Source organism: Gluconobacter oxydans, assembly GCF_006539685.1.
Classification (GTDB): Bacteria; Pseudomonadota; Alphaproteobacteria; order Acetobacterales; family Acetobacteraceae; genus Gluconobacter; species Gluconobacter oxydans.
In genome coordinates, this window is sequence record NZ_BJNM01000014.1 from 1 (window position 1) to 55,250 (window position 55,250).

Annotated in this window: 57 protein-coding genes and 2 tRNA genes (1 of these 59 running past the window's edge); 32 read left to right on the forward strand and 27 right to left on the reverse strand. The window is 61.7% G+C overall.

The window, feature by feature from the left end:
* The 10 genes from GOX01_RS07350 to hisB all read right to left on the reverse strand — a co-directional run.
* The coding region (locus tag GOX01_RS07350; protein ID WP_141259244.1) for a hypothetical protein at positions 1–1,394 on the reverse strand (1,394 nt) is incomplete at its 3' end.
* Between the two features lie 633 nt (positions 1,395–2,027).
* Entirely contained in the window at positions 2,028–3,209 is a 1,182-nt protein-coding gene (locus GOX01_RS07360; protein WP_034952869.1) for a site-specific integrase, read from the reverse strand.
* A 125-nt stretch (positions 3,210–3,334) separates the two neighbouring features.
* A tRNA-Glu gene (locus tag GOX01_RS07365) sits at positions 3,335–3,410 on the reverse strand.
* Positions 3,411–3,458: 48 nt separating this feature from the next.
* Positions 3,459–3,827, reverse strand: coding sequence for a histidine triad nucleotide-binding protein (locus GOX01_RS07370; RefSeq protein WP_011252066.1), 369 nt, complete (start codon positions 3,825–3,827; stop codon positions 3,459–3,461).
* Between the two features lie 14 nt (positions 3,828–3,841).
* The gene (locus GOX01_RS07375) at positions 3,842–4,243 is read right to left on the reverse strand and encodes a phosphoribosyl-ATP diphosphatase (protein ID WP_011252065.1); all 402 of its coding nucleotides are present in this window, start codon (positions 4,241–4,243) and stop codon (positions 3,842–3,844) included.
* A 4-nt stretch (positions 4,244–4,247) separates the two neighbouring features.
* Positions 4,248–5,009 (reverse strand): imidazole glycerol phosphate synthase subunit HisF, encoded by a 762-nt coding sequence (hisF, locus tag GOX01_RS07380; RefSeq protein ID WP_011252064.1) that lies wholly within the window; start codon positions 5,007–5,009, stop codon positions 4,248–4,250.
* Positions 5,003–6,355 carry a 1-(5-phosphoribosyl)-5-[(5-phosphoribosylamino)methylideneamino]imidazole-4-carboxamide isomerase gene (gene hisA / locus GOX01_RS07385; protein WP_062269708.1) on the reverse strand — a complete coding sequence of 451 codons (1,353 nt, stop codon included), beginning with the start codon at positions 6,353–6,355 and terminating at the stop codon, positions 5,003–5,005. Before hisA ends, hisF begins: the two co-directional genes overlap by 7 nt.
* A complete protein-coding gene (gene hisH / locus GOX01_RS07390; RefSeq protein ID WP_011252062.1) occupies positions 6,352–6,990 on the reverse strand; it encodes an imidazole glycerol phosphate synthase subunit HisH in 639 nt (212 codons plus the stop codon). Before hisH ends, hisA begins: the two co-directional genes overlap by 4 nt.
* Positions 6,975–7,379, reverse strand: coding sequence for a hypothetical protein (locus GOX01_RS07395; protein WP_011252061.1), 405 nt, complete (start codon positions 7,377–7,379; stop codon positions 6,975–6,977). Before GOX01_RS07395 ends, hisH begins: the two co-directional genes overlap by 16 nt.
* Positions 7,376–7,972, reverse strand: a complete 597-nt coding sequence (gene hisB / locus GOX01_RS07400) for an imidazoleglycerol-phosphate dehydratase HisB (RefSeq protein WP_011252060.1) — start codon at positions 7,970–7,972, stop codon at positions 7,376–7,378. Before hisB ends, GOX01_RS07395 begins: the two co-directional genes overlap by 4 nt.
* Positions 7,973–8,182: 210 nt before the next feature.
* Here hisB and GOX01_RS07405 point away from each other — a divergent pair, with 210 nt between their 5' ends.
* The 3 genes from GOX01_RS07405 to GOX01_RS07415 are packed head-to-tail and all read left to right on the forward strand — an operon-like array spanning position 8,183 to position 11,029.
* Positions 8,183–8,785, forward strand: a complete 603-nt coding sequence (locus GOX01_RS07405) for a nitroreductase family protein (RefSeq protein ID WP_011252059.1) — start codon at positions 8,183–8,185, stop codon at positions 8,783–8,785.
* A gap of 4 nt (positions 8,786–8,789) precedes the next feature.
* Positions 8,790–9,974: a 5-demethoxyubiquinol-8 5-hydroxylase UbiM gene (gene ubiM / locus GOX01_RS07410; protein ID WP_062269699.1), complete on the forward strand. Its 1,185-nt coding sequence runs from the start codon at positions 8,790–8,792 to the stop codon at positions 9,972–9,974.
* A 41-nt stretch (positions 9,975–10,015) separates the two neighbouring features.
* Positions 10,016–11,029, forward strand: coding sequence for a zinc-binding alcohol dehydrogenase family protein (locus tag GOX01_RS07415; protein WP_011252057.1), 1,014 nt, complete (start codon positions 10,016–10,018; stop codon positions 11,027–11,029).
* 32 nt (positions 11,030–11,061) lie between these two features.
* Here GOX01_RS07415 and GOX01_RS07420 read toward each other — a convergent pair whose 3' ends face one another.
* The 3 genes from GOX01_RS07420 to GOX01_RS07430 form a co-directional block, all read right to left on the reverse strand.
* Positions 11,062–11,547 carry a hypothetical protein gene (locus GOX01_RS07420; protein WP_011252056.1) on the reverse strand — a complete coding sequence of 162 codons (486 nt, stop codon included), beginning with the start codon at positions 11,545–11,547 and terminating at the stop codon, positions 11,062–11,064.
* Between the two features lie 94 nt (positions 11,548–11,641).
* Positions 11,642–14,065: a DUF3772 domain-containing protein gene (locus GOX01_RS07425; protein ID WP_131973867.1), complete on the reverse strand. Its 2,424-nt coding sequence runs from the start codon at positions 14,063–14,065 to the stop codon at positions 11,642–11,644.
* Between the two features lie 163 nt (positions 14,066–14,228).
* Positions 14,229–15,302, reverse strand: a complete 1,074-nt coding sequence (locus GOX01_RS07430; protein WP_011252054.1) for a quinone-dependent dihydroorotate dehydrogenase — start codon at positions 15,300–15,302, stop codon at positions 14,229–14,231.
* A gap of 124 nt (positions 15,303–15,426) precedes the next feature.
* On the opposite strand from GOX01_RS07430, the gene GOX01_RS07435 reads away from it, so the two are divergent.
* Positions 15,427–15,666, forward strand: coding sequence for a hypothetical protein (locus tag GOX01_RS07435; RefSeq protein WP_024716518.1), 240 nt, complete (start codon positions 15,427–15,429; stop codon positions 15,664–15,666).
* Between the two features lie 2 nt (positions 15,667–15,668).
* On the opposite strand, the gene GOX01_RS07440 is transcribed toward GOX01_RS07435, so the two are convergent.
* Both GOX01_RS07440 and GOX01_RS07445 read right to left on the reverse strand, forming a co-directional pair.
* Positions 15,669–16,520: a sugar phosphate isomerase/epimerase family protein gene (locus tag GOX01_RS07440; protein ID WP_011252052.1), complete on the reverse strand. Its 852-nt coding sequence runs from the start codon at positions 16,518–16,520 to the stop codon at positions 15,669–15,671.
* Between the two features lie 4 nt (positions 16,521–16,524).
* Positions 16,525–17,334 carry an alpha/beta fold hydrolase gene (locus GOX01_RS07445; protein WP_062269696.1) on the reverse strand — a complete coding sequence of 270 codons (810 nt, stop codon included), beginning with the start codon at positions 17,332–17,334 and terminating at the stop codon, positions 16,525–16,527.
* A 130-nt stretch (positions 17,335–17,464) separates the two neighbouring features.
* Here GOX01_RS07445 and dusB point away from each other — a divergent pair, with 130 nt between their 5' ends.
* From dusB to hflX, 6 genes are all read left to right on the forward strand, one after another.
* Positions 17,465–18,580 (forward strand): tRNA dihydrouridine synthase DusB, encoded by a 1,116-nt coding sequence (dusB, locus tag GOX01_RS07450; protein ID WP_062269694.1) that lies wholly within the window; start codon positions 17,465–17,467, stop codon positions 18,578–18,580.
* 24 nt (positions 18,581–18,604) lie between these two features.
* Positions 18,605–19,345: a sigma 54-interacting transcriptional regulator gene (locus tag GOX01_RS07455; protein ID WP_174787475.1), complete on the forward strand. Its 741-nt coding sequence runs from the start codon at positions 18,605–18,607 to the stop codon at positions 19,343–19,345.
* A gap of 68 nt (positions 19,346–19,413) precedes the next feature.
* The gene (locus GOX01_RS07460; protein ID WP_131973868.1) at positions 19,414–21,729 is read left to right on the forward strand and encodes a sensor histidine kinase NtrY-like; all 2,316 of its coding nucleotides are present in this window, start codon (positions 19,414–19,416) and stop codon (positions 21,727–21,729) included.
* Positions 21,719–23,131, forward strand: a complete 1,413-nt coding sequence (gene ntrX, locus GOX01_RS07465; RefSeq protein WP_011252047.1) for a nitrogen assimilation response regulator NtrX — start codon at positions 21,719–21,721, stop codon at positions 23,129–23,131. The genes GOX01_RS07460 and ntrX overlap by 11 nt, the downstream gene beginning before the upstream one ends.
* Positions 23,132–23,179: 48 nt before the next feature.
* Positions 23,180–23,434, forward strand: coding sequence for an RNA chaperone Hfq (gene hfq, locus GOX01_RS07470; RefSeq protein ID WP_011252046.1), 255 nt, complete (start codon positions 23,180–23,182; stop codon positions 23,432–23,434).
* Positions 23,431–24,744, forward strand: coding sequence for a GTPase HflX (gene hflX, locus GOX01_RS07475; RefSeq protein WP_024716520.1), 1,314 nt, complete (start codon positions 23,431–23,433; stop codon positions 24,742–24,744). The genes hfq and hflX overlap by 4 nt, the downstream gene beginning before the upstream one ends.
* Before the next feature lie 10 nt (positions 24,745–24,754).
* Here the strand turns inward: hflX and GOX01_RS07480 are convergent, their stop codons facing one another.
* From GOX01_RS07480 to GOX01_RS07490, 3 genes are all read right to left on the reverse strand, one after another.
* Positions 24,755–25,915, reverse strand: a complete 1,161-nt coding sequence (locus GOX01_RS07480; RefSeq protein WP_011252044.1) for an OpgC family protein — start codon at positions 25,913–25,915, stop codon at positions 24,755–24,757.
* A gap of 74 nt (positions 25,916–25,989) precedes the next feature.
* On the reverse strand, positions 25,990–26,637 hold the full coding sequence (locus GOX01_RS07485) for a hypothetical protein (RefSeq protein WP_011252043.1): 648 nt from the start codon (positions 26,635–26,637) through the stop codon (positions 25,990–25,992).
* A 91-nt stretch (positions 26,638–26,728) separates the two neighbouring features.
* Positions 26,729–28,183 carry a SulP family inorganic anion transporter gene (locus GOX01_RS07490; protein ID WP_062269689.1) on the reverse strand — a complete coding sequence of 485 codons (1,455 nt, stop codon included), beginning with the start codon at positions 28,181–28,183 and terminating at the stop codon, positions 26,729–26,731.
* A gap of 185 nt (positions 28,184–28,368) precedes the next feature.
* Here GOX01_RS07490 and GOX01_RS07495 point away from each other — a divergent pair, with 185 nt between their 5' ends.
* A complete protein-coding gene (locus GOX01_RS07495; protein WP_024716522.1) occupies positions 28,369–29,232 on the forward strand; it encodes an SDR family oxidoreductase in 864 nt (287 codons plus the stop codon).
* Between the two features lie 101 nt (positions 29,233–29,333).
* A tRNA-His gene (locus GOX01_RS07500) sits at positions 29,334–29,409 on the forward strand.
* A 34-nt stretch (positions 29,410–29,443) separates the two neighbouring features.
* On the opposite strand, the gene GOX01_RS07505 is transcribed toward GOX01_RS07500, so the two are convergent.
* The gene (locus tag GOX01_RS07505; RefSeq protein WP_011252040.1) at positions 29,444–30,376 is read right to left on the reverse strand and encodes a DMT family transporter; all 933 of its coding nucleotides are present in this window, start codon (positions 30,374–30,376) and stop codon (positions 29,444–29,446) included.
* Between the two features lie 235 nt (positions 30,377–30,611).
* On the opposite strand from GOX01_RS07505, the gene GOX01_RS07510 reads away from it, so the two are divergent.
* Entirely contained in the window at positions 30,612–32,033 is a 1,422-nt protein-coding gene (locus tag GOX01_RS07510; protein ID WP_011252039.1) for a mannose-1-phosphate guanylyltransferase/mannose-6-phosphate isomerase, read from the forward strand.
* 31 nt (positions 32,034–32,064) lie between these two features.
* Here GOX01_RS07510 and GOX01_RS07515 read toward each other — a convergent pair whose 3' ends face one another.
* Together GOX01_RS07515 and GOX01_RS07520 are read right to left on the reverse strand one after the other, a co-directional pair.
* Complete coding sequence (locus GOX01_RS07515; RefSeq protein ID WP_062269687.1) at positions 32,065–32,988, reverse strand: SDR family oxidoreductase; 924 nt, start codon at positions 32,986–32,988, stop codon at positions 32,065–32,067.
* Entirely contained in the window at positions 32,985–34,391 is a 1,407-nt protein-coding gene (locus GOX01_RS07520; protein ID WP_011252037.1) for a hypothetical protein, read from the reverse strand. The genes GOX01_RS07515 and GOX01_RS07520 overlap by 4 nt, the downstream gene beginning before the upstream one ends.
* Before the next feature lie 326 nt (positions 34,392–34,717).
* Between GOX01_RS07520 and rplM the strand changes: the two genes are divergently transcribed.
* The 3 genes from rplM (at position 34,718) to GOX01_RS07535 (ending at position 37,021) form a co-directional block, all read left to right on the forward strand.
* A complete protein-coding gene (gene rplM / locus GOX01_RS07525; RefSeq protein WP_011252036.1) occupies positions 34,718–35,191 on the forward strand; it encodes a 50S ribosomal protein L13 in 474 nt (157 codons plus the stop codon).
* A 10-nt stretch (positions 35,192–35,201) separates the two neighbouring features.
* The gene (gene rpsI / locus GOX01_RS07530; protein WP_011252035.1) at positions 35,202–35,693 is read left to right on the forward strand and encodes a 30S ribosomal protein S9; all 492 of its coding nucleotides are present in this window, start codon (positions 35,202–35,204) and stop codon (positions 35,691–35,693) included.
* Positions 35,694–35,941: 248 nt separating this feature from the next.
* Positions 35,942–37,021: a branched-chain amino acid aminotransferase gene (locus GOX01_RS07535; RefSeq protein WP_024716524.1), complete on the forward strand. Its 1,080-nt coding sequence runs from the start codon at positions 35,942–35,944 to the stop codon at positions 37,019–37,021.
* A gap of 35 nt (positions 37,022–37,056) precedes the next feature.
* Here the strand turns inward: GOX01_RS07535 and GOX01_RS07540 are convergent, their stop codons facing one another.
* Both GOX01_RS07540 and GOX01_RS07545 read right to left on the reverse strand, forming a co-directional pair.
* Complete coding sequence (locus tag GOX01_RS07540) at positions 37,057–37,653, reverse strand: nucleotidyltransferase family protein (RefSeq protein WP_011252033.1); 597 nt, start codon at positions 37,651–37,653, stop codon at positions 37,057–37,059.
* Complete coding sequence (locus GOX01_RS07545; protein ID WP_011252032.1) at positions 37,650–38,621, reverse strand: XdhC family protein; 972 nt, start codon at positions 38,619–38,621, stop codon at positions 37,650–37,652. The genes GOX01_RS07540 and GOX01_RS07545 overlap by 4 nt, the downstream gene beginning before the upstream one ends.
* 169 nt (positions 38,622–38,790) lie before the next feature.
* Here GOX01_RS07545 and GOX01_RS07550 point away from each other — a divergent pair, with 169 nt between their 5' ends.
* The 7 genes from GOX01_RS07550 to GOX01_RS12875 all read left to right on the forward strand — a co-directional run bounded on the left by GOX01_RS07550 (position 38,791) and on the right by GOX01_RS12875 (position 43,803).
* Entirely contained in the window at positions 38,791–39,987 is a 1,197-nt protein-coding gene (locus GOX01_RS07550) for a molybdopterin molybdotransferase MoeA (RefSeq protein ID WP_011252031.1), read from the forward strand.
* The gene (gene moaA, locus GOX01_RS07555) at positions 39,977–41,011 is read left to right on the forward strand and encodes a GTP 3',8-cyclase MoaA (RefSeq protein WP_080504724.1); all 1,035 of its coding nucleotides are present in this window, start codon (positions 39,977–39,979) and stop codon (positions 41,009–41,011) included. Before GOX01_RS07550 ends, moaA begins: the two co-directional genes overlap by 11 nt.
* 46 nt (positions 41,012–41,057) lie before the next feature.
* Positions 41,058–41,540 carry a cyclic pyranopterin monophosphate synthase MoaC gene (gene moaC / locus GOX01_RS07560; protein WP_011252029.1) on the forward strand — a complete coding sequence of 161 codons (483 nt, stop codon included), beginning with the start codon at positions 41,058–41,060 and terminating at the stop codon, positions 41,538–41,540.
* Entirely contained in the window at positions 41,537–42,376 is an 840-nt protein-coding gene (locus GOX01_RS07565) for an NTP transferase domain-containing protein (protein ID WP_011252028.1), read from the forward strand. The genes moaC and GOX01_RS07565 overlap by 4 nt, the downstream gene beginning before the upstream one ends.
* Positions 42,373–42,885 carry a molybdenum cofactor biosynthesis protein MoaE gene (locus GOX01_RS07570; protein WP_011252027.1) on the forward strand — a complete coding sequence of 171 codons (513 nt, stop codon included), beginning with the start codon at positions 42,373–42,375 and terminating at the stop codon, positions 42,883–42,885. Before GOX01_RS07565 ends, GOX01_RS07570 begins: the two co-directional genes overlap by 4 nt.
* Before the next feature lie 112 nt (positions 42,886–42,997).
* Positions 42,998–43,588 (forward strand): hypothetical protein, encoded by a 591-nt coding sequence (locus GOX01_RS07575; protein WP_024716525.1) that lies wholly within the window; start codon positions 42,998–43,000, stop codon positions 43,586–43,588.
* A 74-nt stretch (positions 43,589–43,662) separates the two neighbouring features.
* Entirely contained in the window at positions 43,663–43,803 is a 141-nt protein-coding gene (locus GOX01_RS12875) for a hypothetical protein (RefSeq protein WP_155720763.1), read from the forward strand.
* Positions 43,804–43,828: 25 nt separating this feature from the next.
* On the opposite strand, the gene GOX01_RS07580 is transcribed toward GOX01_RS12875, so the two are convergent.
* A complete protein-coding gene (locus tag GOX01_RS07580; RefSeq protein ID WP_011252025.1) occupies positions 43,829–44,035 on the reverse strand; it encodes a TOBE domain-containing protein in 207 nt (68 codons plus the stop codon).
* Between the two features lie 131 nt (positions 44,036–44,166).
* Complete coding sequence (locus tag GOX01_RS07585; protein ID WP_011252024.1) at positions 44,167–45,306, reverse strand: type III PLP-dependent enzyme; 1,140 nt, start codon at positions 45,304–45,306, stop codon at positions 44,167–44,169.
* Between the two features lie 414 nt (positions 45,307–45,720).
* On the opposite strand from GOX01_RS07585, the gene GOX01_RS07590 reads away from it, so the two are divergent.
* On the forward strand, positions 45,721–46,767 hold the full coding sequence (locus tag GOX01_RS07590; RefSeq protein ID WP_011252023.1) for a YihY/virulence factor BrkB family protein: 1,047 nt from the start codon (positions 45,721–45,723) through the stop codon (positions 46,765–46,767).
* Between the two features lie 25 nt (positions 46,768–46,792).
* Here GOX01_RS07590 and GOX01_RS07595 read toward each other — a convergent pair whose 3' ends face one another.
* Complete coding sequence (locus GOX01_RS07595) at positions 46,793–47,443, reverse strand: septal ring lytic transglycosylase RlpA family protein (RefSeq protein WP_024716529.1); 651 nt, start codon at positions 47,441–47,443, stop codon at positions 46,793–46,795.
* Between the two features lie 153 nt (positions 47,444–47,596).
* Between GOX01_RS07595 and aroQ the strand changes: the two genes are divergently transcribed.
* The 4 genes from aroQ to GOX01_RS07615 are packed head-to-tail and all read left to right on the forward strand — an operon-like array spanning position 47,597 to position 50,434.
* Positions 47,597–48,046, forward strand: coding sequence for a type II 3-dehydroquinate dehydratase (aroQ, locus tag GOX01_RS07600; protein WP_024716530.1), 450 nt, complete (start codon positions 47,597–47,599; stop codon positions 48,044–48,046).
* Positions 48,043–48,498 (forward strand): acetyl-CoA carboxylase biotin carboxyl carrier protein, encoded by a 456-nt coding sequence (locus GOX01_RS07605; protein ID WP_024716531.1) that lies wholly within the window; start codon positions 48,043–48,045, stop codon positions 48,496–48,498. Before aroQ ends, GOX01_RS07605 begins: the two co-directional genes overlap by 4 nt.
* Positions 48,498–49,850, forward strand: coding sequence for an acetyl-CoA carboxylase biotin carboxylase subunit (gene accC, locus GOX01_RS07610; RefSeq protein WP_011252019.1), 1,353 nt, complete (start codon positions 48,498–48,500; stop codon positions 49,848–49,850). Before GOX01_RS07605 ends, accC begins: the two co-directional genes overlap by 1 nt.
* Before the next feature lie 14 nt (positions 49,851–49,864).
* Positions 49,865–50,434 (forward strand): NIPSNAP family protein, encoded by a 570-nt coding sequence (locus GOX01_RS07615; RefSeq protein WP_011252018.1) that lies wholly within the window; start codon positions 49,865–49,867, stop codon positions 50,432–50,434.
* 86 nt (positions 50,435–50,520) lie between these two features.
* On the opposite strand, the gene GOX01_RS07620 is transcribed toward GOX01_RS07615, so the two are convergent.
* Positions 50,521–51,216: a YfdX family protein gene (locus GOX01_RS07620; protein WP_062269682.1), complete on the reverse strand. Its 696-nt coding sequence runs from the start codon at positions 51,214–51,216 to the stop codon at positions 50,521–50,523.
* 412 nt (positions 51,217–51,628) lie between these two features.
* Here GOX01_RS07620 and edd point away from each other — a divergent pair, with 412 nt between their 5' ends.
* The 4 genes from edd to purH form a co-directional block, all read left to right on the forward strand.
* Positions 51,629–53,476, forward strand: coding sequence for a phosphogluconate dehydratase (gene edd, locus GOX01_RS07625; RefSeq protein ID WP_011252015.1), 1,848 nt, complete (start codon positions 51,629–51,631; stop codon positions 53,474–53,476).
* A gap of 12 nt (positions 53,477–53,488) precedes the next feature.
* Positions 53,489–54,112 (forward strand): bifunctional 4-hydroxy-2-oxoglutarate aldolase/2-dehydro-3-deoxy-phosphogluconate aldolase, encoded by a 624-nt coding sequence (gene eda, locus GOX01_RS07630; RefSeq protein WP_011252014.1) that lies wholly within the window; start codon positions 53,489–53,491, stop codon positions 54,110–54,112.
* 103 nt (positions 54,113–54,215) lie between these two features.
* Complete coding sequence (locus GOX01_RS07635) at positions 54,216–54,779, forward strand: metal-dependent hydrolase (RefSeq protein ID WP_024716532.1); 564 nt, start codon at positions 54,216–54,218, stop codon at positions 54,777–54,779.
* Positions 54,776–55,250, forward strand: the beginning of a protein-coding gene (purH, locus tag GOX01_RS07640; RefSeq protein ID WP_062269680.1) for a bifunctional phosphoribosylaminoimidazolecarboxamide formyltransferase/IMP cyclohydrolase. Its footprint extends 1,103 nt past the window's final position; the window shows 475 of its 1,578 coding nt (coding positions 1–475); its start codon is at positions 54,776–54,778; its stop codon lies beyond the right edge, outside the window. Before GOX01_RS07635 ends, purH begins: the two co-directional genes overlap by 4 nt.

Sequence of the window (55,250 nt, forward strand, 5' to 3'; positions counted from 1 at the left end):
CGATAAGCGAGGGCAATCTCCGGATTATCCCAACCCGAAGCGGGCGTGTCTGGAAAATTCAGAACAGTAGGAAAACGCCTGAGATCTCGCTTGTAACTTTCATAGTACGCCAGATCTTCCAGTTCCATCTTCCGATATGAGACAAGATCACAAAGGGTTTTTCCATTAAATAATATCTCTGTCCTCGTGAGATGCTTTGTACTACCAGATAGGGGGAGCGAACTGCCGGTCAGGATTATCTGATTCCAGTGCGTTCGGATCGTTCGTTCGGAGACACCTGCTGCAATTGCAAGAGCTGTTTGCGTCAGCTCTCGATCACGGGGCCACTCTGCCACAAGACGCACCAGTCGACGCGATGTGGCTTCAAATCGGATTTTTCCGGTCTCGCGTCCCGCACGTGCCTGCGCCTGTCGGGGCGTTTCGCTGGGGTCTCTGCGTCTGGTGGGACGTGTGGCGCGAGATGCGAGTTTTTTCTGGAAATAATTATGAATACGCTTGCACATTTCATCGACAGTCAGGCGAGCGACGGAGCGCGGAAACTGTTTATTGACCGCGAGAGCATAGGCGAGAATATCTTTAAGATCAGGCGACGGATGATTTCTGAAATGCTTCCGGACCTCGTCGAACAGGTGCCGGTTGGTGGTCCGGATCGCTCTCGGAGTGTTGTAGAACTCAGTAGTTTTGTCGCAGTCCGCACCGAAGTCCGGGCCTGCTTGCGGCGAAAGCAGCTTGATGACAGCGCGTAGTTCAACCGGCCCCGCCCCTGGCAGGATCTTCCAAACAGGCTGAGCAGGTGTAGCGCTGTCCTGGAGATCCTTTCTGGTTGCCCATGGTGACCCGACCAGACTCAACGCAGCAAGGCGCGATGCTCCGAGAGCTTCCGCCATCAGAATTTCAGCCTGATCGGCGAGGGCCTGAGGGGCGGTCCGTCCCTTCGCGCTCGTGATGACGGGCGTGCTCAGCCACAGGATTGCGAACCCGCCTGGCCCGACGGCATCAGTGACGATCATCGGACGGATCATGTCAGGCAGGGCTAACCACCGCTCCTTCCAGCCGGGGGAAAGCCTGAAGAGAAGGGCATTCCGGGCATCCGGGCTGTTCGGGGAGACGTAACGCTGTGAAATCGCTTCCACGAGGTCCATGATCTGCGCTGCCGTCTCGTCTTCGGTCATCGACGCGCGCACGCGGCACGGCAGTCGCGGCAGACACGCTTCTGCGATGGCAGAAATCGCGGGTGAAGAACTCCTTCCAATCCGCGCCAGGGCGCCCTTTAAGTACTCCGGGCGCCGGACATGCCAGGCAGTAAGTGCAGTGATGTCATGGTCTGCAGACGCTGTCAGCGCTTTTGCCTGAACTGAATCTGTGCGCAACGAAAATTCCGCTTTATCAGGCATGACACAGGCTGGCGGCGGCTCGTTCAGAATAACGAAAGGCCGAGGAGATACACAGCAATGATCAGGGCCAGAAGGGCAGTGGCCTGTACGTAGACAGAGGCTGGCATGACCACGATCTGGCCTGTCGCTCGCGGGCGACCTCTTTTACGCCTGACCGCAAGACCACGCTGGTCAGGTGCAGCAGAGTTATCCATGTTGGGTACAGGGGTATTGCGCTGAACGTGCGATGCGAGAAAAGCGTCAAGATCCTCCTTGCGAAAGCGAAGTCGTCGACCGATCGCAAAAAAACAGCCGGTCCTTGACCACGCGAGCGCATCGTACGGAACCCATCATACGATATTCGCAGGTAGTCCGCCGCCTCTCTCGAAGTCATGACCTCGCAGGCGCTGCTGTTCTTCCTGTGATCCACGCCCATCCTCACTGCTTCCCTGTGCCGCATTCAGGATAGTCGGAAGTATCCGGTAAAATTCAACAGAAAACCGAAGGAAGTATTTTCGCTTTCGTTCCGAATATTATTTTTTGCGGGGCGTTTCCGGTTTCTGGGCAGAGAGAATTTCCGCAGCAGCAAGAACGATAACAAAATATTTCAAAGCGGGTTTTGTCAGGCTCACATACGTATCCTGGGGCCCCGATCTACCTGGCCACGCCTTCATCGCTGTCATAAATGAAGCCAAGCACACGAGCGCGCTCTTCCGCATTCTCCGCAAGGGTCGTGAGCACGGGCTGGTAGTAGCGATCCAGACTTTTAAGATCGCGGTGCCCGGTCACGCGGCATAAATCGAGCGGATTTGGAAACAGACGGGCCAGTCGCGAGGTTGCCTCGTGCCTCAGGTCGTGGAAGGTCAGGTCGTGAAGACCAGCCCGTTTCACCATTCGGCCGTACCTCACTGAAAAAGCGCGTTCATCACCAACATCGAAAATCAGATCTTCGGGTGCTGGCGGAGCGTCGAACGAAGCGAGTTTCTCACGAAGCAGAGCCCGTGCGCCGGGTATCAGGGGCCGGATTTCAGGGCCTCGCTCTTCCGCGAGATGGATGGTTTTGGTGTGCGACAGACGGATGGTTCTTGCTGTGAGGTCGACGTCACACCAGCGCAGGGAGGTGGCTTCGCTCAGGCGGGTTGCCTGCTCAATGGACCATCTGACAAGCCAGACATCATCAGGATGGGTGTCTGATCTCACAGCGTCCAGCAGACGCTCATACTCTCCGGAAGGCTCGTGCTCCCCCGGCGAGACGCTCCCTGCGGAACAGGCTGCCTCTTCCAGCCTGCGATTGCGCTTCCGGTCTGCCCCCGCCGGTCGCTTGATCAGGCGCCCTGAAGCCGGATTTTGCGGCAGCGGCACGTCCCACTCAGACATTGCATGCTGCAGAATGGATGCGAGAAGGTTGAGGCGTTTCACAACGGTCGCGGGGGCCAGATCTTTCGCCTGCCTGTCCCGGAAACCTCTGACAGCCGGGATCGTCAGGCGGGAGAGCTTCAGGTCAGCGATCGTGTCGCGGAGCAGAGCCGGAATATGACCAGTGCGATCGCGCTCGCGATGAGCCATGCACTCATCTCGATATCGCTCGATCAGCGCTCGCAGCACGATCCCGTCGAGGGTACGGACATCGATATTGCGGCCCTCACGAACCTTGACCGAGGTCTCTTCGAGCCATGCACGTGCGAAACGGGCTGTATCGAATGTTCTGACGATCCGCTGGCCATTAACCAGTTTGCGTGCCCGATACTGCTTCGGACCCTGGCAACTCACATCATCGGGCAGCGGACGTCCCGTGGCGGGATCGTTGGCATTCTCGGCGGATTTTGTGCGGGCCATGAGACGAACTCCGAAAAGGGGGCGGAATCGTCATTGGTCCAGAATTGGTCCAAAATCGCTACTTAATTTTTGGATGGGATAGGGCAATTTACCCGTAAGGCGCTGATAACATTGCCAAATAAAATTGGCGTCCCATAGGGGATTCGAACCCCTGTTGCCGCCGTGAGAGGGCGGTGTCCTAGGCCTCTAGACGAATGGGACGAGGCGAAGGGCTTGATAGTCGGCCCCTCGGTTCTTGGCAAGTCTTATTTAAGAAGTTTTTTGTGTCAGCAGGGGCCCAAGGGCCGCACCACCGAACAGGTGGACGTGGAAATGGGGAACTTCCTGCCCGGAATTGGGGCCGGAATTGCTGATGAGACGGAAGCCTTCGCGGGTGAGGCCCTGTTCTTCGGCAATCTTGGAAACAGCACGCCAGAAGCCCGTGATTTCGTCGGGAGAGGCTGTTGCACCGAAATCGGCGATGGAGACGTATGGCCCCTTGGGGATGACCAGAACGTGGATCGGCGCCTGGGGAGCGATGTCATGAAAGGCGAGCGCGAAGTCGTCTTCATAGACGGTGCGGGCCGGAATTTCCTTGCGCAGGATGCGGGCGAAGATGTTGCCGGGATCGTAGGTCATGGTCTGCTTCCTGTTCAGCCGAGCTTTTCTTTGGGGCGTGCAGCCTTTTCGGCAATGCCACTCGTGCCTTCACGGCGCTTGAGTTCCGTCCAGACGTCTTCGGGAGAGACGCCGGCGTCTACCCACATGACGATCAGGTGGTACAGCACGTCCGCGCTTTCCCCGATCAGCTCCTTGCGGTTGCCGTTGACAGCCTCGATCAGGCATTCGACGGCTTCCTCGCCGAATTTCTGGGCGATCTTGTTGCGGCCACGGGCCATCAGGCGTGCGGAGTGGCTGAGGGACGGGTCAGTGCCGCGGCGGGACTGGACCGTATCATACAGGCGCTGGAGGACCAGTTCCTGCTGAAGGTCGGACTTCTTATCGTCCTGCTGCTTCGAAGGCTTCGGGGCCGGTTTGGTGGCGGGTTTTCCCATGGTCTTACTCTCCAAGCCTGACCGGCAGTCCGGCCTTGTTCAGCGCGTTCTTGACTTCATCGATACGGAACTGGCCGAAGTGGAACACACTTGCCGCCAGAAGGCCACTTGCGCCGACTTCTGCGCCTTCCACGAAATGCTGCAGTTCGCCCACGCCCCCCGAAGCGACAATGGGAACCGTCACTGCGCCGCAGACGGCACGAAGCAGATCCAGATCGAAACCTGCGCGGGTGCCGTCACGGTCCATGCTGGTGAGCAGGATTTCGCCGGCTCCCAGATCCTGCATTTTTCGTGCCCATTCCACGACGTCCAACCCCGTGGGTTCGCGACCGCCCTTGGCATAGACTTCCCAGCCGCCCTTGCCGTTGGAGCGGGCATCAATGGCGACAACGATGCACTGGCTGCCAAAGCGTTCGGACGCTTCGCGGATCAGGTCCGGATTTTTGATGGCCGCCGAATTGACGGCGCATTTGTCCGCCCCTGCCAGAAGCAGGCGGCGCATGTCTTCGCAGGTGCGCACGCCACCGCCGACGGTCAGGGGCAGGCAGATGGCTTCGGCCGTACGGCGGACGACATCGAGGATAGTGTCGCGGTTTTCGACGCTGGCGGTGATGTCGAGGAAGGTGAGTTCATCGGCACCGGCCGCGTCGTAGAGCTTGGCCTGCTCGACCGGATCACCTGCATCGCGCAGGGAGACGAAATTCACCCCTTTGACGACGCGGCCGTCCTTGACGTCCAGACAGGGGATGACGCGGAGTTTCAGCATGAACCGAGGACGTCCAAGGCGTCTTTGAGCGAGATGCGGCCATCATACAGGGCACGGCCGACGATGGCGCCGGAAATGCCCGGAACATCGCGGGCGACATCGCGCAGCGCCTTGAGATGCTCCAGACTGCCGACGCCACCACTTGCAATGACAGGGATGGAGAGACGACGGGCCATGCCCGCGGTCTGTTCAAGGTCCAGTCCGGCCAGCATGCCGTCCCGCGTGATTTCGGTGAAAATCACGGCAGCAACACCGGCATCTTCCATGCGCAGGGCGAGATCGTTGGCTTCCAGTTCGGAGACTTCGGCCCAGCCTTCAGTCGCAACGCGGCCCTGTCGGGCATCGATGCCTGCGACGATCCGGCCCCGGAAAGCGCGGGCGGCCTGACGGACCAGTTCGGGGTCCTTGACGGCGACCGAGCCCAGGATGACGCGTGAGACGCCGGCTTCGAGCCAGCGTTCAATGGCGGCCATGTCACGGATGCCACCGCCAAGCTGCACGGGCAGGTTCGTGGCTTTCACGATGGATTCAATCGCCGGAATATTGGTGGACCGACCGGCGAACGCACCGTTCAGATCCACGACATGCAGGTGTCGGCAGCCGGCTTCCGCGAACAGCTTGGCCTGTGCGCCGGGATCGTCGGAATAATGGGTGGCGTCTTCCATTTCCCCACGACGCAGGCGGACGCAGGCACCATCCTTGAGATCGATGGCCGGGTAGAGCGTCAGGCCGTGAGCCGGGGCGGGTGTATTGGTCATTGTGTCTGAAGCCGCGCTGCTGGTGTCGGGCATGGCGATGCTGGACTGCCAGCGGGCGGCCTCGTTCTCGTTTGCCAGAAGTTTCGAGAGAAAAAGTCCGCGCACCGTCTGCCCTCCGATCCGTGCATAATAGGGATGGGTCCCCCAGTGTTCGAATTCGAACGACCGGAACAGCCCGATAGCGGCGACATGCGTTTCGCGGATGTCGCAGTTTACAACCTTGCAGCCAATGGCCTTCGCGCCCTTGAGCATGGCTTCCAGCAGCGCACGTCCCAGACCGCGGCCGCGGGCATAGGGGGCGACGAAGAAGCCTGTCAGATTGGCGGTGGCGGCATGGGCTTCGTAACTTGCTGGTGGACGGACGAGCTGGCCCGCGCCGCAGATGACCCCGTTCTCACGCACGACGTAGAAGCTGCGCTCCGGCACCAACAGCAGGCCTTCGAAATAACGGGCCAGCGCCTGATGCCCGGGAGGCTGAAGCCAGCCGAAGCCGCCGCCGTCCAGAATCCCGGCGGACGTGGCTTCGATCAGCGCGTCCAGATCTTCGGGCGGAAGCGGGGAGACGACGCGTTCACAGGTGATGGTCATGAGGTCCACCGCAGGAAGTTGCCGAGGATCGTCAGACCGACATCCTGGCTCTTTTCAACGTGGAACTGCGTGCCGCAGCGGTTGCCGCGCGCGACGATGGCCGGAACCTGCGTGCCATACTGCGCGGTTGCGACGAGATCGCTGTCCGCACCATCATGCAGGGCATAGGAATGGACGAAATAGCCGTGATTGCCGGGGATGAGGCCATCCGTCAGCAGATGGGCGCCGGGCGTGAAGTCCAGCGTGTTCCAGCCCATATGCGGCAGGCGCAAACTGGCATTTGCGGCTTCATCCATGCGGCGTATATTGCCGGAAATCCAGCCCAGACCTTCGGTGCGGCCATGTTCGAGCCCGTATTCGCACATGAGCTGCATGCCGACGCAGATGCCCAAGAACGGCGTGCCATTGGCGGTCGCGGTTTCGAGCATGTTGCGCAGTGCGGGGCCAAGGCCCTGTGCGCAGTCGGCAAAAGCGCCCTGTCCGGGAAGGATCAGGCGGTCGGCATTCAGGATGTCGGTCGCATCACGCGAGATGACGACGTCGGCCTCGATCCCTTTGCGGGTTGCGGCCTTGCGGGCTGCCTGTGCGGCCGAGGCGAGATTTCCGCCATTGTAGTCAATTACGACGACGCGCATGGAAACTCCGGAAATGTGCTGCCGTAAGGGGCAGTGTAATGCTGCTGGTCCATCCAGCGCAGGAGGGCGATGTCCCGACTGGGGGCTGCGATCGGCGTGCCGGTAACGCGGCCATTCAGGCGCTGTTCCCATAGACGGATCTCAGCCGTGAAGCTGGCGAGAACGGCATGGATGGCCACGATCAGGTCAAGCCGGGACCAGAAACCCATGAAAACATGCAGCGTGATCATGGTAGCAGCTGCAGCCAGCAGGGCTGAGATCCATGCTCCGTAAGTCAGCAGCCCCAACCAGCCGAAGAACAGGACGCGCCATGAAAATCCGTCCTGCACCATGACGGGCATCTGCGGGCCGGCGGCCTCCGGTTTCGTGCAGGGAATGTAAAGCTTCACAGCACGCCTTTGGTGGAGGGGATGGCGCCAGCCGATCGGGGATCGTGCGAAACAGCGACCTTCAGGGCGCGGGCAACGGCCTTGAAGCCGCTTTCTGCGATATGATGGGCATTGGTGCCGGATTTGCAGGTCAGATGCAGGGCGATATGGGCGGACATGGCGAAGGCACGGAAGAACTCTTCAAACAACTCCGTGTCCATTGTGCCGATCTTCTCACGCGGGAAGACGACGTTCCAGGCCAGATAGGGGCGGCCGGAAATATCAACGACCGCCTCACACAGGGCTTCGTCCAGCGGCACGAGGGCATGGCCGAAACGCTCGATGCCACGCTTGTCGCCGATGGCCTGACGGAAGGCCTGCCCGAAGACGATGCCGACATCCTCGACCGTATGGTGGCCGTCAATATGCAGGTCGCCCTTGGCTTTCAGCTCAAGGTCAAAACCACCATGCTTGGCCAGTGCCGTCAGCATGTGGTCGAAGAAACCGATGCCGCTGTCCACGTCGGAGCGGCCCTGGCCGTCGAGCGTGAGGGCAAGAGTGATGTCGGTTTCGCTGGTGGCGCGATGCAGGCGGGCGTGGCGGCTTTCGTTCATGTTCTTCCTGCTACACCAGCACGACGCGGATTTCCACGCTGTCTGGCAAAGAAGCCTGCAAAATACGTTGGCAGACAGGGAGAAAATCCGGGATGGAGAGGATGCCGATCCGTATCGACCGGCACGAGGGAGCGTCACTATTCCTTGAGAATGGCGGAGTCTGGAAATTACCCTTGGCGGAGAAGGGAGATCGGGCCATATTTCCTGATTATGGCACATCATCATTCCCCTCTCGACGTCCTTCTCTCCCGCGCTTCGACGGACCATCTCGTCGAGCCCCCGCCGAAGGGGGATGAGCTCCGAACCATCCTGTCCGCCGGCCTGCGGGCTCCGGATCACGGGAAGATGCGTCCGTGGCGCTATACGGTGATCAAGGGCAAGCACCGCGAGGCGTTTGCCGATCTCGTGGTGGAAGCGATGGGGCGGCAGGAGCCTGACGCGCCAGAAGCCAAGAAGACCAAGCGCCATCACCGCTTTGCCAACATGCCGATGATCATTGCCCTGGGCATGCATCTGCAGCCGGAGGGGAAGATCCCGGTGATCGAGCAGGAAATGGCTGTGGCGGCAGGAGCGATGAACGTCCTGAACGCGCTGCATGCTGCCGGATTCGGCGGCATGTGGGTGACGGGGCCGTTCTGTGAGGACCGCGTGCTTCTTGAGTCGCTTGGTCTGCCTGAGCCGCATCGTCTGGCCGGTTTCCTGTTCGTCGGAACGCCTGCCAAGCATTCGGATGAGCGCAAGCGGCCCGAGATCGATGATTACATGGCCGTCTGGAAAGGGGACGCCATCACGTTCGCCGCGGACGCCGGTTGATCTGATGCGTTACGACGTCATTGTTGCGGGCGGCGGCCCTGTCGGTCTGGCCTGCGCCATTTCGCTCGGGCGCGATGGCCGGAAAGTCTGTGTGGTCGAGCGGTCACCAGCGAACGTACTGGCTGATCCGCCGTTTGATGGCCGTGAGATCGCGTTGACGCATCATGCGTCGGAATGGCTGAAGAGTGTCGGCGCGTGGGACGAGATCCCCGCCGGTAATATCTGCCCGATGTATACGGCGCGCATTGAGACAGGAAAGTCCGGCAACCCGCCGCTTCTGTTCGATGCACCTTCCGATGGCCCCGATGCACTGGGGCACATGGTGGCAAACTACCTCATCCGCCGTGCCCTGTATCGTGTCGCTTTGCGAACGCCGGGCGTGGACATCCGGGCCGGGGAAGGCATTGCCAGTTCGTGGCACGATACCCGGTCGGCTGGTGTTGTGCTGGCCAATGGGGAACGGATCGAGGCTGATCTTCTGGTTGCGGCGGACGGGCGGTTTTCCCGTCTGCGGGCCGAAGCGGGGATCGGTGCGATCGTGCATGATTTCCAGCGCAACATCATGGTCTGCCGCATGCGGCACCCGGAGCCCCATGCCAATACGGCCCTTCAGTGGTTCGACGAAGGACAGACGATCGCTCTTCTGCCCGTCGCACCCGACGACCGGCCGGGATCATGCTCGTCGTTGGTCCTGACGCTGGAGCCGGATGAAATCGCGCGCCTCAAGGCGCTTGATGGCAAGGCTGTCAGCGAGAACATCACGGCCCGGACGCAGGGACGCATGGGGCAGATGACGCTGGAAAGCGCACGCTGCGTCTATCCGCTCAAGGCAGTCTATGCGCATCGTTTTCAGGCACCGCGTCTGGCGCTGATTGGGGATGCGGCTGTGGGCATGCATCCGATTACGGCGCACGGGTTCAATCTGGGCCTGAAGGGGCAGGAAGTTCTGGCGCGGGCGATTGCCGACGGCCCGGGGGATGCGGGTGATCCGTCTGTTCTGTCGCGTTTCGAGCGCACGCATCGCCTAGCAACAGCGCCGCTCTTTGCCGCGACCAATGCGATCGCCACGGTTTATACCCGCGATGAGCCACCGTTCCTGATGGCGCGGCGAGCCGGATTGGCAGTGGCCAACCGTCTGCTGCCGTTCAAGGCGGCCGTGACGAACATGCTGATGGACCGGCACGGCTGATCCCTCTCGCAGCGCTCTTTCTGAGTTAGGAGATCTCTCCCATGAAGGCTTTCGGGCACAGACGTGCAACCCGCATGGACGAAACCGATGCGCTGGTTGAACTCGACATTCCGACCCCTGTGCCGGGGCCGCGGGATGTCGTTGTGGAAATCCGGGCAGTTTCGGTTAACCCCGTCGATACCAAGCTGCGGTCGATGGATCCGCCGGGCGATGAGCCGCGGGTTCTGGGATATGACGCGGTCGGAACTGTTGTTGCGACGGGTGGTCAGGTCCGGGGTTTCCGGGCCGGGGATCGCGTTTTCTATGCGGGTACTGCCAACCGGCAGGGGAGCGATGCGCGGTTTCAGGCTGTCGATGAACGCCTGATCGCGCTCGCGCCGAAAAGCCTTTCCGATGCCGAAGCTGCCGCCTTGCCGCTGACTGCGCTTACGGCCTGGGAGCTGCTGTTCGACCGGCTGGGGGTGCGGCTGGGCGAGATGGACAATCCGGAGGCGATCATGATCGTCGGCGGTGCGGGGGGCGTGGGCTCGATCCTGACGCAGATCGCGCGTCGTCTCACGGGGCTGACAGTCATTGCCACGGCGTCCCGTCCGGAGACCACGGACTGGTGCCTGGAAATGGGCGCGCACCACGTTATCGATCATCGCCGGCCGCTCGATCAGGAACTGGCGCGGATCGGAATTCCGCAGGTGCGCTATGTGGCTGGTCTGACCGCATCCGGCGAGCACAGGGATGCAATCGTGCGCTCTCTCGCGCCGCAAGGCGCGCTGGCCCTGATCGACGATCCGGGCGAGTTCGACATCATGCCCTTCAAGCGCAAAGCCCTCTCCGTGCATTGGGAATACATGTTCGCACGTCCGATGTTCGAGACGCCGGACATGCCCGCACAGGGTAGAATTCTGGCGCAGGTGGCATCGCTTGTGGATGCCGGTCTTCTGAAGACAACCCTGCATGAGATGCTGGGGCCGATCACCATTGCCAATCTGCGCCGGGCGCATGAACTGCTCGAAAGCGGCAAGGGTATTGGAAAGGTCGTGCTCTGCGGTTTTGCGTAAGAACTGTCAGTTGACGGGCAGGATATGGCCCGTCAGTTGAAATGCGCCCGGAGCAGCGGGGTGGACGAGATGCAGAGCATGATCAGTCCGAACAGCGCCATGACCTTGATGACAAAAAAGCAGGCGTGCTGACGGGCATCGGCGCCGGTGGCCAGCATCATGAACGGATCGGGATCGGGAAAGCCTGTTTTGCTGCCAATCTGGCCGAGTTCCAGCGCCCGCTGACGGCTGGCTGCGGCCTGGGCGCGCCGACGCATCATTTCCGTGCCGGAGATATCGGCCTTTTCGTGCAGGGCGGTGAGATAGAGTTCCAGATCCTCACGGCGATACGCGATTTTCCCGTCGGGTGCCTGCGTACGTGCCGGCCCCGTGCCGAGCAGGGCGAGCAGCTTCATCCGGCGTTCCGGCAGCCCGAGATGAACCGCGGCTTCCGCCATGGAGAGCGTCTTGGAACGGACTGGCAGGTGAAAAACCTGACCCGGCGTCTTGTCTCCGGAAATCTGTGTCGGGGATGGCATCGGTCTGGATCCTGGCCTCTCTGGACGGACTGACCTTAGGACCAGTCCGTCTGGAAATCGAGTATTGCGCGGAGTCCCGAAAAGTATTTTCCGATCATGCTGTTGTGATGGCGACGTCTTCGGCATGGAAACGGCGGAAGACGTCAAAAAGAATGGCGTCCTGCACACTCCCGCCGTCACGGGCCGAGATGAGGGCAACGCTCAGGGTCATGGTCAGACTGTCATCGGCAATCGCGCTGACCCGGACTTTCGGTGATGGCGTGGCGAGGACTTCGTCACGATGGGCCGCGACTTCCAGCAGCATGGCCTTTGCCTTCTCGGGATCCGTTGTCAGCGGGATCTTGAACGTCAGGGTCAGGACGCCGGTAGCACCGCTCAGCGTCGCGTTCTTGATGCTGGTCGTGATGAACTGGGAGTTCGGGACGATCATGGTCGAGCCATCGCTCAGGCCGATGTCGGTGGCGCGGATGCTGATGCGTTTGACGTCACCGCGCGTGCCGGCGATTTCGACCATATCGCCGACGCGAACGGGGCGTTCCACCATCAGGATTACACCGGAGACGAAGTTCTGCACGATGGATTGCAGGCCGAAACCGATACCGACCGAGAGTGCGCTGACCACCCAGGTCAGGTTCTGGACCGAGACCCCCGCGATGGACAGGATGCCGAGGCCGACGAGGATCCAGGCGCAGTAGGTGAAAATGCTGAGGATCGAGGTGCGGCTGCCGATATCGAGGCGTGTGGTGGGGAAGAAGCGGTCCCATAGCCAGCCGCGCGTCTGACGGATCGCGTAATAGGCCACCACCAGCAGAACAATGGCCAGCACCACGGTATCGAGCGAGATCTTCACGCCGTGGATGGTATTGCCGACGAACAGCAGCCAGAGCCGGTTCGTGATGTCCGCGACGCTGAAGCTGCCATCCGTCTGTGCGATGGAGAACAGGAGCAGCAGGAGCAGGACGTTGCCGAGCCCCGAGAGGATCACGCCAATCTGTGACAGGCGGCGCTGCGTCAGGCCGAGCTGGACCAGGCGCAGGCTGAAGAACCCGCCTTCCGAAAACAGCCGGTCCAGTACGTCGCGCCAGCACAGGCCCAGAAGCGTCACGATGGTAACACCCGTACCCAGCGAGAGCAGCCAGCCATTGAGCGTGAAGGCGAAAGCCACATAGCCCAGCAGGATGGAGATGACCGTCACCGCCAGAAGCAGGCTGGAAACACCCAGCGCGGAAGGTGCGAAACCGCGGGTATCGTTCTGGTTGCCAAGTCTGCGGAATGTGTCCACGGCGCACAGGCCAATGGCGATCGAGAACGCGATTTCCAGCAGGAGCTGAAGCGTCTGGCCAAAGGCGTCCTGAGCCTGAAAGGCCCGCAGCAGGTCCAGCAGAAGGATGCTGATGGCAAGGATCCAGTCCACGCCCCGCAACGCCTTGCGTTCGCCTGGATTCCCCTGTGCGAGAACGCCGCTGCGGCCGAAGATCGGCAGGCCGGCGCCAATGATGAAGCCACAGACGGGGACGGTCTCGCCAATGATCGCACCGATCGGGCCGCCCCCGTCGGGAAGGGCTGCCGCCGCCCAGATGAACCAGACGAGTGTTGCAAGCAGAGCCTCCAGCGCGCCGTTGAGCGTGATGGCGATGATGCTGCCCGAGAGGGCTTCTTTCACGCTGTCTTCGGTGGCGGGACGGAAATGGGCGCCGCAGCGTTTGAGCAGACGCAGGATCAGCGGTGAACTGAGGCCGATGGCCGCGAAGGTGATCGCGCAGCCGATCAGGAGATAGAGCCAGTCGGACAGCACGCCTCCCGCATGGAGCGAATAGCGGTTTTCAGCACGCTCGGTCAGGAGCGTGTTCCAGAAGCGCGGTGCGAGCGGCGAGACCGTCCGTTCGGACAGGGCTGCGTGTTGCAGGCGTGTGCGCCGCGCATTAATGGCCGTGTTGAGCTGCTGGGCCTGAAGATTATAGAGCTTGGCCCGCATTAGTGCCGATTTCACGGACTGTGAGTTCTGCTGCATCCGCTGGCGTTGTGCGGTGACGGACGCATCCTCGTTTTCCGCGGCCTTCGGGCCAAGGATTTTCAGGAAAGATTCGGTGATGCTGTCATAGGACTGGATCTGCGTGACCGCGTCCTGCGTGTTCTGCTGGACCTTCTGGATCTGGGCCGACAGGGCGTCGAGTTCGTTATTGCCCGTGTTGACGTCCTTGCGGTTCAGCGTCGCGAAAACCTGCTGCAGCACTGCGGCGCTGTCATCGAGCTGACGGCTGATGGAGGCGGACACTGCATTCCAGCCAAGGCCGGAATTGGCGGGATCTGACTGCTGGGTCTTGTCGGCATCTTTGGGCGCGTCCTTGATCGGGGCCGCCGCCGTCTGCGCCGCTGCTGCCAGCGCAGGAGGTGTCGTCACGCCTGCGCAGAGCAGACCGAAAACGAGGAACAGAGCGCCCAGCATGGATCCACAGGTCGTTCCGGGGCGCGGGCTGCGGAGATGTGAAAAGGCGCGCGTGGGAGGCCGTGTGGTCATGCGAAGGTGTTCCGTCCAGTGTCTTGATGGGGTTTTCAACGGCTTGCGGCCGCAGGGGTTCGATTTCCGCCCTGGAGCGCTTCATTGCGCGGGGCGGATGGATACGAAAAGGGCACCTTCCCCCAAAGGGAAAGATGCCCTGAGACGGGAACTTACCGGTCCGTCAGTTCAGCCGGTCAATGCCATGGGCATCGGCGATCGTCTCGAACCCGTCGCGACGCATGGCGTCGAGCAGTTCCGTCTTCATGCGGGTCAGGATGCCAGGGCCTTGCAGCACGAAGGACGAATAAATCTGCACCATATCCGCACCCATGCGGATGCGGGCGAGAATGTCTTCACCGGTCTCGATGCCGCCGCAGGAAATCAGCGCCAGACGGCCCTTGTTCAACCCCGAGACGATCCTCAGAACCTCGCGCGAACGCGGGGCGAGGGGGCGGCCGGAGAGGCCACCGCTTTCGCGGGCCGCCGGGTCATGCAGGGTCGCGGGACGGGCAATGGTCGTATTGGTCAGGATCAGCCCCTGCGCACCGCCTTCGATCGCGGCTTCAAGGATCGGCTCGTAAGAACTGTCATCCAGATCGGGCGCGAGCTTGACCAGAAGAGGCGGACGCTCCGGATTGCGGGTGTTGATGGCATCCAGAAGCTCTTTCAGCATCGTTGCTGACTGAAGATCGCGCAGGCCCGGCGTGTTGGGGGACGACAGATTCATCGTGATGTAATCGGCATAGGGGCGCACGCGGGCCACGAGGTCCGGATAGTCGCGCAGCGGGTCGGAGCCGGTCTTGTTGATCCCGATATTCACGCCAAGCGGGACGGTCGGGCCGCGCATCCTGCCATTGGGCATCGGGCGGTGCAGGCGGGCGAGACGGCGGCAGAAGCGGTCAACGCCGCAGCCATTGAACCCCATGCGATTGATGATCGCGCCGTCCTCGACCAGCCGGAACAGGCGGGGGCCGGGATTGCCGGGCTGGGGTCGGGGCGTCACGGTCCCGGCCTCGATATGGCCGAAACCCAGCTTTGCCAGCGGACGGATGGCGCGGGCATCCTTGTCAAACCCGGCGGCCAGGCCGATCGGGTTGGGAAAGCGCAGGCCGAGCGTGCGGGTCGAGAGGGCCGGCACGTCCTTCGGGGCATGGCCGCCGAGTCCGAGTGCGAGGGAATGGATGGCGAGTTCGTGCGCCGTTTCGGTGTCGAAGCGGTGCAGGAGCGGAGTGACGAGCGTTCCGAGATCGATCATGAGTCGTTTCCATACCCTAATCCGCGGTGTGACGCATCAGCTTCGCGCGTCTGGCTCACCCCCGGAGTGTATCTGATGGCGTTTTGTCTTGGCGGTGGCGCAGGGACGCGATAGACGCGAACTCATGTCCGACGCATCCGCTGCTGAATCCTATGACGAGCCTTATCTGGAGACGTGCTGCCGCTCGACGCTGCACCGGCTTTTGCTGTGTGCGTCGACGGGGCGACCGACAGGGCTGAAAGACCAGCCCTGTCTGGAGCGGCTGGAACGGCTCGGACTGTCGGAACTGCGCGATGACGGGCGCTTCGTCATCACGCAGGACGGGCTGAAACGGCACCGCGAGGAAATCGGACCGACGGAGTGACGTCAGGCCTCGCCGGTCCAGGCCTGATCCAGTCCCTCGCGGCAGAAGCGGATGACATCGCTCAGGTCGCGGTCATAAAGGCTGTCCGGCACATCTGACGAAAAGATCTCGACCGTGCAGGCGCCACGAAAGCCCGCATCCCATGTGGCATGCAGCATTTCATGAAGCGGAATGCAGCCATCGCCGGGGATCAGGCGGTCGGCGGCGGAATAGGGCGTGCGCCAGTCGCTGACCTGAAGGACGTTGATTTTGCTTCCCGCAGCACGGATAGCCGCGCAGACATCCTTCTGCTGCCAGATGTTCCAGTAATCCAGACACAGACCCATCGCCGGATGGCCGACGTCCTCAATGATGTCCATGGCCTGCTCGATGGTCCAGATGGCGCTTTCGGTGTTCACCGAGGTCGGGTTGAGCGGCTCCAGCGACAGGGAAACACCCAGATCCTCGGCAAGGGGACAGAGCTCCTTCAGGTAACGCACCGTCTCGTCCATGGTACGGCGCATGTTACCCTTGGGTGGCGCGCCGGTATTGGTCACAAAGACGCTGCCGGGGACATGAGGCGCGAGCGTTTTCAGGCTTTGGGTAAGGCGTTTGACGCGGGCTTCAGTCGCTTCAGGTTCAGGGACCATAGCGCTTCCGAAGAAGGTCCGGACCAGCGGCTGGACCGCACTGACGCTCAGCCCGCTCTCCCTGACGAGGCACATCTGCTCCTCAATGCGGGCCGGATCAAGCTTGGCTTCACAGATCTCGATCGCATCCACGCCGAGGTCGCGGTAACGCGCCACGTCTTCCTCGAACGACCAGGGCTGCGTCGTGAATTCGTTCATGCCGAAAGGGAAGGGGAGTTTCGTCATGGGATCACCTCTTCAGGAAGTCGAGAACGGTGCGGTTGAACTTTTCGGTCTCGTCGAGAAAGACCATGTGCGCGCTGTCCTCGAACTCCACGCCGGTGCAGTTGGGCATGTGCTGCGCCACCCAGGCGGGCCCGTCCGGATTCAGGACCTTGTCCTTGCGGGCGATCATCATGAGAGCGGGAAGGGTGAAGCGGGGCAGAATGTCACGCCAGTCCTGCGTGGTGTGATCCGCCATCATGGCGCTGCGGGCATGAGCCGGGCTTTGCGCCATTTCCCGGAGCAGGAGCGCTTTCTCGTCTTCGGGCAGCGGGTGGCAGATGCAGCTTTCCAGATTGCCCCTGTCGAACTCGTCCGGTGTCAGCGTGAGCTGCTGCTGCACGGCTGTCAGCCCGGCCTGATCGAAACAGGCGGCGTGGCCGAGCTTCCAGTCAGCCGAATAATACTGCTTCGGGGTCTGCTGGACGAAAATGGCGTTGCGGATGCGCTCTGACCCGAACAGTTCCAGATACGACCAGATGATGGGGCAGCCGATCGACCAGCCCAGAACCGTCACGTCCTGAAGGTTCAGCGCAACCAGAAGATCCCGCAGATCGGCGGCCAGACGGGAGATGCGATAGCCATGCTGAGGCTTTTCGGAGCGTCCGTGTCCCCGCAGGTCCACGGTGATGACGCGGGCCTGTTCCGAGATCGGCCCGACATTGCGATGGAAGAAGCGTCCCGAGAACGTCCAGCCATGAAGCATGACGAGAGGGCGTCCGTGTCCCTGTTCCTCGTAATGGATACGCGTTCCGTCGCTGGTCGTAATGTGCGGCATGCTCTTCTCCATGAAGGGATGGTGGAAGTGGCGTGAAGACTGTCGGAGGAATAGCGCACGGACAGGGGGCGGGGTTGCGTGCAAAGGAGCGTTTGCGCTTGCGGAGACGGGCCGCTAAATTGATCCTGCCATGACTGCTTCCGCTCCTTCCGCCGTCCCTGATGCGCCTGCCGCAGCACCCCCGAACCGTGTCCTGAAACCCATCGACCTGGGGCAGGGCGTGGTGATCGAGGATCCGGTGATCCTTGCTCCGCTTTCGGGTGTCACGGATCTGCCGTTCCGTCAGCTTGCCCGTGATCTGGGGGCAGGGCTCGTCGTGTCGGAAATGATCGCCTCCTGGGCGATGATCCGCGAGAATGAAAACACCATGCGCATGGCGCGGATGGCCGAGCGCGGGCCGAATGCGGTCCAACTGGCCGGATGTGATCCCAAGGCCATGGCGCAGGCTGCGAAAATTTCGGTGGATGGGGGCGCGAACCTCATCGACATCAATTTTGGCTGCCCGGTGAAGAAGGTTGCGATCGGGCAGATGGCTGGTTCTGCACTGATGCGGGACGAGGTTCTGGCCGGAAAGTTGCTCGAAGCGACCGCACGTGCCGTGAATGTACCGGTGACGCTCAAGATGCGCATGGGCTGGGACCACAATTCGCTCAATGCGCCGCGACTGGCGAAAATCGCGGAAGAGAGCGGAATCCGGCTTGTAACGGTTCACGGCCGTACCCGGCAGATGTTTTATAACGGCACGGCGGACTGGCGTTTCGTCAAAACGGTGAAGGACGCGGTGTCACTTCCGGTCATCGTCAATGGTGATATCAACACCATCCGCGATGCGCGTGAGGCGCTGCATCAGTCTCATGCCGATGGCGTCATGATCGGGCGTGGCTGTTACGGAAGGCCCTGGTTTACGGCACAGGTGGCACAGTCCCTGCGCACCGGCGAGGATGTGCCGGACCCGGATCTGGCGACCGAAAAGGAAATCGCCCTGCGGCATTACCGGATGATGCTCGACCATTTCGGTGAGCGGCCGGGCCTGCGTCTCGCCCGCAAGCATGTCTCCTGGTATTCCGCCGGGCTGCCGGGCTCTGCGACGTTCCGCTCCACCATCAATGGCGTCGAGAGCGCCGCCGAGGCGATTGCGCTGCTCACGGCATTCTATGACCGTCATATCGACGCTGGTGTCGTTCGCAACCGTGAGGCCGGCCCGACGGGCAGTCTGAGCCGCGACGGCACGCGTGAAGCGGCGTGAGAGCGTGAGCCGCCCCGCGCTTCCATGGCAGCCATGACGGAACAGTCCGCTTCAGGTCTGGTCGAGCAGGGCTGCCATCCGGTTTTTCTGTATGGAGCGTCCCGGCTGGACCGGCAGGATGTCGCCCGGCGGCTTCACAGTCACAGCCCGCGGGCACAAAATCCGTTCGTGATTGCAGCCTTGACCGCGACGCCGCGCGCGCTTCGTGAAGCGGCGCTCTTTGGCAACGGCGAGGCCGGCTGGATCCAGCAGGCTCAGGGCGGAACGTTGCTGCTGGACGAGATCGACTGTCTGTGCCCGCTGATGCAGGACCGGTTCATGGATTGGCTGGCACAGGCGGACACGGATCTGCGCGTGATCGCGGGGAGCCGGCATGATCCCGTTCTTCTGCTTCGACAGGGTGGTCTGTCCGCTGCCCTGCATCGCTGGCTGTCGGCGCTGCCCTCGGCGCAGCGTCTGGGGCCGGAGCGGATCAGCGCGGTCTGTCGGCTGGCGGCCGGAACGGGCACGGCGCGCCCCCGCGGTCTGGAACGGGCACTGGAACGGCCCCTGTCCGAATATCTTGAGGGCGATCTGGAAAACGGGGCGGGCGATCTGCATGCCTGTGTGGTGGGCGAGGTCGAACGTCCGCTGATCACAATGGTCCTGCGCCGGACCTGCGGTAACCAGCTTCGGGCGGCCGCCATTCTGGGTGTGAACCGCAACACCCTGCGCAAGCGGATCCGTGAGCTCGACATCACGATCCCGAAAGGCATCGACGAGTGAGATTTCCTGCCCTGAGGCGCCTGTTCGCAAGGCTGACGAGTGCCAATGGGGCGGTTCTTCTGACAGTCATGGCACTGGTGCTCGCCTTTGCGACGTTTGTGGTGCTGTCGGGCGGCATGTCTCTGGCGCATCGTCCGCAGGTTCAGGCGATCGTCTTCCTGCTCGATTTCATCACGCTCATGCTGATTGCGGCTGCAGCCGTGGTGCAGATCGGGCGGATGGTCGCCGAGCGCAGGCTTGGTCTGGCAGGTGCACGGCTGCATGTCCGGCTCATTACGCTGTTCGGAATTGTTGCGGTTGCGCCGACCATCGTGGTGGGCGCTGTGGCGACGCTGTTCTTCCATTACGGTGTGGAAATCTGGTTCTCCAACCGTGTGAATGATGCCCTGACCGAGGCCCGGTCCGTCGCGGTTGGCTATCTGCGCGAACATAATGACAATGCCCGGACCGAGGCCTTCGCGCTCGCGAACACGCTGATCACCGTCCAGAACGATGAGCTGTTCTCGCGTGGGACCGATCTTTTCCACGACCCCGCACGTCTTCAGGAATTCCTGGATGATGAAGTTACCGAGCGTGGCCTGACGGATGCGGAAGTCTTCGATCCCCTGACCTACAAGGTTCTGGCAGTCGGTGGTCTTCTGGGCAGCGACGCCGATATGACGACCGCCCCGCCTCTGCCGCCGAAATCGGTTGTTGAACTGGCGCAACATGGCGAGGCGGTCATCCTTGACCGTCCGGATCAGCGGAAAGTGCGTGCCGTGGTGGCGCTGGGGGGCAATTCCGGCCTTATGCTGGTCATCACTCGCCCGGTCGATCCGGATGTCGTGGAACACATGCGCCGCACTGATGCGCTGGTCGCGGATTATCAGCGGCTGATCACCAATCGCGGTAAGACGCAGGTCCTGTTCGCGGTCATTTTCGCCCTGATGGGGCTGCTGGTTCTGGCTGTCGGGATGCTGACCGGGCTTGCACTGGCCAATCGTATCGCCAACCCGCTCGGATTGCTCATTCTCGCAGCCCAGCGGATTTCCAAGGGCGATCTGGGTGTGCGGGTGCCCGTCCCCGACGATGCGGGGCAGGACAAGGACGACGAAGTGACGGGCCTGTCCCGTGCTTTCAACAGCATGACGGATCAGCTTGAAAGCCAGCGCTCCGAGCTGATGCAGGCCTATGACCAGATCAACGAGCGCCGCCGCTTTACCGAAACCGTGCTGGCCGGTGTGTCGGCCGGCGTGATCGGACTGGACCGGATGCAGGTCATCGAACTGCCCAATCGCGCGGCGTCCAGCGTGCTCCAGCGCGATCTTCAGCCAGCTATCGGGATGAAGCTGACGGATCGTGTGCCGGAGTTTTCGGGCCTTCTGGATGCGGCGCGTATGGCGCCTGAACGCGTTCATACGGCGGAAATCCAGGTGGACACGGAAGGTGCCCAGCGTCCGGGTGGGCCAGGCGAAGGGGCTGGGGCCGGTGCGGGGCGGACGCTTCTCGTGCGGGTCGTGGCGGAACTGCGTGGGCAGGATGTCGCGGGTTATGTCGTGACCTTTGATGACATCACGGATCTTCAGCCCGCACAGCGCAAGGCTGCCTGGGCCGATGTGGCACGGCGTGTGGCGCATGAGATCAAAAATCCGCTGACCCCGATCCAGCTTGCGGCAGAGCGTCTCAAACGGCGTTTCCTCAAGGAAATCCACTCCGATCCCGAGACCTATACCCAGCTTGTGGATACGATCGTGCGGCAGGTCGGCGATATCGGGCGGATGGTCGACGAGTTCTCCGCTTTTGCGCGAATGCCACAGCCCGTCATGCAGTCGGAAGATTTCTCGCGCCTGTGCCGGGAGGCGCTGGTGCTCCAGAGGAACGCTCATCCCGAAATCGTGTTCGAGACGACCGGACTGCCGCCCTCAGGGCCGATCGTGCGTTGTGACCGGCGACTCATCGGCCAGGCGCTGACAAACCTTCTACAGAATGCCGCTGATGCCATCAGCATGGCAGGCCGCGGAAAACCGGGAGAAAATGCTTCCGGACAGCCAGTGCAGCCAATTGGACACATTGTGGTGGGCTTGCACATTCGCGGCGGGCATGTCCTGCTAGACATAGAAGATGACGGGATCGGCCTGCCGACGGTGGAACGCCACCGGCTGACCGAGCCTTATGTAACCCACAAGGCGAAGGGCACCGGCCTCGGCCTTGCGATCGTCAAGAAGATCATGGAGGACCATTCCGGGATGCTTCAGCTCACTGATCGGGAACCAGACCAGTCCCGTGGCGCGTCGCCCGGGCAGCGGGGAACGCGTGTCACCCTGTCCCTGCCGTTATGGGAGCAGGAGAGCCATGTCCCGGGTGGAACGGACCTTCAGACCATGAGGACAGCAGATGGAACATGAGATCCTGATCGTCGATGACGAACCGGATATCCGGTTTCTCATCGAGGGCATTCTGAACGACGAGGGCTACAAGACCCGGACGGCCGCCAATTCGGATCAGGCGCTCGAACTCTTCCGCGCGCATTGTCCGTCGCTGGCGATTCTGGATATCTGGCTTCAGGGATCCCGGCTGGACGGGATCGAGCTGCTCAAGATCTTCCAGACCGAGGAGCCTGGCCTGCCGACGCTGATGATTTCGGGTCACGGAACCATCGAGACGGCGGTGTCCAGTCTCAAGCTCGGGGCTTATGACTTCATCGAAAAGCCGTTCCAGTCGGACCGGCTTCTGGTCGTGGTGCGGCGTGCGCTGGAAGCCGCGCGTTTGCGGCGGGAAAATGCGGAACTGCGTCTGCGGGCCGGTCCGGAGACGACGCTGTCGGGGGACGGCGCCGTCATTTCGGCCGTTCGCGCCCAGATCGAGCGTGTCGCCCCCACCAATTCGCGCGTGCTGATCAGCGGCCCGGCCGGATCGGGCAAGGAAGTTGCAGCCCGCATGATCCATGCGCGGTCCCGTCGTGCGGAAGGGCCCTTCATTGCCCTGAACTGCGCAACACTGGCACCGAACCGCTTTGAGGAAGAACTCTTCGGCCTTGAGGGCGAAGACGGTCAGCCGATGCGCCGTGGCGTGCTGGAGCGGGCCCATCGCGGCACACTGCTGCTCGATGAAGTCGCTGACATGCCGCCCGAGACGCAGGGCAAGATCGTCCGTGCGCTTCAGGACCAGACATTCGAGCGTCTTGGCGGCAATACGCGGGTGAAGGTGGACATCCGTGTCATCGCCACCACCAACCGGGATCTCCAGTCCGAGATCGCCGCGCACCGGTTCCGCGAAGACCTGTATTACCGCCTTGCGGTTGTGCCTCTGCGGATACCTTCCCTGCGCGAACGGCGCGAGGACATTCCCGGTCTGGCGCGGCACTTCCTGGAGCGTTGTGCGCAGTCTTCCGGCCTTCCGGTCCGGGAGCTTTCCGTGGATGCGCTTGCCGCGCTGCAATCCTATGAATGGCCGGGCAATGTGCGTGAATTGCGCAACCTGATGGAGCGGCTGCTGATCATGATGCCGGGGACAGGCAACGATCCGATCCGGGCGGACATGCTGCCGGCCACCATCAGCCAGGGGGCGCCCTCGATGACGCGTCTCAATTCCGGAGCGGATGTCATGAGCTTGCCGCTGCGTGAGGCGCGGGATCTGTTCGAGACGCAGTATCTTCAGGTGCAGCTCATGCGGTTTGGCGGCAATATCAGCCGGACGGCCAGCTTCGTCTGCATGGAGCGCAGTGCGCTGCACCGCAAGCTCAAGCAGCTTGGGGTGACGACGAATGAAGAGCGCAATGCCGCACCTTCCACGCCGGTGAGTGGCTGAGATGTCGAACCCTCTTTTTCCCTTTTCCTTCTCTCGACTGTTAACAGCGTGACTTCAGAACCTTCCTCTTCTGCCGGCTCCCGTGCCGTGCAGGAGGTTTTCCTCGACCATCTGCGCAGAACCGAAGCGTCCGTGACCGTCTTTCTGGTCAACGGCGTGAAGCTTCAGGGCATCGTTGCCCAGTCCGATGCGCACACCCTGCTGCTCCGTCGTGATGGCCATGTGCAGCTTGTCTACAAACACGCCGTCAGCACGATCATGCCGGTGGCGGCCATGTCCCATTTTGTGGAAGAAGAACTTTGAGCGGTTTCGACACCAAAAAACCCGCAACCCGTGCGGCCGTCATCCTGCCCTGGGAGAAGTCGGGACCGCAGGAGGAAATCCGCGCGGCCGATGCACGGCTTGAAGAAGCGGTCGGACTGACGGCCTCGATCGGGCTTGTGGTGGTGCGTCAGGCGGCCATTCTGCTGCGCGCGCGCCGTCCTGCCACCCTGCTGGGAAGCGGTCAGGTTGAACAGCTGGCTGAGGCGGTCAAGCTGGATAACGTGGATGTGGTCGTCATTGATGCGCGTCTGTCGCCGGGTCAGCAGCGCAATCTCGAAAAGGCCCTGGGCTGCAAGGTCGTGGACCGGACGGGACTGATCCTCGATATCTTCGGTGCGCGCGCAGCAACCCGTGAAGGTGTGCTTCAGGTCGAACTCGCCCATCTGGAATACCAGCGCTCGCGGCTTGTGCGGTTGTGGACCCATCTTGAGCGTCAGCGCGGTGGCTTCGGCTTCCTTGGTGGTCCGGGTGAGACGCAGATGGAAGCGGATCGCCGGATGCTGGCCGAGCGGATCGGCAAGATCAAGAAAGAACTGGAACAGGTGCGCCGGACGCGCGGACTGCATCGTGATTCCCGCAAGCGCGTGCCGTTCCCGGTCGTGGCCCTCGTGGGCTACACCAATGCGGGCAAGTCCACGCTGTTCAATGCGCTGACGGGTGCATCCGTCCATGCGCAGGACCAGCTTTTTGCCACGCTGGACCCGACCATGCGCGGACTGCGTCTGCCCTCAGGCCGCAATGTGATCCTGTCCGATACGGTGGGCTTCATCAGCGAACTTCCGACGGAACTGATCGCGGCCTTCCGGGCAACGCTTGAGGAAGTGGCGCAAGCGGACGTGATCCTGCATGTGCGCGACATTTCGCATCCCGACAGCGCCGCCCAACGGGCGGACGTGCTCAACGTTCTGGACGGTATGGTGCGCGACGGGATGCTCGACGCGCACTGGCCGGACCGCACGATTGAAGTGCTGAACAAGGCCGATCTGGTGGGCGGTGTCGAAGCCGTGCCGAAGCGTGAAAACGCGGTGGCGATCTCGGCCATCACAGGCGAAGGCCTGCCGGACCTGTTCGAGATCCTGGACCAGTATCTGACGCGATCAATGAAATCCGTGGATGTGCGTCTTCCGATCACGGACGGCGCGGCTCTCGCCTGGCTTTACCAGCATGGCGAAGTGGTTGGTCGGACGGATCGCGAAGATGGGATGGACGTGCAGGTCCGTCTTTTCTCGGCGGATCTGGAGCGGTTCGAGCTGCTTCACCCGAACCGCATCATACAGCAGGAAGGCTGAACGAACGCCGCTATTCGGGCGCTGGCACGGGGCGTGCCGGCCCCGAAGACAGGCGGGCCGCCTTGGCCCGCTGACGGGCGCGGTCCAGCGGGATGGCCAGCGCGTAGGTCAGGCCGAGGCCGACCACGTTCATCACAAGCTGGTCCCACAGATTGATGCCAAAGCTTGCGAACATCAGCCGTCCCAGCAGGTCCAGCACCGTGCTGCAGGCAAAGACTTCCAGTGAATTGCGTCCCAGCAGGGCAAGGCTCTGGCCGATCCGGTCGGCTGAAATGCGGCGGAGGGCCTTGGACGACTGCACCAGATAGAAGATCGCCATGATGTCCAGCAGGCGCCAGATGGCGAGCGTGGATTTGCCTGTATTGGGCGGGGCCGGAAAAATCCGCAGAAACGGAACGTGCCAGTATTCATACGGAAAGCATAGCACGAAAGCACCTGCCAGATAGGTCAGGCACAGGGCCTTGGCCCACGGGCGATAGGGCAGATCGCCATTGTGTTTCGAGGCCCAGACAGCGCCCAGAATTCCCAAAATATAGAGAAACTGCCAGCCAAACGGGTTGAGATACCATCCATTGGGATCGAGCCAGTTCGGGATGGTGATGCGCGGATCCAGATTGGCAATGGCCCAGATACCGATGCTGAGCGCCAGCAGCAGCCATACACTGCGCTTGAGAACCCAGTAAATCAGCGGAAACAGCGCCAAAAGCACGACGTAAAGCGGCAGGATGTTCAGATAGCTCGGCAGGGCATCGAAGGTCAGGATACGCCACAGCCCGCTATAGCCATGCGCAAGCTGGGGCTCGATCGTATATTCGGGCAGGGGCTGGTAGTGCCGCCACTGGCGCACGGTCCAGACAAAAACCAGCGTCATGCCGGTCTGGTACAGATACAGCCTGACGCAGCGCCCGAAAATGCGGTGGATGCCGGTTTTCCAGCCCTGCCTGTCGATCAGACGACCATAGGCCAGATAGGACGCATAACCCGCCAGCATGACGAAGATTTCAGCCGCGTCCGCAAAACCAAAATTGCGGATGGTGATGCGGTTGAGCAGATCATCGGGAACATGATCCACGAGCATCATCAACAGGGCGATGCCGCGCAGCGCATCCACACGGTGATCGCGGGGATTCTTGCGCGCTAAAGCTGCTGGGGGCGGTTGGGGCGGCTCCATGACTTCTTCTTAGCGTCAGTACGGGGGCAGGGGTATGGGCGACTCGTTACGGTCGGATTAAAGATTGGACGGAATTACAGACTGTGACTGTCCGTCTCCGGATGATGCAGGGCCGGGTCCATTCCGCCCTGCATGCCCATTCCGCCGCCTCCACCACCGCCGTCCCCACTACCTCCGCCGCCACCTTTTCCGCCTTCCTTACCGTCACCTTTGTTTCCACCATTCGAGGAGGGGCGGGCAGGCCCCTGTTCGGGCAGGACGAGATCGGAAGGCAGGCTTTCAAGGTTCAGGGCCTTGCGGATGAAGTTGCGCAGGGACACCACCAGATCATGGGTAGGGACAGGGCGTCCGGCCACAAGCTCCGCCGCCGCGCGGCCCGCCATCCGGACCTGTTCTTCTGTTCCGAGCAGGATAATGTCGGACAGCGCGGCTTCGACGGCATCGCGTATGCGGCGGTTGCGGTCCGAGCCGGAAAGTTGGTCAGGTCCCAGATCCCGCTTGTGCGTCGGATCCACGAGCAGGGTGCCGGTGAACGAACCGCCCAGTGTGCGATAGGCGGCCATCAGCACGCGAAGGCGCTCGTTGATCTGGCGGTTCATCCGCTCCCGGCGCTGCTGGATGGTCAGCATCGTCAGCAGCCGGATGCCGACCCCGATCAGCGTGAAAAGCGCCAGCCCGATCAGGGTGGCCAGCAGGCTGTGCCAGGAACTGAAATCAATCATGCTGCGCAACGCGTCTCTCCGGATCGCTCGGGGATGCCGTTATAACAGTCAGGCATCCACACGGTTTTGCGATTTCAGGCCCTGCTGTTCCTTACAGTGCGAGCAGGCTCTCGTTGGACTGCGAGGCAATGATGCCGTGCTGGTCGTGATGAAGTCCCGTGACTTCGACCGTATGGCCGTGAGACTGGAGCTTGCCGATGATCTTCTCCAGAACCTGCACTGAAGTGATGTCCCAGAAACGCGCATGGGTGAGGTCGAGCACCACGGTTTTTGCATCCGTATGGTAGTCGATGGCATCGGACAGGCTGTCTGCGGATGCGAAAAAGACCTGTCCTGAGGCTCGGTATGTCAGCGTTTCGCCCGACCGCTCTTCCGTAACGCGCAGAAGCTTTGCGGCATGCCAGGCGAAGAATACGCCCGAGAGCATGACACCAACCGCAACACCTGCGGCCAGATCATGGGTCATGACGACCACGGCAACCGTGACGAGCATGGTCAGGCTGGACAGGCGCGGGTGGCGGGTCAGATCGCGCAGGCTGCTCCAGGAGAACGTGCTGGCGGAGACCATGATCATGATGGCGACAAGGGCAGCCATCGGAACCTGTCCGACCCAGCGATGCAGCAGCACCATAAGGGCTAGCAGGAACGCGCCTGCCGTGAAGGTGGACAGGCGTCCGCGACCGCCATAGCGCAGATTGCCAACGGTTTGGCCAATCATGCCGCAGCCTGCGATGCCGCCAAATGCGCCGACGAGAATGTTGGAAATGCCGAGGCCCGTGCATTCCATGCGCTGGTCACCATGGGTGTCGGTGATGTCATCGACGACGGAGGCCGTCATCATGGATTCCAGTAGCCCCACGGCAGCCATGGCCAGCGCGTAAGGCAGCACGACCGACCATGTGGCCCAGTTCAGGGCGATATGCGGGAAGGTCAGGCTGGGCAGGCCGGTTGGCAGATCGCCGAGATCCGAAATCGTGTGAACCGGCATCGGATGCAGCATCGTGATGGCTGTCAGAATGACGATGCAGATCAGCGGCGAGGGGATGGCATCCGACAGACGGGGCAGCAAATAGATGATGACAAGGCCCAGCGCGATCAGAGCATAGGTGTGCCAGGTCACGCCCAGCATCTGCGGCACCTGTGCGGAAAAGATCATGATGGCCAGCGCATTCACGAAGCCCGTGCGGACTTCCGCGGGCACGAACCGCATGACGGCCTGAAGACGCAGCAGCCCGAACACGACCTGAAAGGCACCGGCCACCAGCGTAGCGAGCAGCATGGCCTGTACGCCGTGAGCGTGCACCAGCGGTGCCGCGACCAGAGCCACCGAACCGGCCGCACCGGAAATCATGCCCGGACGTCCGCCGAAAATGGCAATCGAGACGGAAATGACGAAGGACGCGAACAGCGAAACGGCCGGCGAGACGCCGGCGATATAGGAGAAGGCAACGACCTCGGGAATGAGGGCAAAGGTGCCGACCATTCCGGCCAGCACTTCGCGCAGCGGGTTCTGTGCCCACTGGCGACGATAGAGAGCGGGAGTCATGAAGGATCCTTGCAGGCAGGGCGTGAACAGGGTGCGACGTATTTAGGCCCGGCGCGGCAATGGTGAATCCAGTGTAACCCGGCTCGGTTCAGGATTGAAGGTCTGGAATGAACCGGAGCGAATTGAACAGCAGGCAACGTTTTTGCGTTGGGGTGGAACAGATCTTCCTTCATCCGGAGCATACCATGGCCAACTATCCCGCCCCGCCGTTCAACACCCCGCATCAGGATCATATTCCCGGCCAGACATCCCTCATGACGCCGAAGCCCGACCATGGTGAGCAGAGCTATGTCGGCCATGACCGTCTGCGCGGAAAGATCGCGATCATCACGGGTGGGGATTCCGGTATCGGCCGGGCTGTTGCGATCGCGTTTGCGCGGGAAGGCGTGGATGTCGTCCTGTCGTTCCTGCCTGAGGAAATGGACGATGCCCGTGAAACCGAATCCTGGATACGCAAGGCGGGACGGCGCGCCCTCCTTGTTCCCGGCGACCTGCGGGATAGGGATGTCTGCGCCGAACTGGTGGACCGGACGGTCGCTGAGTTCGGACAGATCGACATTCTCGTGAACAACGCGGCCTTTCAGATTGAACGGTCCTCACTGGCGGATGTCAGTGAGGAGGAATGGGACAAGACGTTCGATATCAATGCCGGCTCTGCATTCCGCCTGTCGCGTCTGGCCCTGCCGCACATGCCGCGGGGTGGGGCGCTGATCCATACGGTTTCGGTCAATGCCGATCAGCCCAAGCCAAAGCTTCTGGCCTATTCCGCGACCAAGAGCGCCATCCAGAACTTCAGCGGCGGTCTGGCCCAGTTGCTGGGCGAGAAGGGAATCCGCTCCAACGTGGTCGCTCCTGGCCCGATCTGGACGCCGCTCATTCCCGCGACCATGGATGTCGAACACGTGGAACGCTTTGGCGCTGATACGCCGATGAAGCGCCCGGGACAGCCGGCGGAACTGGCCGGGGCGTATGTTTTCCTGGCCAGTGATGACGCCCGCTATGTCTCGGGCGCCACGATTGCCGTCACCGGGGGTACTCCGGTGATCTGAGTCGGAACGGGGCGGTCGAAAAAATCCGGAGCGTAAAAAAAATTGCGTCAAAGGACTGGACGACAGCCCCAACCTTCCTCTAGAGAATGCGTCGCTGTGTGGCGGATGTAGCTCAGTTGGTAGAGCGCCGGTTTGTGGTACCGGTTGTCGCGGGTTCGATCCCCGTCATTCGCCCCAGCAATCCTTATCCCCGAAAAACTGAATATTGCCCTCAGGGTTTTGCGACATCAGTCTGCTGGTGGTGTCTGTGTTCCCAGTGTTCTTCCAGCGCCATGCGCTCGAAGCGCAGTTTCTGGCGGATCCAGTTCAGCATGCCCGAGAGCGTGACGACCACGATCCCCACGAAAGTCCAGTTGTCTAGAGGCTGGTTAAACAGCAGGTAGCTGAATGCCACCGCCCAGACCATCTGGCTGTATTGCGGGAGTGCCACGCGGTTCGCGGGGGCGACGGCTGTGGCCATCATCATGAAAAGCTGCCCCAGGGCGGCGAGAAACCCGTAGCCGAACAGAATGGCCCAGACCTTCAGACCATGTGGCCAGGACGCATGGGTGATCATGAGCAGACCATCCCCGATCAGTGGACCGAACAGGCTTGATCCGAACAGGGAAAGCCGTGCGCTCCCGTCTCCAGCAAGCCGGTAGGCCACGACGCTGCTAGCATTGGCGAGGGCTGCGACGATGGCGCAGACATGACCCAGATGGAATGTCCGCGCACCGGGCCGCAGGACAATCAGTACACCGAGAAATCCGACTGCGACGGACAGCCACGTCCAGAACGAGACCTTTTCCTTGAGGATCGTCACGGAAATGATGGTGACGAAGAAGGGCATCAGGAACATCAGCGACAGGGCTTCTGGCATGGGCAACAGCATGAAGGCCATGACGCTCGCGGCCGTCGAGACGAATGTCGAAACCGCGCGCAGAATCCACATCCCCGGCCGCGTTGTCGCAAAGATGTCGGAATAGGGTTCGTCGGGTCGGCGGATGAAAGGCAGGAGAATGAATCCGAAGACGCCGCCTGAAAACGCGACTTCAAAAGGGTCCAGATGTCCCGCAAGTCCTTTTGAGCAGGCATCGCTGATGGAAAAGGCGGCATAGCCCAGAAGCGCCAGAAGAATACCGGAGGAGAAAATATTCTGTTTCATGAGTCTGTTTCTCCGCGGGTAAAGCTGATTCCCGTCCGGGGATAAGGAAACCTGCTTGCGCTGACAGTCAATGTTTCAGATTTCCGGAAGCGTCTTTTCTGATGCTCCGCTCATTATTGAGAGCAGGAGGAGGACGGGAGGTAAAATTGGAAAGGCCGCGACCTTGATGTAGGATGCGCGCCCTTCGGGGAAGCCGTACGGCCCCCATCTTGTGGATGAAAAAGCGTAAGCCCCCATGTCCCAGAAGATCGTTCCAGTCATTCTCTCCGGTGGATCAGGCAGCCGGCTGTGGCCGGTTTCGCGCAGCAGCTACCCCAAGCAGTTCTGGCCTCTCCTGTCGAAGCATACCCTGATCCAAGAAACGGCGCTGCGCGGCGCGCGGGCAGGGCTGGCGGACCCGATCGTGATCTGTAATGCTGAGCACCGCTTCATCGTCGCGGAACAGCTGCGGGATGTCGGGGTTAAAAATGCCCGGATCGTCCTCGAACCCGTGGGCCGCAATTCCGCTCCGGCCATAGCGGCAGCTGCGTTCCTGGTAGCCGAGACGGATCCGGACGCCGTTCTGTGGATCATGGCTGCGGATGCGGCCATTACCGATGAGGCAGCTCTCTACTCCGCGCTTGAGCATGCTGTTGCCGCAGCAGCCCAGGGACGGATCGTGACGTTCGGAATGAAGCCCACGCGCGTCGAGACGGGCTATGGCTATATCGAGAGCGGTGCGCCCCTTTCAAGCCTTGAAGGCGTTTATGAAGTCTCGCGTTTTGTCGAGAAGCCGGATGCCGTGACGGCGGAAGCCTTTTTCCGTGATGGGCGGTATCTGTGGAATTCCGGCATGTTCGTTACCCAGGCCGGCGTTTTTCTTTCCGAGATCCAGACCTTCGAGCCTGCGATCCACGAGCATGTCGGGCAGGCCGTCCGGGCGCGCCGGAGCGACCTCGATTTCGACCGCCTGGACGATGCGAGCTTCCGTCAGGCACCGGATATTTCCGTGGATTATGCCGTGGCCGAGCGGACGAAACGTGCGGCTGTCGTGCCGGGAACATTCGGCTGGTCGGATATCGGCAGCTGGGATGCGCTGTGGGAGCTGACGTCCAAGGATGAAGCGGGCAACGCCACGTTCGGGGATGTTTTCCTCGATGATGCGCGGAACTGCTATGTCCGCTCGGACGGAATCGTCGCCACAGTCGCCGGTGTGGAAGATCTGATCGTCGTCGTGACGCAGGACGCCGTCATGGTCTCGCATCGTGACCGGGCGCAGGACGTCAAGCACATGGTCAGCCGGCTGAAGAAAGCCGGGCGCAAGGAAGCGGTGGCCCATAACCGCATGTATCGCCCGTGGGGCTTCTATGAGAGCCTGATCCAGGCGGACCGGTTCCAGGTCAAGCGGATCGTGGTTGAGCCAGGCCAGAAACTCTCGCTGCAGAAGCATTTCCATCGCGCCGAGCACTGGGTTGTCGTGGGCGGCACGGCACTCGTCACCCGTGATGCCGACCAGATCATGGTGCGTGAAAACGAGAGCATCTATCTGCCGCTGGGCTGTGTGCACCGGCTTGAGAATCCGGGGCGGATTCCGCTGACCCTCATTGAGGTGCAGTCCGGGCCTTACCTCGGCGAAGACGATATCGTTCGGATCGAGGACGTCTATTCCCGGAACTGATGCGAACCGGGAGGCCCTGATCCTTCGTGGATCAGGGCTCCTGCTTCTGGTGCGTTCTGTTGCCGAACAGATGGTGCAGCCCGTTGGCAAGCGGAACGGGCGTGACGCCCAGACGCTGTTCCATCGGACCCACATCGAAATTCTTGTCTTCCAGAAGGCGGCGGATTTCTTCCGGCGCGATCTGCGGCAGTCTGCGGATATGCCGCGTCAGATGAGACAGCGCCATGAGCATCCATCCCGGCAGGGAGACGATGGGACGGCCGCCAAGTCCCGCAAAATACAGCACCATGCGCACGAAGGTCCGGTAAGCCACCGCTGTCGGACCGGCGATCACGATGCTTTCCGGCCCCGTGACGTCTCCGTTCTGGATCAGATGTATGGCCGAGACCAGGCAGCGTGTAACGTCCCGCTGGTCGATGGGCTGCACGAGGGCACGGCCACCGCCAGGAAGTGGGATGACGGGCAGGCGCTCCAGCAGCTTCGCTAGCCGCTGCACATTGTCTTCGCCCTGGGCACCATAGATCATGGTCGGATGCAGGATGATCGACGGGCGACCGTCGGCCTTGAGGGCGGTTTCGCCTGCGAGGACACCCCGTCCGTGATCGTCGGGCCAGCGCGTGAATTTGCGTGTGCTGCCCAGCGCTACGATAGGGGCTTTCGTAGCGGCCAGAATGGCGGGCAAGTGTCGCGCATGGGCCGTGTTGACGATAACCGCCGCATCTTCGAACGCCAGAGCCAGCGTGGCGCTGTCCGTAAGGTCTGCGATCCGCACGGCTTGACAGGCTTCTGCGATGTCGGGCGCGAGATTGCCCTGGCTGCGCACGACGGCAATGATCTTCTGGCCTTCAGCCAGAAGCGCGCGGCAGAGCGCGGATCCTGAGCGGCCGCTGGCGCCGATGATGCAGACCGGGCCTTTCGCAGGCGATGACGGGTCTGGGATGTTTCCGGTCGTCATTGCGCGGAAGCCTTCAGATCGGGGGAAGCGAGAAATGCCAGCATCGAGGCCGGGGAAGAGAAGGCGTCATTGAGGACCCGGAGGGAGACGGGCGTCCCGGAAGCATAGGTTACCGTCAGGGTACGACCAGCCGGATTGGCGACATAATCCGGAATCGCGCTCAGGGCCGGATTGACGGAAAGGGCCGTCTGCAAGACCTGCGCAGCCTGCTGGCGGAGCTGGTCCGCCGTCATGCCATTCCCGGCCTGCCGGGCGGACAGGACGAAACCGGTATCAAGAAGCCTGTCTCCCTTCAGCGAGAAGCTCACGTTTTGCAGGGCCGTCGACTGGAGCATCTGCTGCGGTGAGGAATGGCCTTGCGCAAAATCCGTCTGAACGGTCCAGGCACTGGCCGTCAGGGTCATGAAACCCGGGACCGTGAGGGACGCGTCGGTTTGGGACGTGTGATCGTCCAGATTCGAGACCTGGACAGAATGGGCGGTCGAGCCTGCGCCGTTGATCGGGAAGGGCAGCTTCTCGTCGCTCTGGAAATGAAAGCCCTTCAGATCCTGCGTCATGGTCGCGGTCTGGTTCTCCAGCGTTCCCGTCCCGTGCAGTTCATCGAGCCGGATTGTGCCTGATGTCATGCTCAGCCTGAAATTGCGGGCCGCAAAACTTTCGGGCGGGGCCATGTGCGGCGGCAGGGGATGGTGGTCCCACAGGGCTGCAACCTGGGCGGCGAGATCCTTCTGTTTCAGGTCCAGCCGCTCCAGACTGGCCTGTCCGCTGACAAGCTGCGGCTCCTGACCGGGGGCGTGAACGGTGCGCTCGTACGCGATGGTCGAACCCTCGGTGCGGAGTGTCGTGACGAGGGCGGGGCCGTAGTTGTCCAGCGTGAGACGACCGGAAAACAGGCTGTGCACATTGATCGGGCCAGGTGAGGGAGAGGGGACGAGGTTCTGGACCGAAAGCTGCTCGATCTGTCCGTGCGCGAGAGCGATATGTGCCGGATCGATTCGGGAATGGCCTTCCGTTGCGGGCCGGGAGGGCGGCAGAACCAGCTGGCGCAGGCTGAGCGTGCTGCCATGGATGATCTGCGTCGGCGTCTGAAGGAACGGTTCGCGGACTTCGACGGCGCGAATGGAGAGGCCACCATCCGGCGTCGGGCGGGGATGGCCCAGCTTCATCCGGGAAGCGCGCAGGGTGAGTGATCCATCCCGCAGGGTGATGTCGGTCAGGATCGCGCCCAGCGAGAGAATGGCCGGGTGTGCACTTCCATAAGTGAATGTCGTCCCGGGCGGGAGAGCCGCGCGGAAGCTTGAAAGGCCGCGGACCAGCTCCATGTGGGCTTCGTGGTGAACGCCGGCCATGCCGATTACGGCCGTTACCGAAATCAGGCTCGCCGTGAGCCAGGGTCTTTTCACGTTGATGTTCCTGTCTGAAACGGCCCCGCACAGGCGTCGGGCGCGAACGGTCTGTGTTGCGGCAGGATACCATTGTCGCGACATGGGGCAATGCAGACGTCGTTTTTGTTGCGGTAACTGGATACCGCATGGCTGAAAACGGCGGAAAACCGCTGCGAATCACATAATTCAATGTGTGAACGGGGCTTGACGTGCGCGCTGGAGACGGCAATAAGGCCCCACCTGATCCGCTTTGCCGGAGGAAAGGGTGCTTTCGGGCACCGTTTTCGCTGCAAGCGCCATCCACGGTGCGGCCCCTGGCCGTGCCCCAAGCTGGAATGTCACTAATGAAGACCACACGTTCGCTGAAGCCAGCGGAGGTGACGAAGAACTGGGTGCTGATCGACGCCGAAGGGCTCGTTCTCGGCCGTCTCGCCACCATCATCGCCACCCGCCTGCGCGGAAAGCACAAGCCGCAGTTCACCCCGCACGTTGATTGCGGCGACAACATTGTCGTCATCAACGCCGAGAAGGTCGTTCTGACGGGCAACAAGGTTGGCCAGAAGCTGTTCCACTACCACACGGGTCATCCGGGCGGTATCAAGGAGCGCACCATCACGCAGCGTCTCACGGGCAAGAACCCGGGTGAAGTTGTCGAGAAGGCCGTTGAGCGCATGATCACCCGTGGTCCTCTGCAGCGCGCCCAGATGAAGCACCTGTATGTCTATGCCGGTTCCGAGCATCCGCATGACGGCCAGAAGCCTGTCAAGCTGGACGTTGCTGCGATGAACCGCAAAAACACCGTAACCCACGAGTCGTAAGGCCTGTATCATGTCCGAGACCCAAGAGCGCACCGGCACGCTGCAGGACCTTGCGAGCGTTGCTCCTGCCGTTACCTCCAACGCTGCCCCGGTTCACGAAGTCAAGCGTGACGCCCAGGGCCGTTCCTACGCAACCGGCCGTCGTAAGGACGCCGTGGCCCGCGTGTGGATCAAGCCTGGCAAGGGTGACATCATCGTCAACGGCCGTCCGGTCACGACGTATTTCGCCCGTCCGGTCCTGCGTATGCTTCTGACGCAGCCGTTCCTGATTGCTGACCGCTACAACCAGTTCGACGTGTACTGCACGGTGACCGGTGGCGGTCTGTCCGGTCAGGCTGGTGCTGTCCGTCACGGTATCTCCCGTGCACTGACGTACTATGAGCCGAGCCTGCGTGGTATCCTCAAGGCTGCCGGCTTCCTGACGCGTGACAGCCGTATTGTCGAGCGTAAGAAGTACGGCCGTGCGAAGGCACGTCGTTCCTTCCAGTTCTCGAAGCGCTGATCCTTCAGCCTTTTCGAACGACGGAAAACCCGGCCAGAAATGGTCGGGTTTTTTTTGTGCCCGGTGTGCGCGGATGGTCAAGGTTGTGTTTTGCGAAATAAAAAACCGTAGAATAGCCTTGGCAAGCATCTTTCGGTCTAAAAATTAATTACAAGAGAAATAACATTCCCATATCGCCAGCGCCAAGCATGTATGGCAGAGTGCGTTCGCTGTTTTTAAGACCAGAATCTTCGGAAGATGTTTTCCCCATGACGCCCTTCATCATTGAAAAGACCGAAACCCCGACCGATCCCGTCAAGCGGACCGAACTGCTCGCCAACCCGGCTTTCGGGCGTGTTTTCACCGATCACATGGCTCTCATCAGCTACTCTGCTGACAAGGGCTGGCATGATGCGAAGATTACGCCGCGCCGCCCGCTGAGCATCGATCCGGCATCGACGGTCCTGCATTACGGGCAGGAGATCTTCGAAGGCATGAAAGCCTATCGTGAGAAGGACGGCCATGTCGCCACCTTCCGTCCCGAAGCCAATGCATCGCGCTTTGCCGCGTCTGCCCGTCGTATGGGCATGGCCGAGCTGCCGGAAGATCTGTTCGTTCAGGCCGTGGATGAACTGGTACGCGTGGATCAGGACTGGGTGCCGTCCGGTGAGGGACAGAGCCTTTATCTGCGTCCGTTCATGATCTCCAACGAAGTGTTCCTGGGTGTGAAGCCAGCGACGGAATACCTGTTCATAGTCATCGCGTGCCCGGTTGGTGCCTATTTCAGCTCCGGCTGCGTATCCGTCTGGGTGTCCGAACACTACACGCGCGCTGCCATCGGTGGCACGGGTGAGGCCAAGTGCGGTGGCAACTATGCCGGCAGCCTGATTGCCCAGGCCGAAGCCAAGGACAAGGGCTGCGACCAGGTCCTGTTCCTTGATGCGCGGGAGCGTCGCTTCGTTGAGGAAATGGGCGGCATGAACGTGATGTTCGTTCGCAAGGACGGCAAGATCGTCACCCCACCTCTGGGTGGCACCATCCTGCGTGGCATTACCCGCAACAGCCTGATCCAGCTTGCCGCCGATCAAGGGATCGAGGTGGTTGAAGAGCCGGTCGATATCGACGAGCTGTTCTCGGGTGCGGCTTCGGGCAAGTACACAGAAGCCTTCGCCTGCGGCACGGCGGCGGTTCTTTCGCCGATCGGAAAATTCATGCGTCCGACGGGTGAAGCCGTGTTTGGTGACGGCAAGACGCCTGGCCCGGTCTCGCAGCAGCTCAAGAAGGCCCTGACGGATGTGCAGGGCGGCCGGACGAACGACGTCCATGGCTGGATCCACCGCATTTCCTGACGCCTGTCAGCCGGGTTCATAAAGAGCCCGGCTTTTCAGTCCCGGTCGATCCAGCCGGCACGAACCGCAGCATCAAGCTGCTCCGGCGTGTCGATATCGAAGCCGAGTTCGGGCGCGCAGACGCAGATCGGCGCAGTTTGCGTGTTCTTCCAGAGTTGCCGCAGGCCGGTATCGCCCTGCAGGCCTTGGATACGCTGCTGGGTTGCCGGGCTCAGCAGCACCGGAATGCCCCGCCCGTCTTCGCCATAAGACGTGATGACATCTTTCCCGTCGGCGTCCTGTTCCAGAAGAACGCGAAGATGCCGCTCGGTCAGGCAGGGCTGATCCGCCCCAGTGATCAGGAGCGGGAGGCTGCTCCCGGCGAGCGCCCGATGACCGCATCTGAGCGATGACGCCATGCCGGTCTGCCAGTCTTCATTCTGCACCAGAACGACATCGAGCCCCGCAAGGGCCTGTCGTATCGCGGCTTCAGCACCGCCCGTCACGACAACAAGATGCTCCGGTCGTGTTGCCAGCAGGAGCCGGGCGACATGTCGCACCAGAGGGACGCCACCGATGCTCAGAAGCTGTTTGGGGCGGCCGAGACGGGTGCTTCCCCCCGCGGCCAGAAGAAGGGCGGAATGGCGTTTCATCGGGGACGGGTCGCGATCATCTGGGTCAGGATGGAGAGCGCGATTTCCATCGGGGTCCGGGCGCCGATCTCCAGTCCTGCGGGCAGGTGCAGGCGGCTGAATGCGTCTTCCGGGACCCCGGCTGCCCTGAGGGCTTCAAGCCGGCCCGGAATCTTGCGCCGGCTTCCGAGAATGCTGACGCAGAACGCTTCGGATTTCAGGGCGTGAGCTGTAAGCGTCAGGTCCGAAAGAGCGTCGTGCGTCAGGCTGTAAACGGCCGTCCACCGATCGAGTGAGAGCGTGGGAAGGGCGGCGTCCAGACTGCCGCGGATATAGTGTGCTGGCGAGAGGCCGGGAGGCGGTTCGGGGGGGCCGTAGGGCCGGAGCAGGATAGTCTCGAGTCCCATGAGGCCGGACAGGCTCAGGAGCGCAAGCGTAATGGGATCTCCGCCAGAGAGGATCAGGCGCAGGGGCGGCAAATACTGGCGAAAGAAGCGACCTGCCTCGTTTCCGGTAGAGTATGCCTCGTCGCAGAACCGCATGTTGCCCGTGTCGAGATCGGTCAGGAGCGTGACCGGTCTGCGACTCTCCCGGGCTGTCTTAAGGGTTGCGACATGGGCCCCCAGGTCCGGCACGGCCCGCACGAAAATCCCGATGCGGCCGCCGCAGGTAAGCTGGATGTCCAGAACCGGACTGCCCGCGCCATAATCTAGCATCCGTGGCTGTCCGTCTTTCAGACACTCCAGCGCCTCTCCGCGCACGGCCGCTTCCACGCAGCCGCCGGACACATAGCCCTGAACCTCTCCGTCCTCGCAGATCGCCATTTCGCTCCCCAGCGGACGCGGGGAAGAGCCGGTGATGCTGACCAGCGTTGCCAGGACGGCGCGTTTCCCTTCAGCGGACCAGTGCTCCAGTGTGGGAAACAGGTCGTCTGTCAGGCCGTAAAGCGGCCACTGGGGAAGGGGAGAAAACTGTGCCGCGGCCGTCATGGAGGGGTCCTGATGCTCTTTGGTGGCATAAGGGTAACGCCAAAGACGATTATGACATACCCTTTCACCCTCAGACTGTTGATCCGTAGGCCATGAGGTCTATATCGGCAGGGAATACAGCGTCGGCATTTCAGCCAGCGGAACAGACACGGCAGCGACCGGAGCGGAAATGAGTGAACTCCTGAGCGTTACACGGGCCATGGAGCTTGTGCTGGATTATGCCGGCAGCTTCGGGACCGAGACGGTTGATCTGACGATGGCAGCCGGGCGTATCCTCCAGCAGACGATCCGTGCCGAACGCGCCCAGCCGCCTTATGACCGTGTGATGATGGACGGCATTGCCTTCCGCCACGGGAGCGGTCCAACGCTGGTGTCGCACGGAATCCAGCGTGCGGGGGCACCGGGGCAGCCGCTCCCGGAGGGACATGTCTGCCTCGAAGTCATGACGGGCGCCGTGCTGCCAGAGGGTGCGGACACGGTCGTTCCGGTCGAACGTCTTGTGCGTGAAGGCCGGCTGATCCGCTTTGAAGAGGGTTATGAGCCGCGCAAGGGGCAGTTCATTCATCGCCGGGGTTCCGACTGTGCGGCGGGAACGGAGCTTCTCGCGCCAGGTCAGCGTCTTGATGGCCCCGCCCTCGCTGTTCTGGCGGGAAATGGTCATGCCCAGGTTAGCGTATCGCGGATTCCGTCCATCGGGATTGTGGCCACGGGCGATGAACTTGTGGATGTCAGCGCACCGGTACGGGACTGGGAGATCCGGCGGTCCAATGAATACGCCCTGACGGGTGCTCTGCTGTCACGCGGCTTCAACTGCATCGAACGGTCCGTCGTACCCGATGATCTCGCGGAGACGATCGTGGCCCTGCGCGAACAGCTCTCGCGTCATGACGTCCTGATCCTGAGCGGCGGCGTGTCGATGGGGGCGTTCGATCATGTTCCTAAGGCGCTGTCGAAAATCGGGGTGGAGCGGGTGTTCCACAAGGTTGCGCAGCGTCCGGGTAAACCGCTGTGGTTTGGTGTTGGTCCCGAGGGGCAGCGTGTGTTTGGTCTGCCGGGCAATCCGGTGTCTGCCACGACCTGTGGCGTGCGTTATGTCATGCCTATGCTTCTGGCGGGGCAGGGGCTGTGCCGCCCTGAGCCTTACACGGTCATGCTCGATGCAGAGGCCGATCTGATCCCGACGCTCACCCGGTTTCTTCCAGTCAAAGTCCGCCATGACGCTACGGGACAGGCGCTCGCAACGCCATGCCCGATGCCGACCTCTGGCGATTTCAGCTTTCTGGCGTCTACGGACGGATTTGTGGAACTGCCGCGTGGTGAAGGGATGGCGCCCCGTGGAACAGCTGCGATGTTTCATGGCTGGTAACCAGACGCCAGCCCTGACCGATCGCTTCAGCCGTCCGCTGCATGATCTGCGGATTTCCGTCATGGACCGCTGCAATTTCCGCTGCCCGTACTGCATGCCGGAAGCGACCTATCACGAGCATTTCCGCTTTCTTGAACCGAAAGAGCGCCTGAGCTTCGACGAGATCGAACGTGTGGCGCGTGTGGCGGTCTCGCTCGGTGTCCGCAAGCTGCGGCTGACGGGTGGGGAGCCATTGCTGCGTCCGAAGCTGCCAGAACTCGTAGCGCGTCTGGCGTCCATTGAGGGTGTGGAAGACATTGCCCTGACCACCAATGGCGTCCTGCTGGAGCGGCATGTCCAGGATCTGAAAGAGGCCGGGCTGAACCGCGTGACGGTCAGTCTCGACAGTCTGGATCCGGCGGTCTTTGCGCGGATGAGTGGCGGCCGGGCGCAGCTTGAACCGGTTCTGGAGGCTATAGAGGCAGCACAGACCATCGGTTTTTCAGGCGGTGTGAAGCTCAATACCGTTGTCCAGCGCGGACTGAACGATGCGGGTGTAGAGGCTCTGGCCGAACGCTTCCGTCATAGCGGCGTCGTGCTGCGCTTCATCGAATACATGGATGTCGGAACGCGCAATCACTGGGAGCGCGCTGAAGTCGTACCGTCGCGTGAACTGCGCGAGCGCATTGATGCCCGGTGGCCGCTCGAACCCGTGGATGCGCATTATCGTGGGGAAGTGGCCCAGCGGTATCGCTATTGCGACGGGGCTGGGGAAGTCGGCTTCATTTCTTCCGTCACGGCGCCGTTCTGCGGAGACTGTTCGCGCGCGCGGCTGTCGTCGGAAGGGCAGCTTTATACCTGCCTGTTCGCCTCGGAAGGGAGGGATCTGCGCACGCTTTTACGCAGCGATGCGGACGACGCAGCCCTGCGGGACCTTTTGGCCGGGGTGTGGCGCCGCCGGACGGACAGGTATAGTGAGGAACGGGCTGCCTCTTCGGATGCGCCCGCACGACGCCGCATCGAGATGAACTATATCGGCGGCTAGAATTTGGTGGCCAGAATTCGGTGATCAGACCGGGAGATCGAAGACGATGAAGACGCTCACCCATGTCAACGAGTGCGGCGAGGATCCGCGCATGGTCGATATCAGCGGCAAGGATGTGACGGAACGTAGCGCGCATGCCCAGGCGCGTCTGGTTTTCCCGTCCGAGATGGCGCGGACCCTGTCGGATGCCGGGTTCATGACAGCCAAGGGTGCGGTGCTGACCGTGGCGCAGATTGCAGGCGTGATGGGCGTGAAATCGACGTCGCAGCTCATTCCGCTGTGTCATCCGCTCTCCCTCAGTGGCTGCCGGGTGGACATCACAATCGAGGGTGATGAGGCGGTGATCGACTGCCGGGTCTCGTGCAAGGGGCGTACGGGCGTGGAAATGGAAGCGCTGACCGGGGCTTCCGTGGCCGCGCTCACGATCTACGACATGTGCAAGGCCATGTCCCATGACATGGTCATCCGCGAGGTCCGGCTGATGGGCAAGGCCGGCGGCAAGCGCGATTTCCAGCGGATTGAATCATGACACCACTTTACGGCCTGATCCTTGCAGGCGGTGCCAGCAGACGCATGGGAACGGACAAGGCCGCGCTCGACTATCACGGCAAGCCGCAGCTTCAGGCGGCGTTCGAGGTTCTGACGCCTGTGGTGGAACAATGCTTCGTCTCGGTGAGGCCGGGTCAGACGTCCGATCCGCTGCGCTCCAGCTTTCCGCAGATCGTCGATACGGTGGATGTTGACGGACCAGCGGCGGGGCTGCTGTCGGCCCATCGGGCTTATCCGGATGTGGCCTGGCTGGTTCTGGCCTGTGATCTGCCGATGCTGGACCGTGGCACGCTCGACACCCTGATCGCCGCAAGGGATGGAGAGCATGTCGCCGTCTCCTATCGCAGCGAGCATGATGGTCTGCCGGAACCGCTCTGCGCCATCTGGGAGCCGGAAGCGCTTGAGCGACTGGAAAAGCAGGTTGCAGGTGGCCGGATCTGTCCGCGCAAGCTGCTGATCAACAGCCCGACAAAGCTGCTGGAGCCGCATAGCCGCGGTGCGCTCGACAACATCAACACGCCGGAGGAACGCGAAGACGTGGCCCGGCGCCTGAAGGATCTGCCGGGAGGGCCGATGATTCGCCTGACACTGGAATATTTTGCGCAGTTGCGGGAACTGGCTGGAACGCGGGAGCAGTCGCTTGAGACCTCATTCGCCACTGTGGGACCGCTGTACGAGGAACTGCGTGAAAAATACGCCTTCCCGTTCGAAGCCTCGAAGCTCCGTGTGGCGATCAACGGTGATTTCGCCCCTTGGACACAGACGTTGAAGGACGGGGACCATATCGTGTTCATTCCGCCGGTGACGGGCGGATGAGCCGCTTTCGCATGGCGTCCGCACCCGTGGATCTGAACGCGCTGCGTGAGGATCTGCATCTGGCCGTGGCAGGCGGGTTCTGCACCTTTGAAGGCTGGGTCCGCAACAGGAACGAGGGCCGTCCGGTGGATGGTCTGGAATATGAATCCTATGAGGCGCTGGCCCAGCTCGAAGGTGAGCGGATCGTGGCTGAGGCTCTGGAGCGTTTCGAGATCAGCCAGGCTGTAGCGATGCACCGCACCGGGAGCCTGAAGGTCGGGGATGTTGCGGTCTGGATCGGCGTTTCGGCGCCGCACCGGGATGCCGCGTTTCGGGCCTGTCGCTACATCATCGACGAGATAAAGCATCGCGTGCCCGTCTGGAAGAAAGAGCACTATCTGGACGGAGATGCCGAATGGGTGGCCTGCCATCACTGCCAGACTGCTCCGCGTGCCTCGGAGACGGGGACGCATGATCACGATCATGACCATGGCCACGATCATGGAAGCTGCGGCCACCATCATCACTGACTGAGCGTTTCCGCAGGGCCGTATCTTTATGCCCTGCGGAGCGTTTTTAAGTTGTAATTGCAAATCATTCTCAATTAGAGTGACTCCGGTTCTGCTGATTCGGAGTTTTCCCATGACACGGCTGTCGCTTTCCCTGTCCGACCTCTGCTGCTGTGAACGCCTCGCGCTGTGGAGTATCCGCTGCCTCATCAGCCATTACCGCTTGCCAAGCTGTCCCGAGACAAAAACGACCGACGGTCTGTTTCCCGTCTGTTTCCGCCCGGCTCTTGATGCCGCGGAAGGAGCTTTTGCGGACGCCACCCATCTTCTGAAGGTTGCGGATCAGCCGCGCCTTGCGGTGAATGCCCCGGGCATGCAGTCCCTGACGGCGCTGGAGGAACGCTTCCTGCGCGGGATCATCGCAGCCCAGAACGAGGGCCAGCGCGAAGTTTTCGTGCTTCTTGCCGAAGTCTTCCCCGACAGGTTTGTCCAGGGCTGCCTGGCCACTGCGCTGACTCTGCTGGCGGATTGTCTGGCAGGAGCCGGGCACTGGCTGCCCAAAAAACTGCTGAAAGACGAAACCACCATTTCGGGGGGAGGGGCGCTGTCTTCGATCAACCGCTGGCGGTCGGTCAGCCCGTCTCGGATGCGGGTTCTGTGGCCGCAGGATAGCGGGCCTTTACATGCTGGCATGTCGCATGATGCCAGCCGGGTGATGCACTGATGATTCCGCTGAGCGGACGCCCCGCCCGGAACGGGGCAGAACCGCAGCGTCCGGGACTTGAGGAGCTGGAACACATGACGGTCTGTCTGCTGCTGCTGGCTGTCGGAGTGGTCGGGTTCTGCTGGCTGGCCTGCCTGAACCTCGAAATTTCCGCAGAAGATCTGCTGTCCGCGCTGGGATACCAGTCGGGGCAGGAAGCGTCTTTCAGGAGCTGAGGCTCCCGAAGCGCTTCCTGAACACTCAGTCTACGCCGACCATGACGCTGGAGGCCTTGATGACGGCATAGGCCTCTTTGCCGACTTCGAGGCCAAGATCCGCGACGGCTTCATTGGTGATGGCACTGGTGATGACCGTACCGTTGACGTCGATGGTGACGTGGGACGTCGTCGCGCCCTTGAGAATGTTCGTGATCCGGCCCTTGAGCTGGTTACATGCGCTGAGCTTCATGAAAAAACCTTCCATAAGGATGGCAGACAGGAATGCCTGTCTGTCCCGTATCGGAAGGCTTCACGCCCGCGTCCAGAGAGACGGGGCTGGAAAATGCCTCCGGACCCCGATTGGTCCGGAGAGGGCCGTTTTCAAATGTAATATTCGGTCAGCGGCGGGAAGCCGTTGAAGCCCACGGAGGCGTAGGTCGAGACATACGCGCCCGTGGCGAGGATCTCGACCCGGTCCCCGCATTCCAGAGAGTCGGGCAGGGGAATGCGGTTCTTCTCGTACATGATGTCCACGCCATCGCAGCTTGGGCCGGCGAGCACGCAGGGGGAGCAGGTGGCGTCGTCTGAATCGCGGGATGTTCGGAAAGTGTAGCGGATGGCTTCACCTTCCGTCTCGGCCAGGCCACCGAAGCGCCCGATATCAAGATAGACCCAGCGCGGATCGGTTACGGCACCGCCGCGACGGCTGACGAGAATGACCTCGCTCGACACCACGCCGGACTGCCCGACCATGTAGCGGCCTGGCTCCAGCAGGATTTCAGGCGCACCGTCCGGAAAATGCGTCCTGAGGGACGCATGGATCGTGTCGGCGAAATCCTGAACGGAGGGTACGTTCTCGCGGTAATGCGTCGGGAACCCGCCACCCAGATTGAGCATCTGAAGGTCCACGCCCTGCGCGCGCAGATCATGATACAGGCCGGCCGCCTTGGCGATCGCATGATCATAAGCGGCAACGCCCGTCTGCTGGCTTCCGACATGGAAGGACAGGCCGTAAGGCTTCAGGCCCAGGTCTCGGGCACGCAGCATCAGCGCGCGCGCGTTGCTCAGCGTAGTGCCGAACTTGCGCGACAGGGGCCAGTCCGCGCCTTCGTTTTCGACGGCCAGGCGGCAGAAAACGCGCGCGCCAGGCGCGTGCTTTGCAAGCTTCTCCAGCTCTTCGATACTGTCGAAAACGAACAGGCTGATGCCCAGATCATGCGCTTCGCGGATCCATTCGGCTTTCTTCAGTGTGTTGCCGTAGGAAATCCGGTCCGGGGTGGCGCCGGCATCCAGGCACATCCGGATTTCCGCAGGGGATGCGACATCGAAGGACGAGCCCAGGGCCACAAGGCGATCGAGGATGGCCGGGGCCGGGTTGGCCTTGATGGCGTAATAGATTTTCGCTTCCGGGAGCGCATCGTGCAGGGCACGGTAATGCGCCCCGACGACGTCGAGATCGACGACGAGGCAAGGGGTTGCCGGCTGCTGCTCGGCAAGGAAGCGGGTGATTTTGGGAGTCATGACACTCAATTCCCAGAACCGGACTCGTCAGGGAACGATATCGCCCTGCGAGTATGTTGCGAAACGGTCGAACGGACCGGCGAATAGCGGGAATCCGTAAAGGGTGGATTCCTGAAGGCCAGAACGCTTGACGTCGTTGCGTAACCTCGAGTGGGCCAGTGGCACGTGCGTTGCTGCGTGAGGGCGGGATATGAGACCAAATCCCCCGTCACGCAACCGATAATTTTGCATTGTGATGGTTTTGCCAATATTGGTGAGCTGAATCAGGGCGAATTCGGAACGCTGAAGGCATCTTCCGCGTCTGTACTGGCTCATGCCGTTCAATCCGGACTGTTCGTTACGGACATTCCGGGACGAAGCGGCAAAGACGCCAAGACTGCTGCCCCCAACAGGAAACTGCCGAGGACACCCTGCGTGAGTTTGACACCCGAATCTGCGACCCTCTCCGGCTCCCGAACCGTGCCGGGACATTCCGTCCCTTCGGAAGCCGGACACGCACCTGCTGCGGCAGGTACGGCTGAGCCGGACGCCCCCTCGTCTCCGGACCGGCTGCACCATGCGGCCTGGCGCGTTATCGCGAAGCATCTGTTTGCCGAAGTGGGCTCAAGCCAGACGTCGCTGTCGGCTGCGGGTTGCGCTTTCTACGCCACGCTTTCCCTCTTTCCGGCCATTTCCAGCCTGATTTCCCTCTATGGTCTGGCGTTTGACCTGCAGACAGTCGAGCCTCAGCTCGAAGTCCTCCGCCATCTCCTGCCGCCCTCGGCGTACGATCTGATCGGGGACCGGATTCACGAACTGATTTCCCAGCCTCATTCGTCCCTGACGATCGGGCTGATCTTCTCGCTCGCGATCGCCCTGTGGTCGGCTTCGGCGAGCACGAAGTCGATCCTTTCCGCGCTCAACATGGCCTATAATGCACAGGAAACTCGCAGCTTCCTGAAGTTTCAGGCCATCGCACTGTCCACTACGCTGACGGCCATTCTGGGCGCTGCGCTGACACTGGCCCTGATGGTGGCCGCACCGGCACTGGTGGATTACCTGCCGCGTCATGTCAGTTTCCTGAGTGATCCGCCATTCCCGGTTGATCTGCTGCTCTCTTACGGCGCGCCGATGGTCGTGCACACGCTCGCGCCGCTGCTGATGCTGCTGTTCGTCTTCATTGCGGTGACGCTGCTCTACCGCTTTGCGCCCTGCCGCGTGCATACGCAGTGGCGCTGGATTTTTCCGGGTTCGGCACTGGCGACCATTTTGTGGGTCATCACGTCGCTCGGCTTTTCATGGTATGTCGCGCATTTCGCGAGCTATGGCGCAACCTACGGGCCGCTTGGTGCCGTGGCAGCCATCATGATGTGGTTTTTCGTGAGTGCGTATGTGGTGCTGTTCGGGGCGGAACTGAATGCCAGCCTCGAAGCCCGGGCCGGTCAGAGTCAGGAAGTCCCCCCTCAGACCGGCGCAGCCTGACAGTCAGGTCAGGCCGTCGTAAAGATCAGTGATGGTGGTGCGGCGTACGATGTGTGCCGCTGCCCTGCCGTGAGGCAGGGGCGATGCTGGTTCCCGCCGCCTGAATGGCCTGCGCGCTCGTATCCGACGGATCGGCCTCGGCCACTTCCGGCTCTGTGGCAGGATGCATGGACGGCGCAATATCCGTCATTTTCGCAATCGTGACATGGGCCGTGCCCGCGCCGAGCATGCCGATCTTTGCGGCGGCGGCATGGGACAGGTCGATAATACGGCTGTTGAAAGGCCCACGATCATTGACCGTCACCACGACGGAGCGTCCTGTATCCTGCGACGTCACGAGAAGCTTCGTGCCGAGGGGCAGGGAAGGATGCGCTGCTGTCAGATCGTTGGTGTTGAATGTCGTCCCGCTGGCCGTGCGCCGTCCATGAAAATGCCGTCCATACCAGCTCGCCATGCCATGCTGGGACCAGGCGTGAGCGGCCTGGTGGGCACGGTTTGCAAGTGCGGCCCGAACGGAGTCTGCCCAGCTCGTCTTCGGCGTTCCATCAGCGGCAGAATCGTCGCTCGCGTGAGCGGCGTGATGACTGGCCAGCCCGGCAAGCGCCACGGCGAACGTCATGCTGCGCAGGGGAATGCAACGTAAGGGATTGCGAAGGACAGACAGATCAAAGCGCACTATATCAGGTTCTTCTCCAGTGGACGGGACGGGCTCAGATCGCACCAGATAGCACAAAAATGCGGCCCTGTCCCCTTTTGGACACCCTGAAGACGGCAGCAATAGGGCAATGACGCTTTCATGACGGCTCCGAAAGTGCTATCGCGCGGCCAGATGAAACGCCCTCTGATCACCGTTCTCAACGGTCCGAATCTCAACATGCTGGGTCTTCGCCAGCCCGGAATCTATGGTCACGCCACGCTCGATGATGTCGAGCAGGTGTGCATTCAGGCTGCCGAACGGCTTGATGTCGCCATTGATTTCCGTCAGACGAACGGAGAGGGTGAACTCGTGTCCTGGGTGCAGGAATGTCGCGGCCGTGCAGACGGTATCGTGATCAATCCTGCCGCTTACGGGCATACCTCGATTGCCCTGCTCGATGCGCTTCTGGCCGTCGAGCTTCCCGTGATTGAGGTTCATATTTCCAATATCCATCGCAGGGAGCCGTTCCGTCATCACACCTACGTCTCGCAGGCCGCCATCGGCGTGATCTGCGGCCTCGGCGTCAGGGGATACGCGCACGCGCTTCAGGCAATAACCGACATGATCGAAGACGAAGGATGAGCCGTATGCTCGTGGACAAGGATGCCATTCGGGCATTGGCCGATATTCTGACGGAAACCGGCCTGACCGAAATCGAGATTTCCGAATCTGACAGCCGGATCCGTGTGGCCCGCAATGTCAGTGTGGTTCAGGCTGCTGCTCCGGCCGCCGCGCCTGCGGCACCTGCTGCCCCGGTCGCTGCAGTGCCCGTCGCCGCTCCGGCAGATCCGGCCAAGCATCCCGGTATGGTTCCGAGCCCGATGGTCGGCGTGGCCTATCTGACGCCGGATCCGGCATCTCCGCCGTTTGCCGTGGAAGGTCAGCCGGTTGCTGCCGGTCAGACGATCATGCTGATCGAAGCCATGAAGACCTTCAACCAGATCAAGGCGCCCCGCGCCGGTACGCTGACGAAGTTCCTGGTCGAGTCCGGTCAGCCGGTCGAGTTCGGCGAAGCCCTGGCGATCATCGAGTAATGATTTCCAAGGTCCTCATTGCCAACCGGGGCGAGATCGCGCTGCGTATCCAGCGCGCCTGCCGCGAGATGGGCATCAAAACCGTTGCCGTGCATTCGACGGCCGACGCCGATGCAATGCATGTGCGTCTTGCGGATGAAGCCGTCTGCATCGGTCCGCCGAGCGCACGCGACTCCTATCTGAACGTGGCTGCCATCCTCTCGGCCGCAACGATCACGGGTGCGGACGCCATTCATCCGGGCTATGGCTTCCTGTCGGAAAACGCCGAATTCGCCGAGACCGTGGAAGAACACGGCCTCGCGTTCATCGGCCCGACGGCAGAGCATATCCGCACGATGGGCGACAAGATCACGGCCAAGACGACCATGCGGGCGCTCGGCGTGCCGCTGGTGCCGGGTTCTGACGGCGCCCTGCCGGATCTGCAGGCCGCTCGCGAAGTCGCCGAGAAGGTCGGTTATCCGGTCCTGATCAAGGCCGCCGCCGGTGGCGGTGGACGCGGCATGAAGGTTGCGATGACGGCGGACGACATCGAGGAAGCCTGGTCGGTGGCCCGTGCCGAAGCCCGTGCGGCTTTTGGTAACGACGAAGTCTATCTTGAGAAGTACCTCAACCGTCCGCGTCACATCGAACTTCAGATCCTTGGCGATGCGCATGGCAATGTCGTGCATTTCGGCGAGCGTGACTGTTCGCTGCAGCGCCGTCATCAGAAGCTTCTGGAAGAAGCCGGTTCGCCGGCCCTGACGGATGCCGAGCGTGAGGAAATCGGCCGCACCGCGACCGAGGCCCTGTCGCGGATGGGCTACCGCAACGCAGGGACGCTCGAGTTCCTGTATCAGGACGGTCAGTTCTGCTTCATCGAGATGAACACGCGTCTGCAGGTCGAGCATCCGGTGACGGAGATGGTCTGCAATGTGGATCTCGTGCGCGAGCAGATCCGCATCGCATCTGGTGAGCCGCTCGGTTACACGCAGGCTGACGTCAAGATGTCCGGCCATGCGATCGAGTGCCGTATCAACGCCGAAGATCCGGAAACCTTCATGCCAAGCCCCGGCACGATCAAGGTGTTCCATGCTCCGGGTGGGCTGGGTGTCCGCATGGACAGCGCCATTTACGCTGGCTATCGCATCCCGCCTTATTACGACAGCATGATCGCCAAGCTGATCGTTCACGCCCCGACCCGCGCCGAAGCTATTGCCCGCATGCAACGTGCCCTGGACGAATGCGTGGTTGACGGTGTGAAGACGGTCATCCCGCTGCATCAGAAGATTCTGGCGGACCCGTCTTTCCAGAAGGGGGATTATACGATCCACTGGCTGGAGAACTTTGTCGCTGCCCAGCAGGCAGGGAAATAAACCGGAGACAGCCCATGAGTTACGCAGAAACCATCGTTCTCGATGTCCGTATCGGACAGATGCCGCAGGTGGTTTCTGCTCTCACGGGGCGTGACGGGCTCGCCGTCTGGGTGAGTGAAATCGGTGTCCTGAACCGGGTTGTCCTCTTCCGGACGGCAGACACCTATGACGCCCTTCTGGAAGGGCGTCCGGATGTGCTTGCTGCCATTCCGGAAGAACCCGTGCAGAATGTCGAGGTGACAAGCTGGCGCGTCATTTCCCCGCTGCTTCCGGCCGGGGAGCATGGCAGCCTCTATGAATGGCGCTGCTACGATCTGAAGCTTGGACAGGTCGGGAACGTGGAAGAGGCTTTTGCCGCTGCGGTTCCGGCACGCCTGGAACTGTCCCCACTGCTTTGCGGGATGATTTCGATCGAGGGAACGCCCAGGCTGGCGCATATCTGGCCGTATGCAGACATGAATGCCCGTCTGGAGATCCGGGCGCAGGCCGTGGCCACCGGTGTGTGGCCGCCGAAGATCGGTGGCGGTCTGGTTGCCATGGAAAATGCGATCCTGCTTCCGGCACAGGGTTCCGCCTGGAGCTGAGATATCCTGAAAGACAGGCACAAAAAAAAGCGCTGCAGGCCAAACCTGCAGCGCTTTTTTTTATCTAAGGGCAGGGCCTTTGAAGATTACTTCGTGGCAGCTGCCGGAGCGGGAGCCGCGGTGGCCGGGGCCTGTGATTCAACGGCGTTTTCGGACACGAAGATCACCGAATCCAGAGCCTGGTTCAGCGCATCAACAGCTTCCTGCGGGTGATGGCCTTCCGTGAACACGGTCGCACGATAGACCGCGCCTTGGACCGGGGTGATGGGAGCAAGCGCCAGAATGAAGTCCGTATCTTCGCCGACGACCTTCATGGTTTCAGCGGCCTGATCCGTATTGCCGGATTTCAGCTGCCCATTGGCCGAGGCAACCGCCGTCTTCTTTTCGGGAGCAAGGGTTTCGTTCACGATGAACTCACCGCCAACCGGGAGCCAGTCGGTCTGTCCCACAACAGGCTGGTGGTTTGCTGCAACAGGATGCTGCGGGGCGGGGTGCAGATCGTTTTCGGCGGCCTGAAACTTCTTGTCAGCCTTTTCAGCGGCGGCAAGACGCTTCTGGGCGTCATAAAGTGCCGGGATGGCGGCTTCGGTCTTGCCGCCCGTCTGCAGGATATCACGGGCGTTCATGATGTCCTGGAAGGCGCGCTGTCCATCAGCGGAAAGGTGATGAAAAGCCCGGTGCGCCTTGAACTGCTCCCAGTGTGAGTGAAGTGAAGCTGCGCCAGCCAGAGGTGTTGCGCAGAGAAGGGTTGAAATTGCAGCCATGGCGGGAATGAATTTCATGATATCGTCTCCGTGAATCTTCGGTTCTGACTCTCATGGATATTTCATGGGGACAGATCGGGCAAATTACCGATCATTTAGTGACTGTAGGTCTTGCCGGTTTCTTTTGCCGGCGCTCCCAACGCTGTGTGTTGTTTTCCGTGCGGGGCCGGAGGGGATTTCTGAAAACCGGTCTTAACACATCTCATTCGCATTGTTGCTCTGGAGGTGTTATTTTTGGAACTAAGAGACCATCCGGCGTGATGTCTTGAAATAAAAATGAGAATATCAAGGTTTTCATTTGCGGATGGCTTGCGCTGGGGGGGGGCTTTCCGTATGTACGATGCCTCAATCACGATACCGTGCCTTGCGCCGGAAAGTCGGCCTTTCCTGAACGCATTGCAGGCATCAGCCGAGTAGCGAGTATTTCCAGATGTCTCTGAATCCCGTCGTCGAGAGCGTGACTGCCCGTATCATCGAGCGTTCGAAAGTCTCCCGTCGCCGGTATCTCGCCCTGATGGAGCGCAACCGCGCCAAGGGTGTGCTCCGGCCCAAGCTGGCCTGCGGTAATCTGGCGCATGCCATCGCAGCGTCCAGCCCCGACAAGCCGGATCTGATGCGTCCCACCGGGACCAATATCGGCGTGATCACGACCTATAACGACATGCTCTCGGCGCATCAGCCGTATGGCCGCTATCCCGAGCAGATCAAGCTGTTCGCCCGTGAAGTCGGTGCGACGGCCCAGGTTGCAGGCGGCGCACCAGCAATGTGTGATGGTGTGACGCAGGGGCAGGAGGGCATGGAACTCTCCCTGTTCTCCCGTGACGTGATCGCCATGTCCACGGCGGTCGGGCTGAGCCACGGCATGTTTGAGGGCGTGGCGCTGCTGGGCATCTGTGACAAGATTGTGCCGGGCCTTCTGATGGGCGCGCTGCGCTTCGGTCATCTCCCGGCCATGCTGATCCCGGCAGGGCCAATGCCGTCCGGTCTTCCAAACAAGGAAAAGCAGCGCATCCGCCAGCTCTATGTGCAGGGCAAGGTCGGGCAGGACGAGCTGATGGAAGCGGAAAACGCCTCCTATCACAGCCCGGGCACCTGCACGTTCTATGGCACGGCCAATACGAACCAGATGATGGTCGAAATCATGGGTCTGATGATGCCGGACTCGGCTTTCATCAATCCCAACACGAAGCTGCGTCAGGCAATGACCCGCTCGGGTATTCACCGTCTGGCCGAAATCGGCCTGAACGGCGAGGATGTGCGCCCGCTCGCTCATTGCGTAGACGAAAAGGCCATCGTGAATGCGGCGGTCGGGTTGCTGGCGACGGGTGGTTCGACCAACCATTCGATCCATCTTCCTGCTATCGCCCGTGCCGCTGGTATCCTGATCGACTGGGAAGACATCAGCCGCCTGTCGTCCGCGGTTCCGCTGATCACCCGTGTTTATCCGAGCGGTTCCGAGGACGTGAACGCGTTCAACCGCGTGGGTGGTATGCCGACCGTGATCGCCGAACTGACGCGCGCCGGGATGCTGCACAAGGACATTCTGACGGTCTCTCGTGGCGGTTTCTCCGATTATGCCCGTCGCGCATCGCTGGAAGGCGATGAGATCGTCTACACCCACGCGAAGCCGTCCACGGACACCGATATCCTGCGCGATGTGGCTACGCCTTTCCGGCCCGATGGCGGTATGCGCCTGATGACTGGTAATCTGGGCCGCGCGATCTACAAGAGCAGCGCTATTGCGCCCGAGCACCTGACCGTTGAAGCGCCGGCACGGGTCTTCCAGGACCAGCATGACGTCCTCACGGCCTATCAGAATGGTGAGCTTGAGCGTGATGTTGTCGTGGTCGTCCGGTTCCAGGGACCGGAAGCCAACGGCATGCCGGAGCTTCACAAGCTGACCCCGACTCTGGGCGTGCTTCAGGATCGCGGCTTCAAGGTGGCCCTGCTGACGGATGGACGCATGTCCGGTGCGAGCGGCAAGGTGCCGGCCGCCATTCATGTCGGTCCCGAAGCGCAGGTTGGCGGTCCGATCGCCCGCGTGCGGGACGGCGACATGATCCGTGTCTGCGCGGTGACGGGACAGATCGAGGCTCTGGTGGATGCCGCCGAGTGGGAGAGCCGCAAGCCGGTCCCGCCGCCGCTCCCGGCATTGGGAACGGGCCGCGAACTGTTCGCGCTGATGCGTTCGGTGCATGATCCGGCCGAGGCTGGCGGATCCGCGATGCTGGCCCAGATGGATCGCGTGATCGAAGCCGTTGGCGACGACATTCACTAAGGAAGAGTTCTGATGATCGATACTGCCAAACTCGACGCCGTCATGAGCCGTTGTCCGGTCATGCCGGTGCTGGTGGTCAATGATGTGGCTCTGGCCCGCCCGATGGCCGAGGCTCTGGTGGCGGGTGGACTGTCCACGCTGGAAGTCACGCTGCGCACGCCCTGCGCCCTTGAAGCTATTGAGGAAATGTCGAAAGTACCAGGCGCGCTGGTCGGTGCCGGTACGGTGCTGAATCCGTCCGACATGGACCGTGCCGTGAAGGCGGGTGCGCGCTTCATCGTCAGCCCCGGCCTGACCGAGGCGCTGGCAAAGGCGTCGGTTGAGCATGACGTCCCCTTCCTGCCAGGCGTTGCCAATGCGGGTGACATCATGCGGGGTCTGGATCTGGGTCTGTCACGCTTCAAGTTCTTCCCGGCTGTGACGAATGGCGGCATTCCCGCGCTCAAGAGCTTGGCCAGTGTTTTTGGCAGCAATGTCCGTTTCTGCCCCACGGGCGGCATTACGGAAGAGAGCGCACCGGACTGGCTGGCGCTTCCCTCCGTGGCCTGCGTCGGCGGATCCTGGGTGACGGCCGGCACGTTCGATGCGGACAAGGTCCGTCAGCGCGCCACGGCTGCGGCACTCTTCACGGTCTGATCTTCGAAGCGTTTTGCGGATGCCGTCAGAATGTTGCGGCATCCGTGAACGTTTTGTGAACAAATGGTTTGCGAGACACGTCGAAGCAGACCATATAGGGCGCGTGACCGGACGTTCCCATCTGCTGATTGGCGGCTTTGCCGTGCTGTGCGCGATGCGCTGGCATATCCTGTCGCCTGAACCGCTCTCCGTCTGCACGGGATTGCTGGGCAGTCTTCTGCCAGACATCGATACCGAACGCTCCATGCTCGGCAGCCGGCTGAAATTCCTTTCCCGTTTTCTGGCAAAGACTTTTGGTCATCGTGGCCTTACACATTCCGGCGTAATGCTGCTTCTGGCCGCGGCCGCGCTGAATGGGCTGATGGGGCCCGAAAGCCTGCGTGGCCCCTGGGGTGCGCTTCTGCTGGGGGCAGGGACGCATATCGCGGCTGACCTTCCGACAGGGGGATGCCAGCTCTTCGCGCCTCTCAGCCGTTCGCGACTCTCGCTCTGGCCTTATGTCCGGACTGGCGGGATCGGAGAAATCATGCTTCTTGTGCCCATTCTCTGCCTTCTGGGTTGGGCAGGATTTTCCGGTAATGGCCCTGTTCCGGGTCATGTTCCTCCCTCTGCGCATCACTCGCGGTTGCGCGGACATGTTTTGAAGGATATTTCATTCTCATCATGACTGAGACCCGACTCCCCGTCCGTCGCGCCCTCCTCTCCGTTTCTGACAAGACGGGACTGATCGAACTGGGGCGTGCGCTTGCCGCCCACGGTGCGGAACTGCTTTCGACGGGAGGCTCTGCAAAGGCCCTTCGTGAAGCGGGTCTGACAGTCAAGGATGTCTCGGAGCATACCGGTTTTCCTGAAATCCTGGACGGCCGGGTCAAGACCCTCGTCCCGCAGGTGCATGGTGGCATCCTAGGACGTCGCGACCTTCCGGCACATGTCGCGCAGATGGCGGAACACGGCATTGCGCCGATCGATCTGGTCTGCGTGAACCTCTATCCTTTTGCTGCGACCGTCGCGTCCGGGGCAGGGGACGAGGACTGCATCGAGAACATCGATATCGGTGGTCCGGCCATGATCCGTGCCGCCGCCAAGAACTTCGATCACGTCACGATCCTGACCGATCCGCGTCAGTATGCGGCTGTCA

What these genes read in the sequence shown, in the direction of transcription:
- GOX01_RS07360 (WP_034952869.1), bottom strand. Translation starts at nt 3,209, where the DNA reads ATGGCCCGCACAAAATCCGCCGAGAATGCCAACGATCCCGCCACGGGA.
- GOX01_RS07370 (WP_011252066.1), bottom strand. Translation starts at nt 3,827, where the DNA reads ATGACCTACGATCCCGGCAACATCTTCGCCCGCATCCTGCGCAAGGAA.
- GOX01_RS07375 (WP_011252065.1), bottom strand. Translation starts at nt 4,243, where the DNA reads ATGGGAAAACCCGCCACCAAACCGGCCCCGAAGCCTTCGAAGCAGCAG.
- hisF (WP_011252064.1), bottom strand. Translation starts at nt 5,009, where the DNA reads ATGCTGAAACTCCGCGTCATCCCCTGTCTGGACGTCAAGGACGGCCGC.
- hisA (WP_062269708.1), bottom strand. Translation starts at nt 6,355, where the DNA reads ATGACCATCACCTGTGAACGCGTCGTCTCCCCGCTTCCGCCCGAAGAT.
- hisH (WP_011252062.1), bottom strand. Translation starts at nt 6,990, where the DNA reads ATGCGCGTCGTCGTAATTGACTACAATGGCGGAAATCTCGCCTCGGCC.
- hisB (WP_011252060.1), bottom strand. Translation starts at nt 7,972, where the DNA reads ATGAACGAAAGCCGCCACGCCCGCCTGCATCGCGCCACCAGCGAAACC.
- GOX01_RS07405 (WP_011252059.1), top strand. Translation starts at nt 8,183, where the DNA reads ATGGCACATCATCATTCCCCTCTCGACGTCCTTCTCTCCCGCGCTTCG.
- ubiM (WP_062269699.1), top strand. Translation starts at nt 8,790, where the DNA reads ATGCGTTACGACGTCATTGTTGCGGGCGGCGGCCCTGTCGGTCTGGCC.
- GOX01_RS07415 (WP_011252057.1), top strand. Translation starts at nt 10,016, where the DNA reads ATGAAGGCTTTCGGGCACAGACGTGCAACCCGCATGGACGAAACCGAT.
- GOX01_RS07420 (WP_011252056.1), bottom strand. Translation starts at nt 11,547, where the DNA reads ATGCCATCCCCGACACAGATTTCCGGAGACAAGACGCCGGGTCAGGTT.
- GOX01_RS07425 (WP_131973867.1), bottom strand. Translation starts at nt 14,065, where the DNA reads ATGACCACACGGCCTCCCACGCGCGCCTTTTCACATCTCCGCAGCCCG.
- GOX01_RS07430 (WP_011252054.1), bottom strand. Translation starts at nt 15,302, where the DNA reads ATGATCGATCTCGGAACGCTCGTCACTCCGCTCCTGCACCGCTTCGAC.
- GOX01_RS07435 (WP_024716518.1), top strand. Translation starts at nt 15,427, where the DNA reads ATGTCCGACGCATCCGCTGCTGAATCCTATGACGAGCCTTATCTGGAG.
- GOX01_RS07440 (WP_011252052.1), bottom strand. Translation starts at nt 16,520, where the DNA reads ATGACGAAACTCCCCTTCCCTTTCGGCATGAACGAATTCACGACGCAG.
- GOX01_RS07445 (WP_062269696.1), bottom strand. Translation starts at nt 17,334, where the DNA reads ATGCCGCACATTACGACCAGCGACGGAACGCGTATCCATTACGAGGAA.
- dusB (WP_062269694.1), top strand. Translation starts at nt 17,465, where the DNA reads ATGACTGCTTCCGCTCCTTCCGCCGTCCCTGATGCGCCTGCCGCAGCA.
- GOX01_RS07455 (WP_174787475.1), top strand. Translation starts at nt 18,605, where the DNA reads ATGGCAGCCATGACGGAACAGTCCGCTTCAGGTCTGGTCGAGCAGGGC.
- GOX01_RS07460 (WP_131973868.1), top strand. Translation starts at nt 19,414, where the DNA reads ATGGCACTGGTGCTCGCCTTTGCGACGTTTGTGGTGCTGTCGGGCGGC.
- ntrX (WP_011252047.1), top strand. Translation starts at nt 21,719, where the DNA reads ATGGAACATGAGATCCTGATCGTCGATGACGAACCGGATATCCGGTTT.
- GOX01_RS07480 (WP_011252044.1), bottom strand. Translation starts at nt 25,915, where the DNA reads ATGGAGCCGCCCCAACCGCCCCCAGCAGCTTTAGCGCGCAAGAATCCC.
- GOX01_RS07485 (WP_011252043.1), bottom strand. Translation starts at nt 26,637, where the DNA reads ATGATTGATTTCAGTTCCTGGCACAGCCTGCTGGCCACCCTGATCGGG.
- GOX01_RS07490 (WP_062269689.1), bottom strand. Translation starts at nt 28,183, where the DNA reads ATGACTCCCGCTCTCTATCGTCGCCAGTGGGCACAGAACCCGCTGCGC.
- GOX01_RS07495 (WP_024716522.1), top strand. Translation starts at nt 28,369, where the DNA reads ATGGCCAACTATCCCGCCCCGCCGTTCAACACCCCGCATCAGGATCAT.
- GOX01_RS07505 (WP_011252040.1), bottom strand. Translation starts at nt 30,376, where the DNA reads ATGAAACAGAATATTTTCTCCTCCGGTATTCTTCTGGCGCTTCTGGGC.
- GOX01_RS07510 (WP_011252039.1), top strand. Translation starts at nt 30,612, where the DNA reads ATGTCCCAGAAGATCGTTCCAGTCATTCTCTCCGGTGGATCAGGCAGC.
- GOX01_RS07515 (WP_062269687.1), bottom strand. Translation starts at nt 32,988, where the DNA reads ATGACGACCGGAAACATCCCAGACCCGTCATCGCCTGCGAAAGGCCCG.
- rplM (WP_011252036.1), top strand. Translation starts at nt 34,718, where the DNA reads ATGAAGACCACACGTTCGCTGAAGCCAGCGGAGGTGACGAAGAACTGG.
- rpsI (WP_011252035.1), top strand. Translation starts at nt 35,202, where the DNA reads ATGTCCGAGACCCAAGAGCGCACCGGCACGCTGCAGGACCTTGCGAGC.
- GOX01_RS07535 (WP_024716524.1), top strand. Translation starts at nt 35,942, where the DNA reads ATGACGCCCTTCATCATTGAAAAGACCGAAACCCCGACCGATCCCGTC.
- GOX01_RS07540 (WP_011252033.1), bottom strand. Translation starts at nt 37,653, where the DNA reads ATGAAACGCCATTCCGCCCTTCTTCTGGCCGCGGGGGGAAGCACCCGT.
- GOX01_RS07545 (WP_011252032.1), bottom strand. Translation starts at nt 38,621, where the DNA reads ATGACGGCCGCGGCACAGTTTTCTCCCCTTCCCCAGTGGCCGCTTTAC.
- GOX01_RS07550 (WP_011252031.1), top strand. Translation starts at nt 38,791, where the DNA reads ATGAGTGAACTCCTGAGCGTTACACGGGCCATGGAGCTTGTGCTGGAT.
- moaA (WP_080504724.1), top strand. Translation starts at nt 39,977, where the DNA reads ATGGCTGGTAACCAGACGCCAGCCCTGACCGATCGCTTCAGCCGTCCG.
- moaC (WP_011252029.1), top strand. Translation starts at nt 41,058, where the DNA reads ATGAAGACGCTCACCCATGTCAACGAGTGCGGCGAGGATCCGCGCATG.
- GOX01_RS07565 (WP_011252028.1), top strand. Translation starts at nt 41,537, where the DNA reads ATGACACCACTTTACGGCCTGATCCTTGCAGGCGGTGCCAGCAGACGC.
- GOX01_RS07570 (WP_011252027.1), top strand. Translation starts at nt 42,373, where the DNA reads ATGAGCCGCTTTCGCATGGCGTCCGCACCCGTGGATCTGAACGCGCTG.
- GOX01_RS07575 (WP_024716525.1), top strand. Translation starts at nt 42,998, where the DNA reads ATGACACGGCTGTCGCTTTCCCTGTCCGACCTCTGCTGCTGTGAACGC.
- GOX01_RS12875 (WP_155720763.1), top strand. Translation starts at nt 43,663, where the DNA reads ATGACGGTCTGTCTGCTGCTGCTGGCTGTCGGAGTGGTCGGGTTCTGC.
- GOX01_RS07580 (WP_011252025.1), bottom strand. Translation starts at nt 44,035, where the DNA reads ATGAAGCTCAGCGCATGTAACCAGCTCAAGGGCCGGATCACGAACATT.
- GOX01_RS07585 (WP_011252024.1), bottom strand. Translation starts at nt 45,306, where the DNA reads ATGACTCCCAAAATCACCCGCTTCCTTGCCGAGCAGCAGCCGGCAACC.
- aroQ (WP_024716530.1), top strand. Translation starts at nt 47,597, where the DNA reads ATGAAACGCCCTCTGATCACCGTTCTCAACGGTCCGAATCTCAACATG.
- GOX01_RS07605 (WP_024716531.1), top strand. Translation starts at nt 48,043, where the DNA reads ATGAGCCGTATGCTCGTGGACAAGGATGCCATTCGGGCATTGGCCGAT.
- accC (WP_011252019.1), top strand. Translation starts at nt 48,498, where the DNA reads ATGATTTCCAAGGTCCTCATTGCCAACCGGGGCGAGATCGCGCTGCGT.
- GOX01_RS07615 (WP_011252018.1), top strand. Translation starts at nt 49,865, where the DNA reads ATGAGTTACGCAGAAACCATCGTTCTCGATGTCCGTATCGGACAGATG.
- GOX01_RS07620 (WP_062269682.1), bottom strand. Translation starts at nt 51,216, where the DNA reads ATGAAATTCATTCCCGCCATGGCTGCAATTTCAACCCTTCTCTGCGCA.
- edd (WP_011252015.1), top strand. Translation starts at nt 51,629, where the DNA reads ATGTCTCTGAATCCCGTCGTCGAGAGCGTGACTGCCCGTATCATCGAG.
- eda (WP_011252014.1), top strand. Translation starts at nt 53,489, where the DNA reads ATGATCGATACTGCCAAACTCGACGCCGTCATGAGCCGTTGTCCGGTC.